Here is a 57,671-nt window from a genome sequence, read left to right on the forward strand (position 1 = left end):
TTTCAAAGTTATCAGCCTGCTGCGTCCGGAAGAAGTCGTGCTTGACGCGGAAGATGCCGACAGTCCGCAACAGTAAATCTCTTACCGGGTGGCGATGCTGCCCGGTTCTATCACGACGTATTTCTGTGTTAAACTCAACGCGATTTTATGAAATCCTGGGTTGAGGTATCTCTGAACACACCGGCACAGCTCTCTTTGCCACTTTATCTTCCTGACGACGAAACTTTCGCAAGTTTCTGGCCGGGGGATAACTCCTCTTTACTGGCTGCACTGCAAAACGTGCTGCGTCAGGACCATAGCGGGTATATTTATCTCTGGTCGCGTGAAGGCGCTGGCCGTAGTCATTTGCTGCATGCAGCTTGTGCGGAACTGTCCGCGCGCGGCGATGCGGTAGGCTATGTGCCGCTCGACAAGCGTACCTGGTTCGTCCCCGAGGTGCTCGACGGTATGGAGCATTTATCGCTGGTATGCATCGATAACATCGAATGTGTGGCCGGGGATTCGCTGTGGGAAATGGCGATCTTTGATCTCTACAACCGCATCCTGGAGTCGGGGAAAACGCGTCTGCTGATCACAGGCGATCGCCCGCCAAGACAGCTGAATCTGGGGTTGCCGGATCTCGCCTCGCGCCTGGACTGGGGACAAATCTACAAGCTGCAGCCGCTTTCCGATGAAGATAAGCTGCAGGCGTTGCAATTACGCGCCAGACTTCGTGGGTTTGAACTGCCGGAAGATGTGGGACGCTTCCTGCTCAAGCGTCTGGATCGAGAAATGCGTACGCTGTTTATGACGTTGGATCAGCTTGATCATGCATCGATCACCGCCCAGCGTAAGCTGACCATTCCATTCGTAAAAGAGATACTGAAGCTGTAAGCGCCGCAGCCGAAGAGACTGCGGCAGGTTTCAGGTTAACCGATGATTTCCAGTACCTGCTCCGGCGGGCGTCCAATTCTCGCCTGGCCTTTGGCAACCACAATCGGGCGCTCCATCAATTTCGGGTTTTCCACCATTGCCTGAATCAGCGCATCTTCACTCAGATTTACGTCCGCCAGATTAAGTGACTTATAGAGATCTTCTTTCTGGCGCATCAGCTCGCGCGCGCTGGACATGCCCAGCATCTGCAACAATTCACGCAGGGTTGTGGCGTCAGCCGGGGTTTCCAGATACAACACCACTTCCGGGTCCACGCCGTTGGACTTCAGTAACTCCAGCGTTTCACGGCTCTTGGAGCAGCGTGGGTTATGGTAGATTTTAATCGCGTCTGACATGACTTCTCCTTGCATAACAATCCTGCCGGATGGCGACCAAAAGACCTTATCTGGCCTACATATCGCCATCCGGCAAGTGTTCGATAATTACATTTTCGTATACGGTTTAAAGCGCTCTTGCAGTTGGCGTAGCTGGTCGATACGGGCATCGTATCTGGCCTGCTGCTGGCTACCCAGCTTGACCTGTGAGCTTGCGCTGCTGAGCATCGAAATCGCCTGATCCAGACGTCCTGCGAGGGCATACCCTTCCGCGCGGGCTGCCAGTTCCTGATCACGGTTGTTCAGGTTGGCTTCCGTTTGCGCTAACAGATCCCAGCCGTTAGGGTCGTCCTTATGGTTAAACGTATAGCGATTCAGGATGGTCGCTGCCTCTTTGGCTTGCCCGGCCTGTAAATACGCATTTGCCAGGTTGAGCTGCAGTACCGGGTTGGTGCGCAGGTCGCGGGCGTTTTTCAACCGATTAATGGCATCGCTGGTTTTCTTCTGGCCGAGATCGATATCCGTTGCCAGGTCGAGGTACCAGGCATTGTTAGCATCTGCCGCCAGCAGCGGTTGCAGTGCTTTACGTGCCTCGTCATATTTACTGGCCTCCATTGCCTGCAATGCCCGGCCATACTGCGCCGCACGTTGCTCACGTATGTTGCCTTTCGACCAGTTACTCAGTAGGTCATCGGTCAACTGGTTGCGACCAGAGTTGTACATGCCTAAGGTGCGTGCCTTGGCCAGATAAAAATCTTCTGAAGACTGGACGACAGCCGGACGCATTTGGTTGGCGCGGTTACGGGCATCCGACAGACGGCTTTCTGGCAGGGGGTGAGTCAGCAAAATTTCTGGTGGACGCGAAGAGTAACGGGCCTGATCGAGCAATTTTTCCAGAAACGTCGGCATGGCCTGGGGATCGAATCCCGAGCGTTGCAGTACCTGAATACCGATGCGGTCTGCTTCCTGTTCGTTTTGCTGCGTAAAGCTAATCATCCCCTGACGTGTACCCGCCAGCGTACCGGTCAGCGCCGCCATACCCGCCTGTGGGCTGGCCATCGCCAATAAAATTGACCCTAACGCACCCACCCACGTTAGCGGCGCGCTGCGTTTCTGGTCTTCCATTGCACGCGCCAGGTGACGCTGGGTAACGTGGGAAATTTCGTGCGCCATAACCGATGCCAGTTGGCTTTCGTTATCGGAATAGCGGAACAGTGCGGAGTGCAAAACAACGTTGCCGCCAAAGAAAGCAAAGGCGTTGATTTCATCGTTGTTAATCAAAAAAAAGGTGAAGGGCGTTTTTACCGAGTCGGCGTGCGAGACCAGACGCATCCCCAGCGCATTAATGTATTGCGTCAGCAACGGATCGTTAATTAATGGCGCACTGCCGCGCAGCTGGCGTACATAATAATCGCCCATCTGCATTTCCTGTCCTATGGAAAGCGTACTCCCTGCCGAGGTTCCCATATCAGGTAGGGTGTCCGCGGTTTCTGCAAATGCGGGCGCAACCTGACCGATGGTCAGTGCAGCAATGAGGGTAGCAACCAGGTTTTTTTTCAACTGCCTGAACATAACCTCTGTCCTGTATTCTTTTTTGAGATAGCCATTTGACCAATGCCGTGAAGTTTCGTTCACACTCCGCAAGCTTAGGGAGTGTAACTGCGAAACCTGACGATGAACACCCAGGAAAAATGACTTTTCACTTTGCGTAATCCGCTATAAAAAGCGAAGTCTTTTTTGTGACATTTCGATACAATTCGGGATCGCAATCCCGCTATTGGATTCATGGAAGGGTTTTATGCTCGAAATGTTGATGCAATGGTATCGCCGCCGCTTTAGCGACCCCGAAGCCATCGCCTTGCTGATTATTCTGGTTGCCGGTTTTGGCATCCTGTTCTTTTTTAGCGGTCTTCTGGCGCCGCTGCTGGTCGCCATTGTGCTGGCGTACCTGCTCGAATGGCCGACAGTACGGCTGGAACATATTGGTTGTTCACGGCGTTGGGCGACATCGATTGTGTTGGTGGTGTTTGTCGGTATTTTGCTGCTGATGGCGTTTGTGGTAATGCCCGTTGCATGGCAACAGGGGATCTACCTGATCCGCGATATGCCCGGCATGCTCAATAAATTGTCTGATTTTGCCGCCACCTTACCGCGGCGTTATCCGGCGCTGATGGATGCGGGCATTATTGATGCGATGGCGGAGAATATGCGCTCGCGAATGCTCACCATGGGCGATTCGGTGGTGAAATATTCGCTGGCTTCACTGGTCGGATTGCTGACGCTGGCGGTGTATCTGATTCTCGTCCCGTTGATGGTGTTCTTCCTGATCAAAGATAAAGGACAAATGCTGAACGCAGTGCGTCGGGTGCTGCCGCGTAATCGCGGACTGGCGGGGCAGGTGTGGAAAGAGATGAACCAGCAAATCACCAACTATATCCGCGGCAAGGTGCTGGAAATGGTGGTGGTTGGCGTGGCGACCTGGCTCGGCTTCCTGCTGTTTGGCCTCAACTATTCGCTGCTGCTGGCGGTGCTGGTAGGCTTCTCCGTGCTGATCCCGTATATCGGCGCTTTCGTGGTCACTATTCCGGTGGTCGGTGTGGCATTGTTCCAGTTCGGGCTTGGCACCGAGTTCTGGAGCTGTTTTGCCGTATATCTGATAATCCAGGCGCTGGACGGTAATTTGCTGGTGCCGGTGCTGTTCTCCGAGGCGGTAAATCTGCATCCGCTGGTGATTATTCTCTCAGTGGTGATATTCGGCGGCCTGTGGGGATTCTGGGGCGTATTCTTTGCGATTCCTCTGGCGACGTTAATCAAAGCGGTAATGCATGCCTGGCCGGATGGTCAGGTCGTTGATGAACCCTAATCTGTTTGCTCCGGCGATGCAATGTCGCCGGAGCCGAACTTGTCTGACCTCTATCCACACATTCTGAATAATCTCTTCTGGTGTCGTTTTTCTCTGCGTTTGTCTTTAACTTGACCCGCGTGATGTCTTTAAGTCACGCAAGGAATAAGGCCAACAGGAGAACAAAATGGGTCACAACACACACACGCAGCAGAAGGTGGGATGGGGCGGATATCTCGCTTTTTTTATTACGATTATTCTTTTTTCCGGCATGTTTGCGAAAAGTACCGAATGGTGGCGAGTCTTTGATTTCACCGTTCTCAACGGTGCGTTTGGGCAGATTAATGCGGCGGGGGACACGGCGGTCTCTTTTCGCGGCACGGGCGGTATGGGCGCAAAAGACGGCTTCTTATTCGCGCTTGAACTGGCGCCTTCCGTCATTCTTTCACTCGGGATAATTTCCGTCACCGAAGGGCTGGGAGGGTTGCGTGCGGCACAGCAACTGATGACGCCAGTCCTGCGCCCGTTACTCGGTATTCCGGGTATTTGTTCGCTGGCCCTGATTGCGAATATGCAAAATACCGATGCTGCGGCAGGGATGACTAAAGAAATGGCGGAAGAGGGCATTATCACTGAACAGGAACGTGCCATTTTTGCCTGCTGGCAAACCAGCGGCAGTGCGTGTATTACCAACTATTTTTCCTCGGGTGCCGCGTTGTTTACGATGGTTACCGTTCCGGTGATTACGCCGCTGGCGGTGATCCTTGTCTTCAAATTTGTGGGTGCGAACCTGCTGCGTTTGTGGATTGCGCAGCAGGAAAATCGCCGTACGCAGCAGGAGGCGTGAGATGACAACGCAAGTACGTAAAAACGTCATGGATATGTTTATCGATGGCGCACGGCGCGGATTCACTATTGCAACAACCAGCCTGTTGCCTAACGTGGTAATGGCGTTTGTGATTATTCAGGCGCTGAAGGTGACGGGACTGCTCGAGATTGTCGGGCGGGTATGTGAGCCGGTAATGGCGCTGTGGGGACTGCCGGGGGAATCTGCTACCGTACTGCTGGCTGCGGTGATGAGTATGGGAGGCGGCGTCGGTGTTTGCGCCAGCCTGGTTGTCGCCGGTACGCTTTCGGGACATGATGCTACGGTGCTGTTACCGGCTATCTACCTGATGGGCAATCCGGTGCAAAATGTGGGACGCTGTCTGGGTACCGCGGGAGTCCATCCCCGTTATTACCCGCTTATTATTGCGGTATGCGTAATTAATGCGCTGCTCTCTATTTGGGTTATGCAGGTTATTGCCTGACAAGGAAGGTTATGAACTGTTCCATTCTTAATTTGACGTTGTTCCTGCAGGGACACGTGTACGCGCCGGAAGATTTAGGACGCCAGGATATACTGGTGTCTGGCAGCAAAATTGTTGCCATCGCGCCGTCGATTTCCCCTGACGATTTTCCTGGCTGCGAGTGTATCAATCTTAACGGTGCGATTGTGTGCCCAGGATTTATCGATCAACACGTCCATCTGATTGGCGGCGGCGGAGAAGCGGGGCCGCACACCCGCACGCCGGAAGTGCGCTTGTCGCGGCTGGTTGAAGCTGGCGTCACCTCGGTGGTGGGATTGCTGGGGACAGATGGTATTACCCGTCACCCTGAATCGCTGCTGGCGAAAACCCGCGCGCTGGAATTTGAAGGCATCAGCGCATGGATGCTGACCGGGGCGTATTCTCTGCCTTCTCCGACCATCACCGGCAGTATCGATCGCGATGTGGCGCTGATCGATAAAATCATTGGCGTGAAATGTGCTGTTTCGGACCATCGTTCTTCAGCCCCGGACACCTCGGCGCTGGCAAACATGGCGGCGCAGTCGCGCGTTGGCGGATTGTTAGGGCGCAAGCCGGGGATTAGCGTCTTCCATATGGGCGACAGCGCGCGCATGCTGGAGCCGTTGTACCAGATCCTCGAAAGTTGCGATGTACCGATTACCAAGCTGCTGCCCACACACGTCAATCGTGCGGAACCGTTGTTTCAGTCGGCGCTGGAGTATGCCCGCAAAGGCGGTTATATCGACATTACCAGCAGCATTGATGAACCCGTCGACCCGGCCACGGCTATCGCCACGGCGCTACGCCAGAACGTGCCGCTGTCGCGTATTACCTTGAGTTCGGATGGCAACGGTAGCCAGCCGGAATTTGATGACTACGGTAATCTTACCGGCATCGGTGTCGCAGGGTTTGAATCACTGGCTGAAACAGTGCGCCAGTTGGTGAAGGTTCATGCCATACCGCTGGAACTGGCGCTGTGTCCGCTGACGCGAACGGTCGCAGAATTTTTGGGACTGGAACATAAAGGGCGTCTGGCGGTGGGATGCGATGCCGACATTCTGGTGCTCAATGATGCGCTTGAAGTTCATCACCTGTGGGCGAAGGGCAAAGCTGTCGTCAGAGAGAAAAAAGCCTGTATAAAAGGGACGTTTGAATAAACGACGTTGATGCCGGATGGCGGCGTAAACGCCTTATCCGGCTACGGAGTTATGCGGATGGTGGCCTGATAAGACGCGTGGCGTCACCATCAGGCGCTATCCGGCAAAATGTAAATCAGGCGTTCTCTTTCAGCCAGTTCATTACCACGTCGTGGTGGTTGCTGGTTTTGAAGTCATCAAACACATGCTCAATTTTCCCTTCAGCATCAATCAGGAAGCTGATGCGGTGGATGCCATCATAGGTTTTGCCCATAAATGACTTCTCACCCCAGACGCCGAACTGCTCGCAAACCTGGTGATCTTCGTCGGACAGGAGCGTGAAGTTAAGGACTTCTTTCTCCGCGAATCGGGAAAGCTTCTCTGGTTTATCGGTGCTGATTCCCAGCACTTCAACACCTGCTTTTTTTAACTCATCCATGTTATCGCGCAGGCCGCAGGCCTGTACGGTACAGCCGGGTGTCATGGCTTTCGGGTAAAAATAAACCAGAACACGCTGTCCCTGGAAGTCGGTTAAATTTACTTGTTCTCCGTCTTGATCCGGCAAGCTAAATTTCGGTGCGATATCACCGGCTTTCAGTGGGTTCATTACTTAACTCCATCCTGTTCATCATGCTGTGAGTAATTGACGACGTTAATACTGCCTTGCGCATTGAGTTCTGTACAGAGTGCTTTAAACGCATCTTCAATATTTGCCGAATCATGTGACGCAGGACTATGTGCGGTAATTTGAATAAACAGCTGTGCCGCCTTTTCGTTCTCAGCCGGTTGCGTGCGTGAAACCAGTTCCGCAATATTCATTTGGTGGCTGTCAAACAGGGCGGTAAAGCGTTCAATCAAATGCTGAGAATCAGGAACATCGACCTGCACCCATACCGTAGCGGGCATCGCCGGACGGGGGCGTGCGGTCGTGCGCTTCATCACAATCAGTAAATCCAGCTCTGCACCTTTCAACGGCAAGGTTGATTCAATTAGGGTAATGGCATTCCAGGTGCCCGACAGCAACATGATAAACGTGAACTCGTCACCCAGCATGGCCAGTCGGCTGTCTTCGATATTACAGCCGCAACTGCTGACATGACGTGTGATGGTGTTCACAATTCCCGGGCGGTCAGCACCCAGCGCAGTAATGACCAGATAGTGTTGCGATGACGATGTCAAACCTGTTCTTCCTTTGAGCGGTGAGGTAATCATAAGGAAAGCATAAAAAAAACATGCATACAACAATCAGAACGGCTCTGGTCGCTTGCTTTTATTGTCGTACCAAACGTACCATTGAGACACTTGTTTGCACAGAGGATGGCCCATGTTCACGGGAAGTATTGTCGCGCTTGTTACGCCGATGGATGAGAAAGGTAAAGTCTGCCGGTCGAGCCTGAAAAAACTGATTGATTATCATGTCGCCAGCGGCACCTCGGCGATCGTTTCGGTTGGCACCACCGGTGAGTCTGCCACCCTGAGTCATGATGAACATGGCGATGTGGTGATGATGACCCTGGAGCTGGCCGACGGGCGTATTCCGGTGATTGCCGGAACCGGCGCTAATGCGACCGCGGAAGCCATTAGTCTGACGCAGCGTTTCAACGACAGTGGTGTTGTCGGCTGCCTGACGGTGACGCCTTACTACAACCGCCCAACCCAGGAAGGTTTGTTCCAGCATTTCAAAGCCATCGCTGAACATACTGACCTGCCGCAAATTCTGTATAATGTACCGTCCCGTACCGGCTGCGATATGTTGCCGGAAACCGTTGGTCGCCTGGCGAAAGTAAAAAATATTATCGCTATTAAAGAGGCCACGGGGAACTTAAGTCGCGTTCACCAGATCAAAGAGCTGGTTTCAGACGACTTTATTCTGCTCAGCGGTGATGACGCGACCGGACTGGATTTTATGCAGCTCGGTGGTCATGGCGTGATTTCCGTGACGTCTAACGTTGCGGCACGCGATATGGCCGAAATGTGCAAACTGGCGGCAGCCGGGAACTTTGCCGAGGCGCGGGTGATTAACCAGCGTCTGATGCCGTTACACAACAAACTATTTGTCGAACCCAATCCTATCCCAGTGAAATGGGCGTGTAAGGAGTTGGGACTTGTGGCGACCGATACGCTACGTCTGCCTATGACGCCAATCACGGATAATGCTCGTGAAATCGTCAAAGCGGCGCTTAAGCATGCCGGTTTGCTGTAAAGTTTAGGGAGATTTGATGGCTTACTCAGTACAAAAGTCGCGCCTGGCCAAGGTTGCGGGTGTTTCGCTTGTTATGTTGCTCGCGGCCTGTAGTTCTGACTCGCGTTATAAGCGCCAGGTGAGCGGTGATGAATCCTATCTGGAGGCCGCACCGCTTGCTGAGCTTCACGCTCCAGCTGGGATGATTCTGCCGGTTATGTCGGGTGACTATAATATCCCGGTCACCAACGGCAGCGGTGCCGTTGGTAAAGCGCTGGACATTCGCCCGCCGGCTCAGCCGTTAGCACTAGTCACCGGCGCTCGCACTCAGATCGCGGGTGATACGTCGACATTGCTGGTGGAAAATGGTCGTGGCAACACGCTGTGGCCACAGGTCGTTAGCGTCATTCAGTCTAAAAACTACACGATCACCAAACGTGATGATGCCAGCCAGACGTTGACCACCGACTGGGTTAACTGGAACCGTCTGGATGAAGACGAGCAGTACCGTGGACGTTATCAAATCTCGGTTAAACCGCAGGGTTATCAGCAAGCGGTAACGGTGAAACTGATTAACCTCGAGCAGGCGGGTAAACCCGTAGCTGATCCAGCATCAATGCAGCGTTACAGCGCTGAGATGATGAACGTTATTTCCGCAGGTCTGGATAAGAACGCCACTGATGCCGCGAATGCCGCGCAGAACCGCTCTGCCGCCACCATGGATGTTCAGAGTGCTGCCGATGACACCGGTTTACCGATGCTGGTGGTACGTGGACCGTTCAACGTGGTATGGCAGCGTCTGCCGGCAGCGCTTGAGAAAGTGGGGATGAAAGTGACCGACAGCACCCGTTCTCAGGGCAGCATCGCCGTGACCTACAAACCACTGTCTGATAGTAACTGGCAGGAGCTGGGCGCAAGCGATCCGGGTCTGGTATCCGGCGACTATAAACTGCAGGTCGGTGATTTAGACAACCGCAGTAGCTTGCAGTTTATCGATCCGAAGGGGCATACCCTGACGCAAAGCCAGAACGACGCGCTGGTCGCCGTCTTCCAGGCAGCGTTCAGTAAGTAAAAATAAAGGGCTGGATAACTCCAGCCCTTTTTTTCTGATATGATACGCAAACGTGTGCGTCGGCAGAAAAACGCAATATTTATCGTTAATTCACACCCAGGAGTAATAAAGATGCAAAAGCAAGCTGAGTTGTATCGTGGTAAAGCGAAGACCGTATACAGCACGGAAAACCCGGACCTGTTGGTGCTCGAATTCCGCAATGATACGTCAGCAGGGGATGGCGCGCGCATTGAACAGTTTGATCGTAAAGGCATGGTGAACAACAAGTTCAACCATTTCATTATGACTAAACTGCAAGAAGCGGGCATTCCTACCCAGATGGAGCGACTGCTTTCCGATACTGAATGTCTGGTGAAAAAACTGGAGATGGTACCGGTTGAATGTGTGGTTCGTAACCGCGCAGCAGGTTCCCTGGTTAAGCGTTTAGGCGTTGAGGAAGGTATTGAACTGAATCCGCCGCTGTTTGATCTGTTCCTGAAAAACGATGCTATGCACGATCCAATGATTAACGATTCCTATTGCGAAACTTTTGGTTGGGTGAGCAAAGAGAATCTGGCGCGTATGAAAGAGCTGACCTACAAAGCCAACGACGTGCTGAAAAAGATGTTTGATGATGCCGGTCTGATTCTGGTCGACTTCAAACTTGAATTTGGTTTGTATAAAGGTGAAGTGGTCCTGGGCGATGAGTTCTCACCGGACGGCAGCCGTCTGTGGGACAAAGAAACGCTGGATAAAATGGACAAAGATCGCTTCCGCCAGAGCTTGGGCGGCCTGATCGAAGCCTATGAAGCCGTCGCGCATCGTCTGGGTGTGAAGTTAGACTAATCCTCCCCTGAGCCGGCGATCGCTCTCCGGCTCATCAATCCCGCCGATTTTGATTACTGTTTCTTATGGTAATCCTGTTCCGAACCGCCTACGATCATCATCATAATGAATAAAAAGTTGAGGTGATTATGCGCTGGCAAGGGCGTCGTGAAAGTGACAATGTGGAAGACAGACGAAATAGCTCCGGTGGCGGCCCTTCTATAGGCGGCCCTGGTTTTCGTTTGCCCAGTGGTAAAGGCGGCATCATCCTGCTGATTGTGGTGCTGGTGGCGGGATATTATGGCGTGGATCTCACCGGATTAATGACCGGCCAGCCAGTTTCCCAACAGCAATCATCACACTCCATCAGCCCAAATGATGATGAAGCAGCAAAATTTACCTCGGTGATTCTGGCCACCACGGAAGATACCTGGGGGCAGCAGTTTGAAAAAATGGGCCGGACCTACCAACAGCCGAAGCTGGTAATGTATCGCGGAGCGACGCGTACCGGCTGTGGCGCAGGTCAGTCGGTGATGGGGCCGTTTTACTGCCCGGCGGATGGTACGGTGTATATCGACCTCTCATTTTATGATGACATGAAAAACAAGCTGGGCGCCGATGGTGATTTTGCTCAGGGCTATGTTATCGCCCATGAAGTGGGCCACCACGTGCAGAAACTGCTGGGTATTGAACCGAAAGTTCGCCAGATGCAGCAGAATGCCTCACAGGCTGAGGTGAACCGTCTTTCCGTACGTATGGAACTGCAGGCGGACTGCTTTGCCGGCGTCTGGGGCAACAGTATGCAGCAGCAGGGCGTGCTGGAGTCCGGCGACCTGGCTGAAGCGCTGAACGCCGCTCAGGCCATTGGCGACGATCGCCTGCAGCAGCAGGGACAAGGACGCGTTGTGCCGGACAGCTTTACCCACGGCACTTCTGAGCAGCGGCTTAGCTGGTTCAAACGCGGTTTTGACAGCGGCGATCCGGGACAATGTAATACTTTTGGTAAAGGCATTTAAGCTACTGAGGCAGGGATGTCTGATAATACGGCGCTGAGCGCGTTAACCGAACAGATGGCCCACGAAGGGATCCGTCGTCTGCTGATTATCAGTGGCGAGGGGAACTGGTGTCAGGAGCGGGCATTAGCGCTACGCGACACGTTACCCGGCGACTGGTTATGGGTGGGCGCACTCGCCCCTGCTGAGCCAAACTGTACGCCACAGGCGCTGCAAACGTTATTAGGCCGCGAATTTCGTCATGCGGTTTTTGACGCCGGGCAGGGATTTGACGCTGCGGCGTTTGCCGCCTTAAGCGGAACGCTGATCGCCGGGAGCTGGCTGGTTTTGCTGACCCCCCCCTGGCATACCTGGCACACGCATCCGGACGTGGATTCACTGCGCTGGAGCGACTGTGCTGAACCTATCCCAACGCCGCACTTTGTTGAACATGTCAAACGGGTGATTTCCCGTGACGGACAGGCTCTGCACTGGCAGCAGCATCACGCAGTTTCCAGCCCGCGTTTTCCTGTTCGTGCAGTCTGGCACGCGGCAACCGGTTACCCTCAGCCTGAACAGGCGATGATTTTAACCCAGTTGCTGGATATGCCTCCCGGCGTGGCTGCGGTCACAGCTGCACGTGGCCGGGGTAAATCGGCTCTGGCAGGGCAACTGATAGCACGTATCAACGGGACCGCGATTGTCACTGCGCCTGCTAAAGCGGCAACGGATGTGCTGGCGCAATTTGCCGCAGAGCGTTACCGCTTTATGGCCCCCGATGCGCTGTTAAGCAGTTCTGCAACCGCAGACTGGCTGGTTGTGGATGAAGCCGCCGCGATCCCCGCGCCGCTGCTGCACCAACTGGTTGCGCGTTTCCCTCGTACGCTGTTAACCACCACCGTACAGGGCTACGAGGGAACCGGCAGAGGCTTTTTGCTGAAATTCTGCGCCCGCTTTCCCCATCTTCGACGCTATGAGTTGCAACAACCCGTGCGCTGGGCGCAGGGATGTCCGCTGGAGAAAATCGTCAGCGATGCGCTGGTGTTTGACGACGAAACCTTTGCGCATGCCCCCTTAGGGGAGCTTAACTTCTCGGCATTTGATCAACTCTCATGGCAGACAAACCCGGCGCTGCCGTTAGCGGTATATCAGCTACTTTCCGGTGCGCATTATCGCACCTCGCCACTGGATCTGCGGCGAATGATGGACGCGCCGGGTCAGCATTTTCTTCAGGCTTCGGCTGCTGACTCGGTGGCGGGCGCCGTCTGGCTGGTCGACGAGGGGGGATTATCCGCAGAATTAAGCCAGGCCGTCTGGGCCGGATATCGCCGACCAAGAGGAAATCTGGTTGCGCAGTCACTGGCGGCGCACGGCGGAGACCCATTGGCGGCGACGCTCGTCGGGCGGCGGGTCAGTCGAATTGCGGTTCATCCCGCGCGTCAAAGGGAAGGTATTGGGCAACAGCTGATTCTGCAGGCCCGGCACTATTGCACGCAGTGCGACTATCTGTCCGTCAGCTTTGGTTATACGGCTGAATTATGGCGTTTCTGGCAGCGCTGCGGTTTTGTCCTGGTACGGATGGGTAATCATCGGGAAGCCAGCAGCGGCTGTTATACCGCTATGGCGGTGCTGCCCATCAGCGAAGCGGGAAAACGCCTTGCCTGGCGGGCGCACCAGCGCCTGCGACGGGATGCGGAGATTCTTGCTCAGTGGAACGCAGAGCGCATTCCGCTGGTACCACTGAAAGAGACTACGCTTAATGAGGATGACTGGGGTGAGCTGGCTGGGTTTGCTTTCGCGCATCGACCATTACTGACATCATTAGGTTGTCTGAGTCGTTTGCTTGAGCACAGCGAGTTGCCTCTTCCGGCATTACGCGGGCGTATACAGGCTCAACGCAGCGATGCTGAATTGTGCCAACAGCTGAAAATATCGGGTCGCAAAGCGCTGTTGGCAGTTCAGCGCGCCGAGGCGGCGCAGGCCTTAAAACAGCTGGATGCTGAGCGTGAACAACGGCTACATAATCGCATTATGCAATGGCAATTTTTTCACTAACTTCTTCAATTTCCTGGCATGGTCATTGCGGTTAAGCGGCGTAGAATGATTCTCATCAGTTAAGGAGATCGCCATGAAACATGACCATTTTGTTGTTCAAAGTCCCGATAAACCCGCTCAACAGCTCTTGTTGCTGTTTCATGGCGTCGGCGATAACCCGGTTGCCATGGGCGAAATTGGCTCCTGGTTTGCGCCGCTGTTTCCGGATGCGCTAATCGTCAGCATTGGCGGGGCAGAGCCTTATGGTACGACTTCCGGCCGTCAGTGGTTTTCGGTACAGGGGGTAACGGAAGAGAACCGCCAGGCGCGTATTGACGCGATTATGCCGGTCTTTATCGAAACCGTTCGCTACTGGCAGAAGCAAAGCGGCGTTTCACCTCAGGCGACCGCGCTGATTGGTTTTTCTCAGGGCTCGATTATGTCGCTTGAGAGTATTAAAGCCGAGCCTGGGCTGGCGTCGCGGGTCATCGCCTTTAATGGTCGCTATGCCACGTTGCCGGAGGTTGCAACCACCGCGACGACGGTGCATTTGATTCACGGCGGTGAAGACCGGGTGATTGAGTTATCTCATGCCGTTGCCGCGCAGGAGGCGTTAATACGTGCCGGTGGGGATGTGACGCTGGATATCGTCGAAAATCTGGGGCACGCCATTGATGAACGCAGTATGCAGTTTGCGCTCGACCACCTGCGTTTTACCGTACCGAAGCACTACTTTGATGAAGCGCTGAGCGGCGGTAAGCCTCATGATGATGATGTGATTGAGATGATTTAACCCGCAGGCCGGATGGCGATGTGAAACCGCCATTCGGCCTACGTTGGCTTATTTCTTCGGTTGATCCTTGTTTGGCCAATCGTCGTCGTCATCCCATTTATCGTTAAAATCACGATGCGGGGGAAGCTCCGGCTTATTGGCAAGAAATTTCTTGTGGTCGACGCGCTTGAGATCTTTAATCACGTTCAGCAATACGCCTACCAGAAACACCAACACTAGAATCCACCAGTATTTTGCCAGCCAGTCCATGCTCATTTCCTCTTACAGGAACACTCATCAGGCGACGAGTTGCTCCATGATACGTTGATACATACGGGCAAGCAGCTGCAGGTCGGCGGCATTAACACATTCATTAATTTTATGAATGGTCGCGTTGACCGGCCCCAGTTCTACTACCTGTGCCCCCATGCGGGCAATAAAACGCCCGTCGGACGTCCCGCCTGTAGTCAGTAACTGCGGTTTAATCTCATTATAGTGCTCAATGGCGTTCACCACCGCATCCACCAGTTTACCGCGTGCGGTCAGGAACGGCTGACCGGAAAGCCACCAGTCGACGGTATAACGCAGTTGATGTTTCTCCAGCAGCTCCAGCACCCGGGACTTAATCATTTCATCGTTTAATTCGGTGCTGAAACGGAAGTTGAACTGGATAAACAGTTCGCCGGGAATAACATTGTTGCTGCCGGTTCCTGCCTGAATATTGGCAATCTGCATGCTGGTCGCCGGGAAGAATTCGTTGCCCTGATCCCACTCAATCGCCACCAGTTCATTGAGCATTGGCGCCGCGCGGTGTACCGGGTTATCGGCCAGATGCGGGTAGGCTACGTGGCCCTGCACGCCGTGAATGGTCAGATTGCAGGTCAGTGAACCACGACGCCCATTTTTCACCACGTCGCCAACGATTTCCGTGCTGGACGGCTCGCCAACCAGACAATAATCCAGTCGTTCATTGCGTGCCATAAGTGCTTCAACCACTTTTACGGTGCCGTTTTGGGCGCTGGCCTCTTCGTCAGAGGTTATCAAAAACGCCAGACGACCCTGATGGTTCGGATGCTGGGCGACAAAACGTTCTGCGGCCACGACCATTGCCGCCAGTGAGCCTTTCATATCGGCTGCGCCACGCCCGAACAACATGCCATCGCGAATGGTCGGTTCGAACGGTGGATTAATCCAACGATCGACATCGCCGACAGGCACTACGTCAGTGTGACCGGCAAATGCCAGAGTCTCACCTTTGCCGCGCCATGCCCAAAAATTCTGTGTGTCACCAAAATCCATACGCTCAACGGTAAAACCTACCGCGCGCAGGCGTTCAATCATTAACGCCTGGCACCCGGCATCATCCGGGCTCAGGGAAGGACGGCGAATAAGCTGCTGTGTCAGCTCAATAACCGGGCACGACATAGACTATACCTCATTAAAAAACTGCGTATAACTGGATTCACTAAAGCCAAGCAGCATAGGCTTACCCGGCGCGCAGAGCAATGGGCGTTTGATAATTGCAGGCATTTCAATCATCAATGCAGCAGCAGAGGACGCATCGGTGATTTGGTTACGTGTGGCTTCATCCAGTTTGCGCCAGGTGGTTCCACGTGTATTGAGCAGCGCCTCCCAACCTAATTCGCTGATAAAGGCGTGTAATAACGCGTTGTCCAGGCCGTCGACGCGATAATCATGGAAGCGGTAGTCGACCCCATTGTCTTCCAGCCAGCGTCTGGCTTTTTTAATCGTATCGCAATTCTTAATGCCGTAGAGGGTGATCATTTGAATCCTTATTGACGTAATTTGAATATTTATTCTCGTGTTCTATAAACATGAATAATACATATTGTCATCGAACCGTTATAGAAAAATATAACATTGTTGTTGAATGGTGAATAATGATTCCTGAAAGTTCCAAAATTCACGGGGAACTGAAAATCAGATTTTGCCTGTTTGCATCAGCCTGTTTTTCCATCAGAATTGCCAAAGTCGTAGATGATGTATGAATATTTCAAAATATTGCAGTAAGTCACATAAAATTTATGGGGTTAGCGCATAGTGATTACATATACCCCCGAACACTGGAGGATGTAATCGCAACCATTGGTTAAATGATCTTCTTTTTATGATGATGATTTCGTAGAATGCCCATAATAATAAGAGAGGTTGTTATGATTGAACGTGAACTGGGGAACTGGAAAGACTTTATCGAAGTGATGCTTCGTAAATAATTTTCTGGAAGAAATTCATATCCTGCAAAGGATAATAAAAGGCGACTCAACGTAAGTCGCCTTTTTTGTGTCCGATTATTCTGGGCGTGGCTTCAACGGGAAACGTCTGCGTACCAGCACAAAGAACAGAGGAACGAAGTAAATCGCCAGGACAGTGGCTGAAATCATCCCGCCCATTACGCCAGTCCCCACCGCATGCTGACCGCCGGAACCTGCGCCACTGCTGATGGTCATCGGCAACACCCCAAAGATAAACGCCAGTGACGTCATCAGAATTGGGCGTAAGCGTTGGCGACAGGCATGCAGCGTGGCGTCGAGCAAGTCGTGACCTTTCTCGTTCATCTCATTGGCGAATTCAACAATCAATATTGCGTTCTTCGCCGAAAGCCCGATAACGGTGAGTAACCCGACCTGAAAGTACACGTCGTTTTCCAGACCGCGCATCCAGGTAGCGAGCAGCGCGCCAATGACCCCCAGCGGTACAACCAGCATGACGGAGAAGGGAACCGACCAGCTTTCGTACAACGCCGCCAGACACAGGAACACCACCAGCAAAGAAATGGCGTACAGAGCTGGCGCCTGAGAGCCCGAGAGCCGTTCCTGGTAAGACATCGCGGTCCATTCGAGGCCGAATCCGGTCGGCAACTGGTGGACCAGCGATTCCATAATGTCCATCGCCGTACCAGTACTGACGCCGGGAGCGGCTTCGCCAACAATCTCGACGGCGGAGTAGCCGTTATAGCGTTCCAGACGCGGTGAACCCGTTTCCCAGCGCGACGTGGCAAAGGCCGAGAAAGGCACCATGCCGCCGCTATTATTGCGGACGTACCACAGATTGATGTCGTCCGGGAGCATGCGATATTTTGCCGCCGCCTGCACGTAAACCTTCTTCACGCGACCCCGGTCCATAAAGTCATTGACGTAGCTGGAGCCCCAGGCCGTTTGCAAGGTGTCGTTGATGTCATCAATGGAAACGCCCAGTGCCTGGGCTTTGCGCTGATCGATATCAATTTGCAACTGCGGGCTGTCGTCCAGACCATTATGACGAACACGTGTCAGAGACGCGTCTTTCCCGGCCAGCTCAATCAGCTTGTCGCGCGCGGCCATTAACGCATCATGGCCCGCACCGGCGTGATCTTGCAGCTCCATATCGAAACCGGCAGAGCTCCCGAGACCGCTAATCGCCGGAGGGCTGCTGGCGAAGACGCGGGCTTCCTTAATCTTATTAAAGGCTTTGGTCGCGCGCTCGATGATGGCGAAAGAGGTTCCGGTGGTGGTGTCGCGATCATCCCAGTCTTTTAAGCGGACAAACATCCGCGCCACGTTTTGACCGTTCCCGCCAGGGCCGGAACCGACCGTGGAAAAGACCGACGTAATGTTGTCTTTCTCATGGGTGAAGTAATACTTCTCCACTTCCTCAACTACTTTCAATGTTTGCTGCTGGGTCGAGCCGCTGGGCAACTGTATCGAGGTGGTAAACATGCCGCGGTCTTCGAGCGGCAGGAAGGAGGTTGGCAGGCGCAGGAACAGGAAAACCATACCACCGAGCAGCAGGCCGTAAATCAGTATCCAGCGCAGGCTGCGGTGCAGGATCCAGGCGACGCCTTTTTCGTAGCGTTCGGCGTTGCGGTTAAACATCCGGTTAAACCAGCCAAAGAAACCGGTTTGCCCGTGATGCTCGCCTTTATGTAGCGGTTTGAGCAGAGTGGCGCACAGGGCAGGGGTGAGGATCATCGCCACCAGAACTGAAAGAACCATTGCGGAGACGATGGTAATCGAGAACTGGCGGTAAATAGCCCCGGTAGTGCCGCCGAAGAAGGCCATCGGGATAAACACCGCCGACAGCACCATGGCGATACCGACCAGCGCGCCCTGGATTTGCCCCATCGATTTCCGCGTCGCTTCCCGCGGCGAGAGGCCTTCCTCACTCATAATACGCTCGACGTTTTCCACCACCACAATGGCATCATCGACCAGCAGGCCGATCGCCAGCACCATCGCAAACATCGTCAGGGTGTTAACGCTGTAGCCAAAGGCGTAGAGCACGGAAAAAGTACCCATCAGGACGACGGGAACGGCGATTGTAGGGATCAGCGTGGCGCGGAAGTTTTGCAGGAACAGGTACATCACAAGGAATACCAGCGCGATCGCTTCCAGCAGTGTTTTCACCACGTCGATGATTGAGGCTTTGACAAAGGAGGTAGTTTCATACGCCACCTTGTATTCCAGCCCGTGCGGAAAATACTGTGAGAGCTCGTTCAGGCGGTCGATAACCAGCTCCGCCGTTGCCATTTCATTGGCACCGGAGGCCAGTTTTACCCCCAGACCGGAAGCCGGGTGGCCGTTGAAGCGGCTGAGATAGTCGTACTTTTCCGCACCCATTTCGACCGTCGCCACATCTCCCAGTTTAACTTCTGAGCCGTCCTGGTTGACGCGTAGCGTAATCGCGCGGAATTCATCCGGAGTCTGTAGCAGCGACTGGGCGTTGATCGTCGCATTCAGCGCTTGTTTGTCCACCGAAGGCGTGCCGCCAAGTTGCCCGACGGCAATCTGCGCATTTTGTGACTCGATAGCATCGGTCACATCTTTAGCGGTCATCTGGAAGCTGTTAAGTTTGACCGGGTCGAGCCAGATACGCATGGAATATTGTGAACCGTAGGCGTCAATATCGCCCACGCCGTTTATACGACTGAGCGGATCCTGGATATTACTGGCGACGTAGTCGGCGATGTCCTGCTTATCCATTGAGCCATCGGTGGAGACGAAGGCGATGGTCAGAATATTGGTGTCACCGGTCTTGCGCACCGTGACCCCTTGATTTTGTACCGCCTGCGGCAGCTTACGCATTGCCGATTGCAGCTGGTTTTGCACCTGCTGGACGGCTTCATCAGGATCGGTTCCCGCGAGGAAGCTCAGCGTAACTGACGCCTGGCCTGTCCCGCTGCTCTGCGACGACATGTACATCAGATTATCGAGACCGGTCATGTTCTGCTCGATAACCTGGGTGACGGTATTTTCCAGGGTTTGTGCGGACGCGCCAGGGTAGTTCGCGGTTACCCGCACGTTTGGCGGTGCCAGATCGGGGTATTGCTCAACGGGCAGCGAAAAAATAGCCAGGGCTCCTGTCAGGCACAACAGGATTGCTAACACCCAGGCAAAAATGGGGCGATCGATGAAAAAATTCGCCATTAAAAGGGGACCTCGTGTTTCTGCGTATCGTTATGGGTGTGAATTGCTTCACTTTAGCGGCAAGGTACGGGGCAAACGTGGAGAAAAAAAGAAGATAATGTAAATTATCATGCCCGTTTACAGCATACCTTTCGTGCCAACGCCGTCAGGCCTGGATCGAGAACCGACGGCGCTTTGCGGTTCTTTACGTTAGCTCTCCGTCGGATTCTGCCGAACGAAAACTGATACTCACCAGCGTTCCCCCTCCGGAGGGTTGAGAGAAAGTCAGCGTGCCGCTCAGCCTTTCCGCCCGCTCGCGCATAATATTTAACCCATAGTGCCCCGAAGGCTCATGAGGCTCGCCAATGCCGATGCCGTTATCGCGAATATAAACCGTGTGATTACCATCCGGCGCGGTCACGCAACTGACGGCAATTTCGGTTGCGCTGGCATGTTTAATCGCGTTCAGCACCGCTTCACGGACGATCTGCAGCAGATGCACCTGCATTTGCGCGTCCAGCGCCAGGGTCGGTAACCGGCAATCAAGCGTCAGTTTAGCCGAGGTCTGATTTTGCAGCGTTTCCAGCATTTCATGCAGGGCGGAGGGGAGATCGGCCTGCTGTAAAGTCAGGCGGAAGGTGGTGAGCAGTTCGCGTAGCTGGCGGTAGGCGTCGTTCAGCGCCTGAGAGAAATCCGCCATAATGCTTTGCGCTGGGGCGTTATCTTCGGGAATCGAACGCTTCAGCAGCGTGAGCTGAATGCGTAAATAAGAGAGCACTTGCGCCAGCGAGTCGTGCAGCTCGCGCGCAATCGTCGCCCGTTCCTCCATTAATAACAGCTGCTGAAAATGTTTTTGCGCCTGGTTGAAGTACAACCCGCGACCCAGCATCGAGGAGACGCTGTTGAGCAGAGGGGTAGAAGCATTGACGTTCGGGCTTTGCCAGTGCAGTTCACCGTAGACGGTTTCCTGCATGGTGACCGGCAGGATCTGCATCGGCAGCTCGGGGCTTTTTGCGCCTTCGCTAATTCGCCAGTTATCTCCGACGGTGAGTTCCAGGAAATAGGCGGCGTCATGCTCGCGGACGATCTGTAAAATATGGCGGAAGCAGTACACATCAATCTGACTGGTATTTAACGCCTGAGAGCACTGATACAACACTTCCAGACGACGATTAGCTTCGTGGAGATCGTGGGTCTTCTCAGCGACAGACGCTTCCAGTGAGCGGTACAGCTTGTGTAATTCACTCGACATCTGGCTGAAGGTCTTGCCCAACAACCCGAGTTCGTTGGGCAAATCAGTATCCAGCGACGGGATGTCAAACTGACCGTGTTCAATGTGCTGGCTGGCCACCACCAGCTTATTCAGCGGACGCACCACCTGCTGGCGAATACGCCGTAAGGTAAAGAAAACGAGGGTGAAAATGCCGATCCCGCCCGCCAGTGAAATACCAAAAACCAGCATCACTTTGCGTTCGGCATAATGCTGCAGCGCCAGCACGAAGAGATCGATTTGATCGACATAGTTATTGATATTGCTCTGGTACCAATTTAAATCGCCATCGATCAGACGGGCGTTCATTTCCAGCCAGTTTGCATGTAGACGTCCATAGCGACTTTTTACCGCTTGAGGCACGTACCACGCGTTCAGGTTCTGTAGTGCTGGCGAATTTAGCGCCTGCTGGAAAAGCTGGCGGTGAGCGTTAAGCTGCGGACTTTGGCTTTGCAGATCGTAACCCAGACGGTAACTTTGCATGCGCAATGAGCCAGCCACGTTGATGGCTTCGGCATCTCGTAAGCTGCTGGTCAGCGTGAGCAGCGCAATACCCGTTGAGAGAATCGACAACAGCACTATGTAGAAAAAAGCTTTAGCCAGACTGGCCGAGACCGGACGCTTTACCGTCACTTGTGCATCCTCACACAATACACGTCGCGCCTTAAAACAGCCCGAACGATGCGGTGTATTTGATAAATGTTAATAAAACGCCATGAAACTGGATGGTAACTGAAACGCAATTTCATATGCGATGAAATAAATTGATCTGCCACAGGTTCTGGATAAATAGTTGTGCTTCCTGGGCAAATGAACATTGCCGCTTCCTTCCGTGTCGGTTAATAACAACACTCATATAAAGAATAAGGTTTTTGCAACCAAAAAAGAAGGAAGCCATGAATCGTTTTATTATGGTTAATAGCCAGCAGTGCCTGGGATGCCATGCCTGTGAGGTCGCCTGCGTCATGGCTCACAATGGCGAGCAGCATGTCCTGAGTCAACGGCATTTCCAGCCCCGAATTACCGTCATCAAGCATCAGCAGCAGCGCAGTGCGGTAACCTGCCATCACTGTGAAGATGCGCCCTGCGCCAGAAGTTGCCCGAACGGGGCAATCAGCCATGATAACGACAGCGTTCAGGTGAACCCGAAAAAGTGTATTGGCTGTAAATCGTGCGTCGTTGCTTGTCCTTTCGGCACGATGCAGATCGTACTCACTCCTGTCGCTAAAGGGAAGGTGAAAGCCACTGCGCACAAATGCGATTTGTGTCAGGGACGCGAACAGGGACCCGCCTGCGTAGAGAACTGTCCGGCGCAAGCGTTACAACTGGTGACGGAAAATTCGCTTACTGGTCTGTCAAAAGCGCGCAGGCTACGCACCGCCAGTCTGGAAAGCCAGCCCTGGCATGCCAACGCCACCGATTTCGTTTCGCATGCAATTACCAAACGTGAGCAAATGCAGGCGACGCCTGCGCGTGGTGAGCCGGATAAGCTGGCAATTGAGGCCCGTAAAACCAGCTTTGAGGAGATCTATCTGCCGTTTCGTACGGCGCAGGCGGAACGAGAAGCGTCCCGCTGCCTGAAATGCGGCGACCACAGTATTTGCGAATGGACCTGCCCATTGCATAACCATATTCCGCAGTGGATTGAACTGGTCAAAGCCGGGAATATCGATGCGGCGGTTGAGCTTTCTCACCAGACCAACTGCCTGCCGGAAGTGACCGGCCGCGTATGTCCGCAGGACCGACTTTGCGAAGGGGCATGTACGGTGCGTAGCGAGCATGGGGCGGTCACTATCGGAAATATTGAGCGTTACATCTCTGATCGGGCCCTGAGCAAAGGATGGCGACCGGACTTAAGCCACGTGCAGAAAGTGGATAAGCGCGTTGCTATCATCGGCGCGGGTCCGGCGGGTCTGGCCTGCGCGGATGTGCTGGCGCGCAGCGGAGTCAGCGCCACCGTATACGATCGCCACCCTGAAATCGGCGGTTTGCTGACGTTCGGCATTCCGGCCTTCAAGCTGGACAAATCGCTGCTGGCCCGCCGCCGTGAAATCTTCAGCGCCATGGGTATTCATTTCGAACTTAACTGTGAAGTGGGTAAGGATGTGGCGCTGTCGGCGCTGCTGGAGGATTACGATGCCGTGTTCGTGGGCGTAGGAACCTATCGTTCCATGAAGGCGGATCTGCCGAATGAAGACGCGCCTGGCGTTTATGACGCGTTACCGTTCCTGATTGCCAACACCAAACAGGTGATGGGGCTGGATGAACTGCCTGAAGAGCCGTTCATCGATACCGCCGGACTGAACGTGGTTGTACTGGGCGGAGGCGATACGGCAATGGACTGCGTGCGTACCGCGCTGCGTCATGGCGCACGCCAGGTGACCTGCGCTTATCGTCGTGATGAAGCCAACATGCCCGGTTCGAAAAAAGAGGTGAAGAACGCCCGGGAAGAGGGGGCGAACTTCGAGTTTAACGTCCAGCCGGTTGAGCTGGTGTTGCATGATGATGGGCGAGTCAGCGGCGTGCGTTTTTTACGTACCCAGCTTGGCGAGCCGGACGCGCAGGGGCGTCGTCGCCCGGTTCCCCTCGCCGGGAGTGAGTTTGTCATGCCCGCAGATGCGGTGATCATGGCGTTTGGTTTTCACCCACATGGCATGCCGTGGCTGGAGACGCATGGGGTTAAGGTCGATAACTGGGGGCGCATTGCCGCCAATGTTGAAAGCGCATACCGTTATCAAACCAGCAACCCGAAAATCTTCGCCGGTGGTGACGCGGTACGCGGTGCGGATCTGGTGGTTACGGCGATGGCGGAAGGACGGCATGCCGCCCAGGGGATCGTCGACTGGCTGGGCGTAAAATCAGTCAAATCTCACTAAGTCGCTAAGAAGGCCGGATAAGGCGCGTTAGCGTTGCTATCCGGCTCTGTGCCGCATAATTGCCTGATGGCGCTTCGCTTATCAGGCCGACATTGCACCAAGACAAACCCGGTTTCACGGCGTAGTATTATTTCTCACTTCTTGCTGTGGAGCCGGTATGTCGCAAAAAATTACCCTCATCAAAGATAAAGTCCTTTCCGATAACTACTTCATCCTGCGCAATATCACCTATGACCTGACCCGTAGCAATGGAGAGGTGATTCGTCACAAACGCGAGGTTTACGATCGCGGCAACGGCGCCACTATCCTGCTGTATAACCCAGAGAAGAAAACGGTGGTGCTCATCCGCCAGTTTCGCGTCGCCACCTGGGTCAATGGTAATGAAAGCGGTCAACTGATTGAAACCTGCGCCGGGCTGCTGGATAACGACGAACCGGAAGCGTGCATTCGGAAAGAGGCCATTGAAGAGACCGGCTTTGAAGTGGGGGAAGTGCGTAAGCTGTTTGAGCTCTATATGTCGCCGGGCGGCGTGACGGAGATAATTCATTTCTTTATTGCGCAATACAGCGACAGCCAGCGGGCAAATGCGGGCGGAGGTGTGGAAGATGAAGATATTGAGGTTCTGGAGCTACCGTTCACCCAGGCGCTGGAAATGATTAAAACGGGTGAAATCCGTGACGGTAAGACGGTGCTATTGCTGAACTATTTGCAGTCGTCGCATCTCATGGACTAATGCGCGGGATTTATATTTCTTTACAAATTTTCGGCCAATCCGACGATTCTTATTGAGCCACATCAGTCGCGCAAGGAAGATACCGCTTAGGCTGTGTGTTTTGACTTCGGGGTTGTACCGTCCATGCGCTATCGCGTTATTTTACTTTTCCTGCTCGGGTTGTTACCCGTCCGTTTGCTGTGGGCCGCGCCCGCGCAACAGACGTTTTCTGACTGGCAGGTGACGTGCAATAACCAAAACTTTTGCGTGGCGCGCAATACCGGAGAACATCACGGCCTGGTCATGACCTTGAGCCGCAGTGCCGGGGCACATACCGACGCCGTGTTGCGTATTGAACTGGGTGGGCTGGAATCGCCCACAGCCAAAGAGAGCGATATTGCGCCACGTCTGCTACTGGATGGCTCAGCGCTCCCGCTTCGCGGTGAACACTGGCGTATTACCCCCTGGCAACTGATGACCGATGATCCGGCCACCATCAGCGCATTTTTAACAACCGTACAGGACGCGAAGGCGATAACCCTGCAAAAAGGGGCGCAAAACCTGTCCCTGGTCGGGCTAAAAGCCGCGCTGCTTTTTATCGACGCCCAGCAAAAACGGGTCGGCAGCGAAACCGCATGGATCGAAAAAGGCGACGAGCCTCCGCTCAGCGTGCCTCCCGCTCCCGCTTTAAAAGGCGTGGCTGTGATTAACCCAACGCCAACGCCTCTCACGCAACAAGAGCGCAGTGAATTGCTGGATTACGGTAACTGGCGGATCAACGGTATTCGCTGTTCGATCGATCCGCTGCGTCGCGAGATGCGCGTCACGGCCCTAACGGATGATAAAGCGCTGCTGATGATCGGCTGTGAAGCCGGGGCATATAACACCATCGATCTGGCGTGGGTGGTTTCACGTACTACCCCGTTGACGTCACGGGCGGTACGGCTAAGCCTGCCTTTTAAAACGGATGCGGAAAGTCGCGATATGGAGCTGACCAACGCCACGTTTGATGAGAAGTCGCGCGAGCTGGTAACCCTCGCTAAAGGACGAGGGTTGGCAGATTGCGGTATCCAGACCCGCTGGCGCTACGACGGCCAGCGTTTTCGTCTGGTGCGCTATGCCCAAGAGCCAAGCTGCGATAACTGGCATGGGCCAGATGCCTGGCCCACGCTGTGGATCACACGTTAAGCACCTTATGCGCTTTGTCGACAATGTTATCCACCGTAAAGCCGAAGAACGGGAACAGCTTGTCTGCCGGAGCCGACTCCCCATAACCCGTCATACCGACAATCGCCCCTTTCAGCCCAACATATTTGTACCAGTAGTCGGCAATTCCTGCTTCTACCGCCACGCGCGCGCTGACGTTTGAGGGGAGGACCGATTCCCGATACGCTTCATCCTGGGCGTCGAAGATATCGGTTGAGGGCAGAGAAACCACTCGCACGTTACGACCTTCACCGGTCAGTTTTTCCGCCGCCAGCAGCGTGATTTCCATTTCTGAACCGGTAGCAATCAGAATAACATCCGGCTTACCACCACCATCCTTCAGCACATAGCCGCCGCGGGCAATCTGCTGCACTTGCTCAGGGGTCCGCTCAACCTGCGCCAGATTTTGCCGCGAGAGGATCAGCGCCGTTGGCCCGTCATGGCGTTCGACCGCCAGCTTCCAGCCTACCGCCGCTTCAACCTGATCGCAGGGTCGCCAGGTGCTGAAATTAGGCGTCAGACGCAGGCTGGCGAGCTGTTCGACGGCCTGGTGCGTGGGACCATCTTCCCCAAGGCCAATCGAGTCGTGAGTATAAACCATGATTTGTCGGGCTTTCATCAGCGCCGCCATGCGTGCGGCATTACGGGCATATTCGACAAACATCAGGAACGTTGCGGTGTACGGTACGAAGCCCCCGTGGTGAGCGATACCGTTGGCAATCGCGGTCATGCCAAATTCCCGCACGCCGTAGTGGATGTAATTTCCTGCATGATCCTCTTTAAGAGAAGTGGAGCCTTTCCAGATGGTCAGGTTGCTGGGCGCCAGATCCGCCGAACCGCCAAGCAGCTCAGGCAGTATCGGCCCGTAGGCGTTCAGGGTATTTTGCGAGGCCTTACGGGTGGCGATTTTGGCCGGATTGGCCTGCAGCTCGGTGATATATTTCTGGGTCGTTTCTTCCCACTCTTCCGGCAGTCCACCGCTCATCCGGCGGGTAAACTCTGCCGCCAGATCCGGATGCGCATGTCGATAAGCGGCGAATTTCTCATTCCAGCTCTGTTGGGCTTTCTCGCCTTTTTCACGAGCGTCCCACGCCCGGTAAATCTCTTTGGGGATTTCAAAGGCAGGATGATGCCACCCCAACTTCTGCCGGGTCAGCGCCACTTCTTCTTCACCCAGCGCAGCGCCGTGCGCTTCCTCTTTCCCGGCTTTATTCGGTGAACCAAAACCAATCACCGTGCGGCAGATAATCAGCGACGGTTTATCGGTAACGGCCTGTGCTTCCTGAATCGCTTTTTTCACCGCCTCAGGGTCATGACCGTCAATCTCGTGCACTACATGCCAGTGATAGGCCTCAAAGCGTTTCGCGGTATCGTCGGTAAACCAGCCGTCGGTTTCGCCATCAATTGAGATGCCGTTGTGATCGTAAAAGCCGATGAGTTTGCCAAGTCCCAGGGTGCCCGCCAGCGAGCACACTTCGTGAGAAATGCCCTCCATCAGACAGCCGTCGCCCATAAAGACCCAGGTATAGTGATTAACAATCTCGTGGTCTGGCTGGTTAAACTGCGCCGCCAGCGTGCGTTCTGCAATCGCCATTCCAACAGCGTTGGCTAAACCCTGACCCAACGGTCCGGTGGTGGTCTCCACGCCCGGCGTATAGCCAATTTCCGGGTGTCCTGGTGTCTTCGAATGGAGCTGGCGGAAGTTCTTTAACTCTTCGAGCGGCAGGTTGTAGCCGGAAAGATGCAACAGGCTGTAAAGCAGCATTGAGGCGTGGCCATTGGATAAAATAAACCGGTCACGATCGTACCAGGTGGGATCGGACGGGTTATGGCGCAGGAAATCGTTCCACAGTACTTCGGCGATATCGGCCATCCCCATTGGTGCTCCAGGGTGGCCAGAGTTAGCTTTTTGGACGGCATCCATACTTAGCGCACGAATGGCATTGGCAAGCTCTTTACGGGTCATAGGAAATACTCCTTGAAAAGTAAAGTGTTAGATGCGTGTTGTGATTCACACTTTTGAGATAATTGCGGGCGTTGTCAGCAAAAAGCATAGCAGACAAGCATGGTATTGCTGGCTTAAGCAGGTAACATAGATGTTATAAATTGATAACAAATTCTTTCTTTGAATGGTGAGAGTATGGGGACCTTCAAAGTTTGTGCCGTTGACTGAGGTGATAATGTGCGGCTCAGTAGAATGGTTACCCGCGCCACTTTTTTGATAGATACGTGAAAGGAACAACAAGATGGATGACCAGTTAAAACAAAGCGCCCTCGATTTCCACGAATTTCCGGTACCCGGTAAAATCCAGGTTTCTCCGACCAAGCCTCTGGCAACCCAGCGCGACCTCGCGTTGGCCTACTCGCCGGGCGTGGCTGCACCGTGTCTTGAAATTGAAAAGGACCCGCTGGCAGCCTACAAATACACCGCACGCGGCAACCTGGTTGCGGTTATTTCCAACGGTACTGCGGTTCTGGGCCTGGGTAATATTGGCGCGCTGGCCGGTAAACCAGTGATGGAAGGTAAAGGCGTTCTGTTTAAGAAATTCGCCGGGATTGACGTGTTCGACATCGAAGTTGATGAACTCGATCCGGATAAATTTATCAACGTGGTAGCGGCGCTTGAACCAACGTTTGGCGGCATTAACCTCGAAGATATCAAAGCGCCGGAGTGCTTCTACATTGAGCAAAAACTCCGTGAGCGCATGAATATTCCGGTATTCCACGATGACCAGCACGGTACGGCAATCATCAGTACTGCCGCAATCCTTAACGGTCTGCGGGTGGTTGAGAAAAATATCTCTGATGTGCGCATGGTGGTGTCCGGTGCAGGTGCGGCGGCGATTGCCTGTATGAACCTGCTGGTGGCGCTGGGTATGCAGAAACACAACATTGTGGTCTGTGACTCCAAAGGGGTGATTTACAAAGATCGTGAACCAAACATGGCGGAAACCAAAGCGGCTTACGCAGTGGTGGATGACGGTAAGCGTACGCTGGATGATGTCATTGACGGCGCGGACATTTTCCTCGGTTGCTCGGGTCCGAAAGTGCTGACACAGGAAATGGTTAAGAAGATGGCGCGTGCGCCAATGATCCTGGCCCTCGCCAACCCGGAACCGGAAATCCTGCCGCCGCTGGCGAAAGAGGTGCGTTCTGACGCCATCATTTGCACCGGCCGTTCCGACTACCCGAACCAGGTTAACAACGTCCTGTGCTTCCCATTCATCTTCCGCGGCGCGCTGGACGTCGGTGCTACCGCCATCAACGAAGAGATGAAACTGGCTGCGGTACACGCCATTGCTGAGCTGGCGCACGCCGAGCAGAGCGAAGTGGTGGCCTCCGCCTATGGCGACCAGGACCTGAGCTTCGGGCCGGAATACATCATTCCGAAACCGTTCGACCCGCGTCTGATCGTCAAAATCGCCCCTGCGGTGGCGAAGGCGGCGATGGATTCCGGTGTGGCAACGCGTCCGATTGCCGACTTTGACGCTTACATCGATAAGCTGACCGAATTCGTCTACAAAACCAACCTGTTCATGAAGCCGATTTTCTCTCTGGCGCGCAAAGCGCCGAAGCGCGTGGTGCTGACTGAAGGGGAAGAGGCGCGTGTACTGCATGCCACGCAGGAGCTGATCACTTTAGGTCTGGCGAAACCGATCCTGATCGGTCGTCCGAGCGTTATCGAAATGCGTATCCAGAAACTGGGTCTGCAGATCAAAGCGGGCGTCGATTTTGAGATCGTCAACAATGAGTCAGATCCGCGCTTTAAAGAGTACTGGAGCGAGTACTACCAGATTATGAAACGTCGTGGTATTACCCAGGAGCAGGCGCAGCGTGCGGTAATTGCCAACACCACGGTGATCGGCGCGATCATGGTGCAGCGCGGCGAAGCGGATGCAATGATCTGCGGTACGATAGGCGACTACCATGAGCACTTCAGCGTGGTGAAAGAGGTGTTTGGTCATCGCGATGGTGTGCATACTGCCGGGGCGATGAACGCCTTGCTGCTGCCAAGCGGTAACACCTTTATCGCCGATACCTACGTTAACGACGATCCTACGCCGGAGCAACTGGCGGAAATCGCCGTGATGGCGGCAGAAACCGTGCGTCGCTTTGGTATCGAACCGAAGGTAGCGCTGCTGTCGCACTCCAACTTTGGCTCATCTAACTGTCCCTCGGCCAGCAAAATGCGCGAAGCGCTGGAGCTGATTAAGGCGCGTGCGCCAGAGTTGATGATTGATGGCGAAATGCACGGCGATGCCGCGCTGGTGGAAAGCATCCGTCATGACCGCATGCCGGACAGTCCGCTGAAAGGCTCAGCGAATATTCTGGTGATGCCGAATATGGAAGCTGCCCGTATTAGTTACAACTTACTACGCGTTTCCAGCTCTGAAGGCGTAACGGTCGGCCCGGTGCTGATGGGGGTTGCGAAACCGGTTCACGTATTAACGCCGATCGCTTCTGTTCGTCGTATCGTTAATATGGTGGCGCTGGCGGTTGTAGAAGCCCAAACTCAGCCGCTGTAATTTCACTTTAATTTATTTCCGGCGCGGGTTTCTCCCGCGCCTTTTTATTTCCCCTTTCTTAGTGATCCACTTCACCTTTTAAACATGGTTGCCGAATTTTGTTATTTACTCTGACAAAAAATTGCCACGATGAGGGCAGTTTTAGCGGAGGCGGTGAGCAATGGAAAAAGAACGCATTATTCAGGAATTTGTGCCGGGGAAACAGGTTACGCTGGCGCATCTCATTGCGCACCCCGGCGAGGAACTGGCGAAAAAGATCGGCGTTCCCGAAGCGGGCGCTATCGGCATCATGACGCTGACGCCAGGCGAAACCGCCATGATTGCCGGTGACTTAGCTATGAAGGCGGCAGATGTACATATCGGCTTTCTCGATCGATTCAGCGGTGCGCTGGTCATCTACGGCTCGGTAGGCGCGGTAGAAGAAGCGTTATTACAGACGGTAAGCGGTCTGGGTCGGTTATTAAATTTCACTTTGTGCAACCTGACAAAAAGTTAATCAGAGGCGGCGATGAAACGTATTGCGTTTGTCGGTACGGTGGGGGCGGGGAAAACAACGCTCTTTAATGCGCTACAGGGAAATTATTCCCTCGCCAGAAAAACACAGGCCGTGGAGTTTAATGAAAATGGCGATATCGACACGCCAGGAGAATATTTTAGCCATCCGCGCTGGTATCACGCCTTAATTACCACGCTGCAGGATGTTGATACGTTGATTTATATACACGCGGCAAATGATAAAGAAAGTCGCTTACCTGCCGGGCTGTTGGATATCGGCGCCAGTAAACGACAAATCGCCGTTATCAGCAAAACGGACATGCCGGATGCCGACGTCGCCGCAACGCGACAACTACTTCGCGGGATAGGGTTCCAGGAGCCGATTTTCGAACTCAACAGCCATGACCCGCGCAGCGTGCAGCACCTGGTGGATTATCTGACTGAGCTCAGCCAAAAGGAGGAAAGGGCAGGTGAAAAAACTCATCACAGCTAACGATATTCGTGCGGCCCACGCACGCGGCGAACAGGAAGTGTCGGTTGTTCTGCGCGCCAGCATCATCACCCCGGAGGCGCGCGAAGTTGCGGAGCTGCTGGGCGTCACCATCAGTGAATGCGATGAATCCGCGCCAACCGCTGCTGCTGCACCGGCTGCGGTGAATGATGGCAAAACGGAAAGCCAGCGCATTCGCGAAACCATCATTGCGCAGTTACCGGAAGGGCAGTTTACCGAAAGCCTGGTCGCCCAACTGATGGACAAAGTCATGAAGGAGAAACAGTCGCTGGAGCAGGGCGGAATGCAGCCGAGCTTTAACTCTGTGACCGGCAAAGGCGGCGTCAAAGTCATCGACGGCAGCAGCGTGAAGTTTGGTCGTTTTGACGGCGCACAGCCGCACTGCGTGGGTTTAACCGATCTGGTGACCGACCAGGACGGTAGCAGCATGGCCGCCGGGTTCATGCAGTGGGATAACGCTTTTTTCCCATGGACGCTGAACTACGACGAAATCGACATGATTCTGGAAGGCGAGCTGCACGTTCGCCACGAAGGCGAAACCATGATTGCTAAAGCCGGGGACGTGATGTTTATCCCGAAAGGCTCCAGCATCGAATTTGGTACGCCATCGACGGTGAAATTTCTGTATGTGGCCTGGCCTGCGAACTGGCAGTCCTGCTAAGGCGGATGTATGAAGGATTTCATTACCGAAGCATGGCTCAGAGCGAATCATACGCTCAGCGAAGGGGCTGAAATTCATCTCCCCGCTGACGCTCGCCTGACGCCATCTGCCCGGGAATTACTGGAAAGCCGACATCTGCGTATTAAGTATATCGACGAGCAGGGCAGCCTGTTTATTGATGACGAAGAACAGCAGCCGCAGCCGGTGCATGGTTTAACCAGCAGCGATACGCATCCACAGGCCAGTTGCGAACTGTGTCATCAACCGGTGGTGAAGAAAGCAGACACGCTGACGCATCTGACAGCGGACAAGATGGTCGCTAAAAGTGACCCGCGCCTGGGATTTCGCGCCGCGCTGGACAGCACCATCGCCCTGGCCGTGTGGTTGCAGATAGAGCTGGCGGAACCGTGGCAGCCATGGCTGGCGGATATCCGTTCGCGTCTGGGCAACATTATGCGCGCCGACGCTATCGACGAGCCGCTGGCAGCACAAGCTATCGTCGGTTTAAGCGACGAAGATTTACACCGGCTTTCGCATCAGCCGCTGCGCTATCTGGACCACGACCATCTGGTGCCTGAAGCCAGTCATGGCCGTGATTGCGCGTTGCTTAATCTGCTGCGTACCAAAGTTCGTGAAACGGAGACGGTGGCGGCCCAGGTATTCATCACCCGTAGTTTTGACGTAATGCGACCGGACATCATGCAGGCGCTCAATCGCCTTTCCAGTACGGTCTACGTGATGATGATACTGAGCGTAGCGAAGCATCCACTGACGGTTAGCCAAATTCAACAGCGACTGGGGGAGAAGCAATGATCATTGAACGTGCTCGTCAACTCGCCCAGCGCTCACCTGCACGGGTGGTGTTCCCGGATGCGCTGGATGTTCGGGTGTTGAAAGCGGCAAATTACCTGCATCAGCACGGTCTGGCACATCCTGTTCTCGTCGCCAGTCCGTTTGCGCTGCGCCAGTTTGCCCTCAGCCATCGGGTGGCGATGGATGGCATTCAGGTTATCGACCCGCAAAGCAACCAGTCCATGCGTGAAGAGTTTGCGCTGCGCTGGCTGGCCCGCGCGGGAGATAAAACGCCTGCAGATGCGCTGGAAAAACTCAACGATCCGCTGATGTTCGCCGCCGCTATGGTTAGCGCGGGTAAAGCTGACGTCTGTATTGCGGGCAATTTGTCGTCGACAGCAAACGTGCTGCGCGCTGGGTTACGCATTATTGGGTTACAGCCAGGCTGTAAAACGCTGTCGTCAATTTTCCTGATGCTGCCGCAGTACCTCGGGCCGTCATTAGGGTTTGCCGATTGCAGCGTCGTGCCGCAGCCCACAGCCGCGCAGCTGGCGGATATTGCGATTGCCAGCGCGCAGACATGGCAGGCGATCACCGGTGAAGAACCGCGCGTGGCCATGCTGTCGTTTTCAAGTCAAGGCAGCGCTCGTCATCCTAACGTCGCTAACGTGCAGCAGGCTACGGAGATCGTTCGTGAGCGCGCCCCGCAGCTTACCGTGGATGGGGAACTGCAATTTGATGCCGCCTTTGTTCCGGATGTCGCCGCGCAAAAAGCGCCCGCCAGTCCGTTAAAGGGCAATGCCAATGTGATGGTCTTCCCATCGCTGGAGGCAGGCAATATTGGCTACAAAATCGCCCAGCGTCTGGGAGGGTATCGTGCCGTAGGTCCGTTGATCCAAGGGCTTGCCGCACCGCTTCATGACCTCTCTCGCGGCTGTAGCGTACAGGAAATTATCGAACTGGCGTTGGTGGCAGCAGTGCCGCGTCAGACTGACATGAGTCGTGAAAACGCCTCACACACACTGGTTGTTTAGGTCCCGTTCTGGACCCCTTAATGAGAGGAAAACACAATGGAAGCATTAGGAATGATTGAAACCCGGGGCCTGGTTGCACTGATTGAGGCTTCTGACGCAATGGTTAAAGCGGCACGCGTGAAACTGGTCGGCGTGAAGCAGATCGGCGGCGGTCTGGTTACTGCAATGGTCCGTGGCGACGTAGCGGCATGTAAAGCCGCAACGGATGCTGGTGCTGCTGCTGCACAGCGTATTGGTGAGCTGGTTTCCGTACACGTAATCCCGCGTCCGCATGGCGATCTGGAAGAAGTGTTCCCGATCAGCTTTAAAGGCGACAGCAACGACATGTAAGTCGTCCATGTGACGCCACAGACTTCATTGCTGGCGTCACCCTCTCTCCTTTTCACATTACCTTCTGCGGAGGGTAGGGGGAGGTTTTACCTGAAATATGCCACGGAGGCGCGTATGAAACTGGCAATCGTCACAGGACAAATTGTTTGTACCGTACGCCATCAGGGGCTCGCGCACGACAAGTTGCTGATGGTGGAAATGATTGATGCCTGCGGAAATCCCGACGGGCAATGTGCTGTTGCTATCGACAGCATTGGGGCGGGAACCGGAGAGTGGGTGCTGCTGGTCAGCGGAAGCTCAGCCCGTCAGGCGCACCGTAACGAATCATCACCTGTCGATCTGTGCGTGATTGGCATTGTTGATGAAGTGGTGGCAGGTGGTCAGGTGATCTTCCATAAATAAGGCAGAAAATCATGAATCAACAGGATATTGAACAGGTCGTGAAAGCGGTGCTGCTGAAAATGAAAGACAGCAGCCAACCCGTCAGTGCCGTTCAAGAAATGGGCGTTTTTGCCTCCCTGGATGACGCAGTGGCGGCAGCAAAACTGGCCCAGCAAGGGCTGAAAAGCGTTGCCATGCGCCAACTGGCTATCACGGCTCTACGTGAGGCGGGCGAAAAACATGCCCGAGAATTAGCGGAACTTGCCGTCACAGAAACCGGCATGGGACGCGTTGAAGATAAATTTGCCAAAAATGTGGCGCAGGCACGCGCCACGCCGGGCGTGGAATGCCTGTCTCCACAGGTTCTGACCGGTGATAACGGCCTGACGCTGATTGAAAACGCGCCGTGGGGCGTGGTGGCCTCGGTGACACCGTCCACCAACCCGGCTGCGACCGTTATTAACAACGCCATCAGCCTGATTGCGGCTGGCAACAGCGTGGTCTTCGCACCGCATCCGGCTGCCAAGGGCGTGTCTCAGCGCGCTATCACTCTGCTTAACCAGGCGGTAGTTGCTGCAGGCGGACCGGCAAACCTGCTGGTTACCGTGGCCAATCCGGATATCGAAACCGCCCAGCGTCTGTTTAAGTACCCAGGCATCGGCCTGCTGGTGGTGACCGGCGGTGAAGCCGTAGTGGATGCCGCGCGTAAGCACACCAACAAACGTCTGATTGCCGCCGGTGCGGGAAATCCGCCGGTGGTGGTTGATGAAACGGCTGATCTGGCACGCGCAGCCCAGTCGATCGTCAAAGGCGCTTCGTTTGACAACAACATTATCTGCGCCGACGAAAAAGTGCTGATCGTGGTCGATAGCGTCGCTGATGAGCTGATGCGTCTGATGGAAAGCCAGCATGCAGTCAAGCTGACCACGGCTCAGGCCGAACAGCTGCAACCGGTGCTGCTTAAAAATGTCGATGAACGCGGTAAAGGCACGGTCAGTCGTGACTGGGTAGGCCGCGACGCAGGAAAAATCGCTGCGGCGATTGGTCTGAACGTACCGGAGCAAACCCGGCTGTTGTTCGTCGAAACCTCTGCGACTCACCCGTTTGCCGTAACCGAACTGATGATGCCGGTTCTGCCGGTCGTGCGGGTCGCCAACGTCGATGAGGCCATTGAACTGGCGGTTAAGCTTGAAGGCGGCTGTCACCATACGGCGGCGATGCACTCGCGCAATATCGACAACATGAACCGCATGGCAAACGCCATTGATACCAGCATTTTCGTTAAGAACGGACCGTGCATTGCCGGTCTTGGACTCGGCGGCGAAGGCTGGACCACGATGACCATTACCACGCCAACCGGGGAAGGGGTGACCAGCGCACGCACGTTTGTGCGTCTGCGTCGCTGTGTGTTGGTGGATGCCTTCAGAATTGTATAAGGAGTGAACGACATGGCGCACGACGAACAACGTTGGCTGACACCCAGATTGCTAAAAGCGGCAACGCTATGTAACCAGACGCCCGTAAAGAGCGATTCACCGCTGTGGCTGGGCGTGGATTTGGGGACGTGTGATGTGGTGTCGATGGTTGTCGACAGTGACGGACAGCCGGTTGCAGTTTGCCTGGACTGGGCCGACGTCGTGCGCGATGGCATCGTCTGGGATTTCTTCGGTGCGGTGACCATCGTTCGTCGCCATCTCGATACGCTCGAACAACAGTTGGGTTGCCGCTTTACCCACGCGGCAACCTCGTTTCCACCGGGAACTGACCCACGGATCTCGATCAACGTGCTGGAATCTGCCGGGCTTGAAGTCAGTCATGTGCTCGACGAACCGACCGCGGTGGCAGACCTGTTGCAGCTTGATAACGCTGGCGTGGTGGATATCGGTGGCGGTACCACCGGGATTGCGATTGTGAAGCGAGGCAAGGTGACTTACTCCGCCGATGAAGCGACCGGCGGGCACCACATTTCTCTGACGCTTGCCGGGAACCGTCGCATCCAGTTGGAAGAGGCGGAGCAGTACAAACGCAGCAACGGTAAAGAAATTTGGCCGGTGGTTAAGCCGGTCTACGAAAAAATGGCGGAAATTGTGGCTCACCATATTGCCGGACAGGGCGTGGCAGATTTATGGCTGGCCGGTGGTTCCTGTATGCAGCCGGGCGTTGATGAACTGTTTCGTAAGCGTTTCCCGGAACTGCAGGTGCATTTACCCCAGCACAGCCTGTTTATGACCCCGCTGGCGATTGCAAATAGCGGAAAAGAAAAAGCGGAAGGAATCTATGCAAGCTGAATTGCAGACCGCGCTCTTTCAGGCATTCGATACCCTGAATCTGCAACGCGTAAAAACGTTTAGCGTTCCACCGGTTACGTTGTGTGGACTGGGAGCGCTCAGTACCTGCGGACAGGAAGCACAAACGCGCGGCCTGACGCATATGTTCGTCATGGTCGACAGTTTCCTGCACCAGGCGGGGATGACCGCCGCACTGGAACGCAGCCTGGCGATGAAAGGCGTGGCGATGACGCTGTGGCCATGTCCGGTGGGCGAACCGTGCATTACGGACGTCTGCGCGGCGGTCGCGCAACTGCGTGAATCGAAGTGCGATGGCGTAGTGGCCTTTGGTGGCGGTTCCGTATTGGATGCCGCAAAGGCTGTGGCGTTGCTGGTGACCAATCCCACCCAGACGCTGGCTGACATGGACGAGAGCAGCGCGTTACGCCCGCGTCTGCCGCTGATTGCCGTACCGACTACCGCCGGAACGGGTTCAGAAACCACTAATGTCACGGTGATTATCGACGCCGCGACCGGGCTTAAAAAAGTGCTGGCCCACGCAACCCTGATGCCGGATGTGGCGATTCTTGACGCCGCGCTGACGGAAGGTGTGCCCGCACACGTAACGGCGATGACCGGGATCGATGCGCTGACGCACGCTGTTGAAGCGTATAGCGCTCTGAACGCGACGCCGTTTACCGACAGTCTGGCGATTGGCGCGATTGCGATGATAGGTAAATCGCTGCCGAAGGCCGTTGGCTATGGTCAGGATCTGGCGGCGCGAGAAAGCATGCTACTGGCTTCCTGTATGGCCGGGATGGCGTTTTCCAGCGCAGGGCTGGGCCTGTGTCACGCGATGGCGCACCAGCCGGGTGCGACGCTGCACATTCCACATGGACAGGCTAACGCCATGCTGCTGCCCACAGTAATGGGTTTCAACCGCATGGTGTGTCGTGAGCGTTTCAGCCATATCGGACGGGCGCTAACCAACAAGAAGTCGGACGATCGCGATGCCATCAACGCCGTCAGCGAGTTGATTAGCGAAGTGGGCCAGACCAAACGACTCTCTGACGTTGGGGCGAAGCCCGAGCATTACAGCGCATGGGCTCACGCCGCGCTGGAGGATATTTGTATTCGCAGTAACCCACGCACCGCCACGCAGGCCGACATTATCGCGTTGTATGCGGCGGCACAATAAATACACATATGACAGGGAGTGAAGGTTATGGGAATTAACGAAATCATCATGTACATCATGATGTTCTTTATGCTGATTGCCGCCGTGGACAGGATCCTGTCGCAGTTCGGCGGTTCGGCACGCTTCCTCGGTAAGTTCGGGAAGAGTATTGAGGGATCGGGCGGCCAGTTTGAAGAAGGTTTTATGGCGATGGGCGCGCTGGGTCTGGCGATGGTCGGTATGACCGCGCTGGCACCGGTACTGGCGCATGTGCTCGGGCCGGTGATTATTCCACTGTACGAAATGTTGGGCGCGAACCCGTCGATGTTTGCCGGAACGCTGCTGGCGTGCGATATGGGCGGCTTCTTCCTGGCGAAAGAACTGGCGGGCGGCGACGTTGCGGCGTGGCTGTACTCTGGCCTGATCCTCGGGGCGATGATGGGGCCGACGCTGGTCTTCTCTATTCCGGTTGCGCTGGGGATTATTGAACCGTCTGACCGTCGTTATCTGGCGCTGGGCGTGTTGGCTGGGATCGTCACCATTCCGATTGGCTGTATTGCAGGTGGTTTGATCGCGATGTACTCCGGTGTCGAAATCAACGGGCAGCCGGTGGAGTTCACCTTCGCGCTAATCCTGATGAACATGATCCCGGTGCTGATCGTTGCCGTGCTGGTGGCGCTGGGACTGAAATTCATCCCGGAAAAAATGATCAACGGCTTCCAGATCTTCGCGAAATTCCTGGTGGCGCTGATCACCATCGGTCTGGCGGCAGCGGTGATCAAATTCCTGCTCGGCTGGGAACTGATTCCGGGTCTTGATCCTATCTTCATGGCACCGGGTGACAAGCCGGGTGAAGTGATGCGCGCCATCGAAGTTATCGGTTCTATCTCCTGCGTGCTGCTGGGTGCGTACCCAATGGTACTGCTGCTGACCCGCTGGTTTGAAAAGCCGCTGATGAGCGTCGGTAACCTGTTAAAAATCAATAATATTGCGGCTGCGGGCATGGTGGCGACGCTGGCGAACAACATCCCAATGTTCGGCATGATGAAGAATATGGATACCCGCGGCAAAGTGATCAACTGCGCTTTTGCGGTCTCCGCAGCCTTCGCTCTGGGTGACCACTTAGGTTTCGCCGCGGCCAACATGAACGCGATGATCTTCCCAATGATTGTCGGCAAGCTGATTGGCGGCGTGACGGCGATTGGTGTGGCTATGCTGTTGGTACCGAAAGACGAAGATGTTCCGGCACCAGCAGAAACCAACCCGGAGGCGCAATCGTGAATACTCGCCAGCTACTCAGCGTCGGTATCGATATCGGCACCACCACCACTCAGGTGATCTTCTCGCGCCTTGAGCTGGTCAACCGTGCGGCAGTGTCGCAGGTGCCGCGTTACGAATTCATCAAACGCGAAATTAGCTGGCAAAGCCCGGTGTTCTTTACCCCCGTTGATAAGCAGGGCGGGTTGAAAGAGGCCGAACTTAAGGCGCTGATCCTCGCCCAGTATCAGGCGGCGGGGATTGCGCCTGAGACCGTCGATTCCGGCGCGATCATCATTACCGGAGAAAGTGCCAAAACCCGCAACGCGCGACCTGCGGTGATGACGCTCTCTCAGTCGCTGGGGGACTTCGTGGTTGCCAGCGCCGGTCCGCATCTGGAATCAGTGATTGCCGGTCACGGCGCAGGGGCTCAAACCCTGTCAGAGCAGAAGTTGTGCCGCGTACTGAATATCGACATCGGTGGCGGGACGTCGAACTACGTCCTGTTCGATGCCGGAAAAGTCAGCGGTTCGGCCTGCCTGAACGTCGGCGGACGGCTGCTGGAAACGGACGGTCAGGGGCGAGTGGTGCATGCGCATCAGCCAGGACAGATGATTGTTGATGACGTATTTGGTCCAGGCACCGACGCCCGGACCCTCAATGCGGCGCAGCTTGTTCAGGTGGCCCGACGGATGGCGGCGCTGATCGTTGAGGTGATTGACGGCACGCTGTCACCGCTGGCGCAGGCGCTGATGCAAACCGGTCTGTTGCCGACGGGTGTGAAGCCGGAAGTGATTACGTTGTCCGGCGGGGTGGGCGAGTGCTACCGCAACCAGCCTGCCGATCCATTCTGTTTTTCCGATATTGGGCCGCTGTTAGCGACGGCGCTGCATGAACATCCGCGTCTGCGTGAGATGAACGTGCAGTTCCCGGCGCAAACCGTGCGTGCCACGGTGATTGGCGCCGGTGCGCATACGCTGTCGCTTTCGGGCAGCACCATCTGGCTGGAAGGTGTGGCGCTTCCGCTGCGCAATCTGCCGGTGGCGATTCCGGTTGATGAGGCTGATTTGGTGGCCGCCTGGCAACAAGCGCTGATGCAGCTCGATCTGGACCCGCAAACAGACGCTTACGTGCTGGCGCTGCCCGGTTCGCTGCCGGTGCGCTACGCCGCGCTGTTAACGGTTATTGATGCGCTACTGGCCTTTGTCGCGCGCCATCCGAATCCGCATCCCCTGCTGGTGGTAGCCGAGCAGGATTTTGGTAAAGCCCTGGGCATGCTGTTACGCCCACAGTTACAGCAACACCCGCTGGCAGTCATCGATGAGGTGGTTGTCCGGGCGGGGGACTATATCGACATTGGTACGCCTCTTTTTGGCGGATCGGTTGTGCCGGTGACGGTGAAATCACTCGCATTTCCTTCCTGAGGGAACGACTTATGAAACTAAAGACCACATTGTTCGGCAATGTTTATCAGTTTAAGGATGTTAAAGAGGTGCTGGCAAAAGCCAACGAACTGCGTTCGGGGGATGTGCTGGCAGGGGTAGCTGCAACCAGTTCGCAAGAGCGAGTGGCGGCCAAACAGGTGCTGTCGGAAATGACGGTAGCGGATATCCGCAACAACCCGGTGATTTCCTATGAAGAGGACTGCGTGACGCGTCTGATTCAGGACGACGTCAACGAAACGGCCTATAACCGCATCAAAAACTGGAGTATCAGCGAGCTGCGCGAGTACGTGCTGAGCGATGAAACCTCCGTTGATGACATTGCGTTTACGCGCAAAGGATTAACGTCGGAAGTGGTCGCAGCGGTTGCAAAAATCTGCTCTAACGCGGACCTGATCTACGGCGGTAAGAAAATGCCGGTGATCAAAAAGGCCAACACCACCATTGGTCTGCCGGGCACCTTCAGCTGTCGTTTACAGCCGAACGACACCCGTGATGACGTGCAGAGTATTGCGGCACAAATCTACGAAGGGCTGTCCTTCGGGGCGGGCGATGCGGTGATTGGCGTTAACCCGGTAACCGATGACGTGGAAAACTTAAGCCGCGTACTTGATACCGTGTACGGCGTCATCGACAAATTCAATATCCCGACCCAGGGCTGCGTCCTGGCGCACGTTACTACCCAGATCGAAGCCATTCGTCGCGGCGCGCCGGGCGGGCTGATTTTCCAGAGTATCTGCGGCAGCGAGAAAGGCTTAAAAGAGTTTGGCGTTGAGCTGGCCATGCTGGATGAAGCGCGTGCAGTGGGCGCTGAGTTTAACCGTATCGCCGGGGAAAACTGCCTGTACTTCGAAACCGGACAAGGGTCTGCGCTTTCTGCTGGCGCTAACTTCGGCGCCGATCAGGTGACGATGGAAGCACGTAACTACGGTCTGGCGCGTCACTACGATCCGTTCCTGGTGAACACCGTTGTCGGCTTTATCGGGCCGGAGTATCTCTACAACGACCGTCAGATTATTCGCGCGGGTCTGGAAGATCACTTTATGGGCAAGCTGAGCGGCATCTCAATGGGCTGCGACTGCTGCTATACCAACCATGCTGATGCTGACCAGAACCTCAACGAAAACCTGATGATTCTGCTCGCCACCGCTGGCTGCAACTACATCATGGGCATGCCGCTCGGTGACGACATCATGCTCAACTATCAGACCACCGCCTTCCACGACACCGCGACCGTGCGCCAGTTGCTGAACCTGCGTCCGTCGCCGGAGTTTGAACGCTGGCTGGAAACCATGGGCATTATGGCAAACGGTCGCCTGACCAAACGGGCGGGCGATCCGTCACTGTTCTTCTGATGACGCGGGGATGACACACGATGGATCAAAAACAGATTGAAGAAATTGTACGCAGCGTGATGGCGTCAATGGGTGAGTCGCAGCCGCAGGCGCAAGCGCCGGCAGCACAAGCGCAATGCAGCGCCACCCAGTGCGCCGCGCCGACCGGTGAAAGCTGTGCGATGGATTTAGGCTCAGCCGAGGCTAAAGCGTGGATTGGCGTTGAGAATCCGCACCGCGCAGAGGTGTTGACTGAACTGCGTCGCAGCACTGCGGCGCGTGTATGTACCGGTCGAGCCGGTCCACGTCCGCGTACCCAGGCGCTGCTGCGCTTCCTGGCCGACCACTCGCGTTCGAAAGATACGGTATTGAAAGAAGTGCCGGAAGAGTGGGTAAAAGCCCAGGGGCTGCTGGAAGTGCGCTCGGAAATCAGTGACAAAAACCTGTATCTGACGCGTCCGGATCTGGGGCGTCGTCTGAGTGCGGAAGCCATTGAAGCGCTGAAATCACAGTGTGTAATGAACCCGGATGTGCAGGTGATTATTTCTGATGGCCTGTCTACGGACGCTATCACCGCTAACTACGAAGAGATCCTACCGCCGCTGTTGTCTGGCTTAAAACAGGCCGGATTGAAGGTCGGGACGCCGTTCTTTGTTCGCTATGGTCGCGTGAAAATCGAAGATCAGATCGGCGAACTGCTGGGCGCGAAAGCGGTGATCCTGCTGGTTGGGGAACGTCCGGGCCTGGGCCAGTCGGAAAGCCTTTCTTGCTACGCCGTCTATTCGCCGCGTGTGGCGACGACCGTTGAAGCTGACCGTACCTGTATCTCGAACATTCACCAGGGCGGTACGCCACCGGTTGAAGCGGCGGCGGTCATTGTGGATTTGGCCAAGCGCATGCTGGAGCAAAAAGCATCCGGCATCAATATGACCCGTTAAGGAGGCATCATGCCAGCATTAGATTTGATTAGACCTTCAGTCACCGCAATGCGCGTGATTGCCTCGGTAAATGACGGTTTTGCCCGTGAACTTAAATTACCGCCACATATACGTAGCCTCGGACTCATCACAGCAGATTCTGATGACGTGGCGTATATTGCCGCAGACGAAGCGACAAAACAGGCAATGGTGGAAGTGGTTTATGGCCGCTCGCTGTATGCCGGCGCGGCGCACAGTCCCTCTCCAACTTCGGGTGAAGTGCTGATTATGCTCGGTGGACCCAACCCGGCAGAAGTTCGTGCAGGTCTGGACGCGATGGTAGCCAATATTGAAAGCGGCGCGGCGTTTCAGTGGGCGAATGACGCAGAAGATACCGCCTTCCTGGCGCATGTGGTTTCGCGTACCGGCTCGTATCTCTCGGCGACCGCAGGATGCCGGCTTGGCGATCCGATGGCGTATCTGGTGGCGCCGCCGCTGGAAGCGACATTTGGTATTGATGCTGCGCTGAAATCGGCCGATGTACAACTGGTGACTTACGTTCCGCCACCGTCAGAAACCAACTATTCGGCTGCGTTTATGACCGGTAGCCAGGCTGCTTGTAAAGCTGCATGTAACGCCTTTGCCGATGCCGTTCTGGATATTGCCCGTAACCCAATCCAGCGCGCGTAAGAGAGGTTGTGATGATCAATGCACTGGGATTACTGGAAGTGGATGGCATGGTCGCTGCCGTGGATGCGGCGGATGCCATGCTGAAAGCCGCGAACGTGCGCCTGCTTAGCCACGAAGTGCTCGATCCTGGCCGGTTGACGCTGGTGGTGGAAGGCGATCTGGCGGCGTGCCGCGCAGCGCTGGATGCCGGTAGCGCCGCTGCTGCGCGTACAGGCCGTGTTATCAGCCGTAAGGAAATCGGCCGACCGGACGATGATACCCAGTGGCTGATCGGCGGTTTTAAGCGCCAGCCGAAGAAACCAGAACAGAAGCCAGAAGTGAAAACAGATGTAAAAACGCAGAAGACGCAGGACGCCCCGTTGACGCCTGAATCCTCTGATCAACTTCTGACGCTGTTGGCATCGGTCCGTCAAGGAATGACGGCAGGGGAAGTGGCTGCCCACTTTGGCTGGTCACTTGATGAAGCCAGAAATGCGCTGGAACAGCTCTTTTCTGAAGGAGCGTTGCGTAAACGCAGTAGTCGCTATCGCTTAAAAAATTAACCTGTCGGAGGGCCGGGGGCTTCGTTGAAGCTTCCGGCTTAAAAGATCATGAAAAAGAACCGTACTGCAAACCTGCACCATCTTTATCATGAAGCATTACCCGAAGACGTTAAACTTACGCCGAAAGTGGAGGTGGACAACGTTCACCAGCGGCGAACAACGGATGTGTATGAGCATGCGCTGACGATTACCGCATGGCAGCAGATCTACGACCAGTTACATCCGGGAAAATTTCATGGCGAGTTCACGGAAATCCTGCTCGATGATATTCAGGTGTTCCGTGAATACACCGGACTGGCGTTACGTCAGTCGTGTCTTGTCTGGCCGAACTCTTTCTGGTTTGGTATTCCGGCCACGCGCGGCGAACAGGGATTTATTGGCACCCAGTGTCTGGGGAGCGCTGAAATTGCCACCCGCCCTGGCGGGACAGAGTTTGAACTGAGTACGCCGGATGATTACACCATTCTGGGCGTCGTCATTTCGGAAGAGGCGATTGCCCGTCAGGCCAACTTCCTGCATAACCCGGAAAGAGTGCTGCATATGCTGCGCAACCAGTCGGCGCTGGAAGTTAAAGAACAACACAAAGCCGCGTTATGGGGCTTTGTGCAGCAGGCGCTGGCGACGTTTAGCGAAAATCCGGAAAACCTCCATCAACCTGCGGTACGCAAAGTGCTGGGCGATAACCTGCTGCTGGCGATGGGCACTATGTTGGAAGAGGCGCAGCCGATTATCACGGCTGAGAGCATCAGCCATCAGAGCTATCGTCGCCTGCTGTCGCGTGCGCGGGAATATGTGCTGGAAAATATGTCAGAACCGCTGACCGTGCTCGATCTGTGTAATCAACTGCACGTCAGCCGTCGGACGTTGCAAAACGCCTTTCACGCGATCCTTGGTATTGGTCCGAATGCCTGGTTAAAACGCATTCGCCTGAACGCCGTACGTCGCGAGCTGATAAGCCCGTGGTCGCAGAGTACGACGGTGAAAGACGCCGCCATGCAGTGGGGGTTCTGGCATTTAGGGCAGTTTGCCACCGACTACCAGCAGCTGTTTGCGGAAAAACCTTCATTGACGCTGCATCAGCGCATGCGCCAGTGGGCATGATGCGATGAATGTGCCGGATGCGACGCAAATGCGTTTTATCCGGCCTGGGGGCTGGTATTGTCTGGGGTTACACCCAGTCGCGAACCTGAATAAACTCGCTAAGGGCGGCTTCCGGGCTGTTCGCTTCCGGCTGCCAGTCATACTCCCAGCGCACCAGCGGCGGCATCGACATCAGAATCGATTCCGTACGGCCGCCGGTCTGCAGACCGAATAATGTGCCGCGATCCCACACCAGGTTAAATTCCACATAGCGTCCGCGACGGTAAAGCTGAAAATTGCGTTCACGTTCGCCCCAGCTCATTGCTTTGCGGCGCTCAACGATGGGCAGATACGCTTCGGTATAGCCTTGACCTACCGCCTGCATAAAGGCGAAGCCGTGGTCGAAATCCGGCGTATTCAAATCATCGAAAAACAGTCCGCCAATGCCGCGCTGTTCGTTGCGATGCTTGAGGAAGAAGTAGTCATCGCACCACTTCTTGTAACGGGAATAAACGTCTTCGCCGAACGGCTGGCACAGATCTCGCGCCGTGCGGTGCCAGTGAACCGCATCCTCATCAAAGCCGTAGTAGGGCGTTAAGTCAAAGCCGCCGCCAAACCACCAGACCGGGTCAGTGCCCGGTTTTTCCGCGATAAAAAATCGCACGTTGGCGTGACTGGTCGGAATGTAGGGATTCTGCGGATGTACCACCAGCGAGACGCCCATGGCCTCAAAGCTGCGTCCCGCAAGCTCGGGGCGATGGGCGGTAGCCGAGGCCGGCATTGCCTCGCCGTGAACGTGGGAGAAGTTGACGCCCGCTTGCTCGAAAATACCGCCGTTACGCAGCATCCGGCTGCGCCCGCCGCCGCCTGCTTCACGTTGCCAGTTATCCTCAACAAACTCGGCGCCGTCTACGGCGGATAACTGCTGGCAAATATCATCTTGCAGGCTGAGCAGGAACTGTTTTACGCGCTGTGCATCGGGCTTCATGGTTAACGTTTCTTCGAGTGTGCTTTCTGGTTATCAAACCAGTGGAAATAGCTGATGATGCCATTGGCGATAGCGGTGGCGATTTTCTGGCGAAATGCCGCCGTACCCAGCAGACGTTCTTCTTCCGGGTTGGTTATGAACGAGGTTTCGACCAGTACCGACGGAATTGATGGTGATTTTAGCACCACGAAGGCGGCTTGTTCCGTGCTGCGGCTGTGAAGACGGTGTACCGGCTTGATCTTCTTGAGAATATGCGAGCCTAACGTCAGGCTGTTTTTAATGGTATCCGTTTGCACCAGATCGAACAGCACCTGCTGCAGCAAATGGTCTTTATCGGTGGTCTTCTTCCCGGCCACTTCATCGGCCCGGTTTTCACGATCGGACAGATACTTCGCCATGGCGCTACTGGCACCGCGATTGGACAACGCAAAGACCGACGCACCTGCAGCGCTCGGATTGGTAAAACCATCGGCGTGGATCGACATGAACAGGTCCGCGCCATGCTTATGTGCGATCTCGACGCGATCGTAAAGCGGAATAAATGTATCGCCGGAGCGCGTCAGGCGCGCATCAATCCCCTGGTTGCGTAGAATCGAGCGCACGTTTTTGGCAATCGCCAGTACCACGTGCTTTTCCTTCGACCCATTGCGACCAATTGCGCCGGTATCAATCCCTCCGTGACCCGGATCAAGGACAACAACGCGCTTAGCGCCGGCTTTTTTCGCTTTCGGTTTGCTGTGTCCATTGCTGGTCTTAAGCGCTTCTTCTTTAGCGATGGCTTGCGACATGCCTGACAGCGTTAGGGCGGCCAGCCCGGCTTTCAACACCTGGCGGCGCGATGTGAGTGTTTTTAGTGGTTTAAAAGTGCTCATACGGCCTGAGTTGTAAAAAAAGGTTCTAAACGTTATATCGTATCGCGTTGTCCGTTGCGACGGATCGGGATAAGAATTGTTTTACTTTTCATTTCAATACGTGACAATTCCGTATTATGCCATTTTTTCCGCCGCTTCGCGTCAGATATTGGCTAAATCAGCCGTTCGCGCCATAATCGCTTTTTAACGTCCTGAAAAGGTAACCAATACCATGGAAATACGCGTTTTTCGCCAGGAAGATTTCGAAGAGGTGATCACCCTCTGGGAGCGCTGTGATCTGCTGCGTCCATGGAACGACCCTGAAATGGACATTGAGCGTAAAGTCAATCATGACGTCAGCTTGTTCCTGGTCGCTGAAGTGAATGGCGAGGTGGTCGGTACGGTGATGGGCGGATATGACGGGCATCGCGGCTCGGCCTATTACCTGGGCGTACATCCTGAGTTTCGCGGTCGCGGCATTGCCAATGCGCTGCTCAACCGGCTGGAGAAAAAGCTCATTGCCCGCGGTTGTCCGAAGATTCAAATCATGGTGCGTGACGATAATGACGTCGTACAGGGTATGTATGAACGTCTGGGCTATGAACATGCGGATGTACTCAATCTGGGCAAGCGTTTGATCGAAGATGAAGAGTACTGAGTTTCATCCGGCCGACTATGACGCTCATGGGCGTCTGCGCCTGCCTTTTCTCTTCTGGTGCGTGCTGCTGCTGCAGGCGCGCACCTGGGTTCTGTTTGTGATTGCCGGTTCTTCCCGTGAGCAGGGCAACACGTTGCTGAATCTGTTTTATCCCGATCACGACGCTTTCTGGCTGGGTTTGCTTCCCGGCGTTCCCGCGGTATTAGCATTTTTACTCAGCGGGCGACGCTTTGCGTTTCCGGTGGTATGGCGCTGGCTGCGAGGATTACTGATCCTCGCTCAACTGGTGCTACTGTGTTGGCAGCCGGTGATGTGGCTGGCAGGCAATCCGGTCAACGGCGTCGGGCTGGCGCTGCTGGTGGCGGATGTCGTTGCGCTGATCTGGCTGTTAACTAATCAACGTCTGCGCGCCTGTTTTTCCCTCGAGAAAGAATAACGGCACTTTTTGGCGAAACCGGACTCCAAGCAACGTTGATAAATAAGGAAGGAAGTGAAATGAAATCACTGCGTTTGACTTTATGCGCGATGCCGCTGCTATTGACCGGGTGTTCAACGTTGTCATCGGTGAACTGGTCTGCCGCCAATCCGTGGAACTGGTTTGGTTCTTCAACGCAGGTCACTGAGCAGGGCGTCGGAGCGTTGACTGGCGCTACGCCGCTGGATGAAAAAACCATTGCTGATGCGCTGGACGGTGATTACCGCCTGCGTAGCGGGATGAAGACCGATAACGGTAATGTGGTGCGCTTTTATGAAGCGATGAAAGATGACAAGCTGGCGATGGTCATCAATGGCAATCAGGGAACGATTAGCCGTATTGATGTAGTCGACAGCGATATTCCCTCTTCTGCGGGTGTCGAAATCGGTACACCGTTTAGCGACCTTTACACTAAAGCCTTTGGTAATTGTCAGAAGGCGACTGGCGATGACAGCGCGGGCGTTGAATGCAAAGCTGAAGGAAGTCAACATATTAGCTACGTCTTTTCCGGTGAGTGGAGCGGGCCTGAGGGCTTAATGCCGTCTGACGATACGTTGAAAGCATGGAAAGTAAGCAAAATTATCTGGCGGCGTTAATTTGCGTCTGAACAAATCGGCTTGTTAAAAAAACAGGTAGAATAGCGCCCATCAATGCCACGATGTCGTGGCATCTTTTTTTTCAGGAGGAACAATGTCTCAGGTTCAGAGTGGCATTTTGCCAGAACATTGCCGTGCGGCGATTTGGATTGAAGCCAATGTTAAAGGCGACGTTGAGGCCCTGCGTGGGGCCAGCAAAACCTTCGCCGATAAGCTGGCGACCTTTGAAGCGAAGTTCCCGGATGCGCATCTGGGCGCGGTTGTTGCTTTTGGCAACAACACCTGGCGTACACTGAGCGGCGGCGTTGGCGCAGAAGAGTTAAAAGACTTTATCCCTTACGGTAAAGGTCTTGCGCCAGCCACCCAGTATGATGTGCTGATTCATATTCTCTCTTTGCGTCATGACGTGAATTTCTCCGTTGCACAGGCGGCAATGGAAGCCTTTGGCGACTGTATTGAAGTCAAAGAAGAGATCCACGGTTTCCGTTGGGTTGAAGAGCGCGATCTCAGCGGCTTTGTTGACGGAACGGAAAACCCGGCAGGCGTTGAAACGCGCCGTGAAGTCGCGGTTATTAAAGATGGCGTGGATGCTGGTGGCAGCTATGTGTTTGTGCAGCGTTGGGAACATAACCTGAAGCAGCTTAACCGCATGAGCATTCATGACCAGGAAATGATGATTGGGCGTACCAAGGAAGCCAACGAAGAGATCGACGGTGATGACCGTCCGGTTACTTCTCACCTGAGCCGTGTCGATCTCAAAGAAGATGGTAAAGGACTGAAAATTGTGCGCCAGAGCCTGCCATACGGCACCGCCAGCGGTACGCACGGCCTCTATTTCTGTGCCTATTGCGCCCGGTTGCACAACATCGAGCAGCAACTGCTGAGCATGTTTGGCGACACTGACGGCAAGCGCGACGCGATGCTGCGCTTCACTAAACCGGTGACCGGCGGCTATTATTTCGCGCCATCGCTGGATCGTTTGCTGGCCCTGTAATTTTTTGATGCCAGATGGCGCTGATGCCGCCATCTGGCACAATATAGCTCTCCCTTGAACCACCCAACGTCCGCCATGCTGATGATGCACTCGCGTTGACGCTCATCCTGAAAAATCACCTCCCACGTTCATTATTATTTATCTGCCAGTTTCTCGGTTATGACAACGGTATTAAATGGAATTATTTAGAATCAATAAACTATTAATACCAATTTATTACTTTAAAAATTCTGAATATATCTGAATTAAATCACAATTTAAATGTGAGGAAGATCAGGTTTTTTAATGCAATTTATGAAAACAAAATAAATAATAAGTGTAATTAATTTCGATATAAATTGATTTAATGCCTTCATTTGTTGACAATTAAAATGACTGTCTTGTAATCTGAAAATGACCGAAAAATAACGGAATTTATATTTAACCATTTTGCAACAAAGGGTCATTGGAGGTTTTATGTCTACAAAATTATGGGGTGGGCGTTTTGATATGCCTACAAATAAACTGGTCGAATCTTATAATGCGACAATTATGCTGGAACAACGTCTCTGCCCTTTTGATATTCAGGGGAGTATTGCTCACGCCACTATGCTGGGCCGTCAGGGGATTATCACGCAGGATGAAGCGAATGCGATTATTGGCGGGTTAAGGCAGGTTAATAAAGAGATTGAGGAAGGGCAATTCGTTTTTGATACCGTTGATGAAGATATTCATATGGCGATAGAAAGACGTATGACAGAAATAATTGGTCCTGTAGGCGGGAAGCTACATACCGGCCGCAGTCGTAATGACCAGACGACTGTCGATTCGAAAATGCACATGAGATCGACTATTCGTGAAATTCAGCAGGATATCGTTCATCTACAAAAAGTTATTATCAGCAAGGCTGAAAATAACATTAATGCGATCATGCCTGGCTATACTCATTTACAGACCGGTCAGCCTATTCTTCTGTCGCACTGGATAATGGCATATTATTGGATGTTACGCCGTGACTGGACTCGTTTTGCAGACCTTTATCTACGCATGGGGGAATGCCCTTTAGGTTCAGCAGCCCTTGCCGGTACTACTTTCCCCATTGATCGTGATTTCACGGCTAAAGAGCTTGGCTTTGACAAACCGACTGAAAACAGTATTGATTCTGTCAGCGATCGTGACCATATGGTTGAATTCACTGCCGCCGCTGCTATGTGCTTTATGCATCTTACCCGTTTGTCAGAAGAACTGGTTTTATTCTCAAGTCAGGATTTTAAGTTTATTGAGCTTTCAGATGATTTCTGTACCGGTTCCAGCATCATGCCACAGAAGAAAAACCCCGACGTGGCTGAAAAAATGCGCGGCAAAGGGGGGCGTATGTACGGAAATCTAATGGCGATGTTGACCATTATGAAAGGTATCCCTCTGGCCTATAATACTGATATGAGTGAGGATAAAGAGCAGGTCTATGACTCTATGGATACCTTACAGACCAGTCTGAAAATTATGGCGCCGATGCTCGAAAAAATGGTTATTCTTTCAGATAATACTCGTAGCGCAGCGGCAAGAGGATTTTCAAACGCAACCGATATGGCTGACTACCTGGTTCGTAAAGGCATTCCTTTTAGAGAAGCTCACCATATTGTTGGCAGTGCTGTTAATTACTGTATAAAACATAGAAAAATGTTGGAAGAGCTTACTCTGGATGAATTCCACACATTTGATGATAAAATTGAAAATGATATTTATGAGAGTATATCTCTCGAAGCATGTATTAAATCAAGAATGTCTTATGGTGGCACAGGGACTGATGCTGTTAAAAAACAGATCGAAATTGCTAAATCATATTTAAACTAATCCCGAGCATAGTAATTAATATCTCCCGGATGCAATATCCGGGAGACGCTTTGAGGTGAAAAATGGATGCTTTATTTTTTATACAATTATTTATTGTACTCGCCTGTATTGGTATAGGCGGGCGTTATGGCGGAATGGGGCTGGGTGCTGGTGGAGGACTTGGTGTTGCAATATTAGTTCTGGGTTTTGGACTTAAACCCTCCGCACCATCTATTACTGCAATGCTAATTATTATTTGTGTGATTGGCGCTGTTAGCGTATTACAGGCCGCTGGTGGGCTTGATTATCTGGTGCGCGTGGCTGAAAAATTACTCCGTAAAAAACCACAGGCAATTACTTTTGTTGCCCCCATATTAACTTCCATATTTACGTTATTCTGTGGAACTACTTACGTTGCTTTCTCTTTGTATCCGGTTGTCGCTGAAGTAGCTGCTGAAGCAAAGGTCCGTCCGGAGCGAGCGTTGTCCGCAACGGTTATTGCGGCCAGTGTCGCGGTTGCTGCCAGTCCGATGAGTGCGGCAACCGCTGGGATGCTGGCTATTCTGCATGAATATGCCGGGATTAGCCTTGGGCAAATACTGACGATTGCTCTCCCATCATTCTTTATGGCTGCTATTGTTACCAGCTTTTCAGTTTATAAACGCGGAAAAGAGCTGGAGGATGATCCGGAATTCCAAAGGAGAGTTGCTGCTGGCGAATATGAGTTCATGCATACTGAGCAAAAAAAAGAATTTGTTGCTTCAGCTGGCGCTAAAAAAGGTGTCGTTATCTTTGCGATTGGTGTGGTACTGGTACTTATTTTAGGTTCTTTTACAGAGTTACTCCCTTCCTGGGATGGAAAAAGACTGTCAACCCCAATGGTTATTCAGATGGTCATGTTGACAGCCGCGTTGTTTATTATGATTGTCAGTAAAGTACCAAGTAGTACCTTGAATAGCGGCTCAGTCTTCCGTGCAGGTTTGATGGGAGTGGTAGCAATACTCGGTGTTTCATGGATGACGGCGACGTTTTTTGATGCCTATCAGCCAGAACTGATTAAGGTTTTTGGTGGCATTGTCAATGATGCACCAATGCTATTTGGTGTGGTTGTATTCTTGTTCTCGCTGGTCATTATGAGCCCGGCGGCGACGGTAGCTGCCATCATGCCACTCGGTGTTACCTTAGGTATTCCAGCCCCGTTTCTTATCGCTATTTTTGCATGTACCTGTGGTGACTTTATTATACCTGGAGCAAATCAAATCGGCTGTGTTGCATTTGATCGAACAGGTACCACAAAGATTGGACGCTTTGTTGTCAACCATAGCTATATTCGTCCGGGTTTTGTGATGGTTATCTCTCAGGTAATTTTTGCTTATCTCATTGCTCAGGTTGTTCTGTAAAGTACATTCTATGGAAAATTGCAGTGGCGCTATTCAGAAGTGAGTAACAGGCATCCTCTCTGAATTCATTCAGGGGGGATGCCATGAAGAAAAGGTTTACCACAATTAAATTGCTCTCTCACTACATCAGCATTTTGGAAAAAAGGAAGCAAAAAAGGGTTGATGCTACAACGGTAACAAGACCAGGTAGCATGTAACTGTGATTAACCACATACTTGCCAATTCGAGTTGTCCCGGTACGATCAAACGCCACACAGCCAATCTGTGCCCCCCCTGGAATAATGAATGATCCACAAGTCAGCGGGAGCAGGGCGACCAGGGTTTCTGCCGGATATCCCATTAACACGCCAGCGGGGAGTAGCGCTACAGCAGTCGCTGCGGGGCTATAAATTACGGCTGAAAGACCAAAAACAATAATGCCGAACAAGACTGGATTCTGAAAACCGTGGAAAGCCGTGTTAAATAACTCGTGCCATGCCTCAAAAAAGGAGTTCATCATCCATGACAGACCAAATATGGCGACAACACCCACAAGACCAGCTTTAAAAACAGAACCTGAATCGAGTTTTGACGGAGAAATTCGACATACCATCATAATAATACATGCTGTTGTCAGCATAACTATTTGCAGCGTGGTAGGGATACTCATACGCTCCATTCCGGTACCGTTATTCCACTCAGGACGTAATTCAGGAATTGAACCCATAAGTACGACCAGAATGATACCGGTAAGGAAAATTAGCAATCCTCTCTTCGCCTCTTTTGTCACTATATTGGCTGTTCGCTCTTCAGCTTTTACTGATTCAAACTCACCTTCAGCAACCCTGCGTTGGAATTCCGGATCATTTTTAAGCTCATGACCTCTTTTAAAGACGAACAGGCAGCCGACAACGCAGCCAAGGAACGTTCCGGGAACGGTGACTAACAAGATATCTAAAGCAGAGACATGTAATCCAGCAAGGACAGCAATTGTCCCTGTAACGACCGCACTGACCGGGCTGGCAATAAGCCCAAAATTGGCAGCGATTACTGACATCGACATGGCTCTCTCTGGCCGTACCCTGGCATCTGCTGCAATTTCAGCAATGACTGGATAAACCGAAAAGGCAACATATCCTGTTCCGCAGATAGCAGTAAAAAGGTAAGCGACTGCGGGGCCGAGGAAAGTGATCGCGCCCGGCCACTTTCTGAGGATCCGTTCTGCCATCGTAACGAATAAATCAAGCCCGCCAGCCGCCTGGAGGATTGTGATGCAAGTGATAACCGCAAGGATAATAGAAATAACAGTGAAAGGAGGTGAGTCGGGAGGGAGTCCAAAACCAAAAGTCAGGATAGCGAGTCCTAACCCGCCAGCAGCCCCCAGGCCAATCCCACCAAAACGCCCACCTATACCGATACATATAAGTACTATCGCAAACTGAGTTACGAATAACACCATAATTAATTCCTTTTTATTAACAAATGGCTTGGTATAATTTGAATAATAGGGGCTATAATCTTACCATAACAGTATATTAAGCAATCTAACTTATTAGATTATTTATACTCATCAGTTTTGCAGCACTTTAATCCGAGAGTGTTTATGGATAACAAAAACGAACTGTTTGAAAGTATTAAAAATTATCTGCTTGATGATGCTAACCGCAATGCTGATGGTCGCATTGAAACTGAAACTGAGCTTGCCGTTCGTTTTAATACATCAAGATATAAAGTTCGTCAGGCGCTCAGCACACTGGTACAGATGGGAATGTTGGAACGATCTCCTCGTCGTGGCAGCGTCTTGAAGAATTTGGAACAGCACAACATAAATCACCAGTTGTTAATGCAGTTTGATTTGTCTGGGTTTGATATCACGGAATTTACAGAGGCAAGGATCCTGATTGAGTGCGCGATTATCCCTCTGGCAACACGTAGAATTTTTCCGGCGATGCTCTCCAAACTTGAAAATGAGCTAAGGCTTATTGAAGAGAATGCGGATAACCCCCAGGTGGCCGATCGTCACGATAGAGATTTTCATTTGCTCTTGCTACAGGCGAGTGGCAACCGGGTGCTGCAGGTTTTCTCTGATGTCCTCATTACTTATTTTGAGAAAACAAGGGAGTCGTTACCTGCGAACGATCGTCAGTATTTTCTTGATACGGCGGCAAAACAGAGGGAAATACTGCTTCATATTAAAAAAGGGGATGCGCAGATGGCATCGGAGTTGATGAGAGCACATTTGCTGGAAAAACGGCTGTAAGTCTTCTGTTAACCTGGTCAGAGCATGTTTACTATTGGGTCCCCGCAATGCCGGGGACTTTTTTTACCTGAGATTAACCTGATTTAGTGAGCTATTCCTCAGCACTTATTTGTTATTGCTGTATCTTCTGCGTGAATGAAGCGAATGCTTCATATTCAAAAGGAGAATATTGAAATGGGAAAACTCACGGGCAAAACAGCATTGATTACGGGCGCATCTCAGGGTATTGGCGAAGGGATCGCCAGAACATTTGCCCGCCATGGCGCGAACCTAATCCTGCTGGATATCTCCGATGAGATTGAAAAACTGGCGGATGAGTTGGCTGGGCGCGGGCACCGTTGCACCGCCGTACACGCTGACGTCAGAGATTTTGCGTCGGTCACGGAAGCGGTAAAACGCGCTAAGAAGATTGAAGGCAAAATCGATATTCTGGTCAACAATGCGGGCGTATGTCGCCTCGGCAACTTCCTTGATATGAGCGATGAAGATCGCGATTTCCACATTGATATCAACATTAAAGGCGTCTGGAACGTGACGAAAGCCGTTCTGCCGGAGATGATTGCGCGCAAAGACGGGCGCATCGTGATGATGTCATCTGTGACCGGCGATATGGTTGCCGATCCGGGCGAAACGGCCTACGCGCTGTCGAAAGCCGCAATCATCGGTTTGACCAAATCTCTGGCGGTGGAATACGCGCAGTCCGGCATTCGCGTTAATGCCATTTGCCCGGGCTACGTTCGTACGCCGATGGCGGAAAATATCGCTCGTCAGTCTAATCCGGAGGATCCTGAATCCGTATTAGTCGAAATGGCAAAAGCGATCCCGATGCGCCGCTTGGCCTGCCCACTTGAGGTTGGTGAACTGGCGGCATTCCTGGCGTCGGATGAGTCCAGTTACTTGACTGGCACGCAAAACGTGATTGATGGTGGCAGCACCCTGCCTGAAAGCGTTAGCGTCGGCGTCTGATTGATGCCGGTCTCCTCCCCGTGCGCTGGGGAGGAGGTACCCTTATTCTCTTTTCAACTTTCAAATCATCAAACGGTATATAAAACCGTTACTCCTTTAGCACTGGTTATAAATATGATGACCATAAGAAAGTCATTAAATTTATAAGGGTGCGCAATGGCCGTTAACTTACTGAAAAAAAGAACCCTGACGCTGGCAGCAATGCTGCTGCTGGTGGGTCAGGCGCAGGCAACGGAGCTGCTGAACAGTTCATACGATGTCTCTCGCGAGCTGTTTGCCGCCCTTAACCCGCCGTTTGAACAGCAATGGGCGAAGGATAACGGCGGTGACAAACTGACGATTAAACAATCTCATGCCGGGTCATCAAAACAGGCGCTGGCGATTCTGCAGGGGCTGAAAGCCGATGTGGTGACCTATAACCAGGTGACCGATGTGCAGATCCTGCATGACAAAGGCAAGCTGATCCCGGCCGACTGGCAAAGCCGTCTGCCGAATAACAGTTCGCCATTCTATTCCACCATGGCGTTTTTGGTGCGTAAGGGTAACCCGAAGAATATCCACGAATGGAACGACCTGGTTCGCCCGGACGTGAAACTGATTTTCCCGAATCCGAAAACCTCCGGTAACGCGCGTTATACCTATCTGGCTGCGTGGGGCGCGGCAGATAAAGCGGATGGTGGGGATAAAGCCAAAACTGAACAGTTCATGACCCAGTTTCTGAAAAACGTGGAAGTGTTTGATACCGGCGGTCGCGGGGCAACCACCACATTCGTGGAACGCGGTCTGGGCGATGTGCTGATCACCTTTGAATCAGAAGTGAACAACATCCGTAAACAGTATGAAGACCAGGGCTTCGAAGTGGTGGTGCCGAAGGTCAACATTCTGGCGGAGTTCCCGGTGGCCTGGGTAGATAAAAATGTGCAGGCTAACGGTACTGAAAAAGCGGCAAAAGCTTACCTGAACTGGCTGTACAGCCCGCAGGCGCAAACCATCATTACCGATTTCTACTACCGCGTGAATAACCCGCAGGTGATGGACAAACTGCAGGATAAATTCCCGCAGACCGAACTTTTCCGCGTGGAAGACAGGTTTGGCTCGTGGCCTGAGGTAATGAAAACGCACTTTGTCAGCGGCGGTGAGTTGGACAAACTGTTGGCGGCGGGGCGTAAGTAAATGTTTGCTGTTTCTTCCCGACGCGTGCTGCCCGGCTTTACCTTAAGTTTGGGCACCAGCTTACTGTTTGTCTGCCTGATTTTGCTGCTGCCGCTTAGCGCGCTGGTGATGCAATTGGCGCAAATGAGCTGGGCGCAATACTGGGATGTGATTACCAACCCGCAGGTGGTGGCGGCTTATAAAGTGACGCTGCTGTCGGCGTTTGTGG

The 57,671-nt window shown here is 53.7% G+C and carries 57 protein-coding genes (2 of these 57 cut by a window edge); 44 read left to right on the forward strand and 13 right to left on the reverse strand.

The genetic code is table 11. The features are described from left to right. Both uraA and OGV93_RS01780 read left to right on the forward strand, forming a co-directional pair. Positions 1-76, forward strand: the 3' portion of a protein-coding gene (gene uraA / locus OGV93_RS01775) for a uracil permease (protein WP_016157119.1). It extends 1,214 nt beyond the left edge of the window; 76 of the gene's 1,290 nt are visible here — the last part of the coding sequence; its start codon lies off the left edge, out of view; the stop codon is at positions 74-76. 95 nt (positions 77-171) lie between these two features. After that, positions 172-873: a DnaA inactivator Hda gene (locus OGV93_RS01780; protein ID WP_200049399.1), complete on the forward strand. Its 702-nt coding sequence runs from the start codon at positions 172-174 to the stop codon at positions 871-873. Between the two features lie 35 nt (positions 874-908). Here the strand turns inward: OGV93_RS01780 and arsC are convergent, their stop codons facing one another. Together arsC and bepA are read right to left on the reverse strand one after the other, a co-directional pair. Further along, the gene (arsC, locus tag OGV93_RS01785; RefSeq protein WP_046275209.1) at positions 909-1,268 is read right to left on the reverse strand and encodes an arsenate reductase (glutaredoxin); all 360 of its coding nucleotides are present in this window, start codon (positions 1,266-1,268) and stop codon (positions 909-911) included. An 87-nt stretch (positions 1,269-1,355) separates the two neighbouring features. Continuing rightward, entirely contained in the window at positions 1,356-2,819 is a 1,464-nt protein-coding gene (gene bepA, locus OGV93_RS01790) for a beta-barrel assembly-enhancing protease (RefSeq protein ID WP_016157117.1), read from the reverse strand. Between the two features lie 226 nt (positions 2,820-3,045). On the opposite strand from bepA, the gene OGV93_RS01795 reads away from it, so the two are divergent. From OGV93_RS01795 to iadA, 4 genes are all read left to right on the forward strand, one after another. Next, entirely contained in the window at positions 3,046-4,110 is a 1,065-nt protein-coding gene (locus OGV93_RS01795; protein WP_016153975.1) for an AI-2E family transporter, read from the forward strand. 166 nt (positions 4,111-4,276) lie between these two features. Next, positions 4,277-4,936, forward strand: a complete 660-nt coding sequence (locus OGV93_RS01800; protein WP_220222079.1) for a nucleoside recognition domain-containing protein — start codon at positions 4,277-4,279, stop codon at positions 4,934-4,936. Position 4,937: 1 nt separating this feature from the next. Further along, complete coding sequence (locus OGV93_RS01805; protein WP_003037948.1) at positions 4,938-5,399, forward strand: YjiG family protein; 462 nt, start codon at positions 4,938-4,940, stop codon at positions 5,397-5,399. A gap of 11 nt (positions 5,400-5,410) precedes the next feature. Then, positions 5,411-6,574 carry a beta-aspartyl-peptidase gene (gene iadA / locus OGV93_RS01810; protein WP_287109323.1) on the forward strand — a complete coding sequence of 388 codons (1,164 nt, stop codon included), beginning with the start codon at positions 5,411-5,413 and terminating at the stop codon, positions 6,572-6,574. A 115-nt stretch (positions 6,575-6,689) separates the two neighbouring features. Here the strand turns inward: iadA and bcp are convergent, their stop codons facing one another. Together bcp and OGV93_RS01820 are read right to left on the reverse strand one after the other, a co-directional pair. Then, positions 6,690-7,160, reverse strand: coding sequence for a thioredoxin-dependent thiol peroxidase (bcp, locus tag OGV93_RS01815; protein ID WP_003835095.1), 471 nt, complete (start codon positions 7,158-7,160; stop codon positions 6,690-6,692). Then, a complete protein-coding gene (locus OGV93_RS01820) occupies positions 7,160-7,732 on the reverse strand; it encodes a glycine cleavage system transcriptional repressor (RefSeq protein WP_287109324.1) in 573 nt (190 codons plus the stop codon). Before OGV93_RS01820 ends, bcp begins: the two co-directional genes overlap by 1 nt. Before the next feature lie 145 nt (positions 7,733-7,877). Here OGV93_RS01820 and dapA point away from each other — a divergent pair, with 145 nt between their 5' ends. The 6 genes from dapA to ypfH all read left to right on the forward strand — a co-directional run bounded on the left by dapA (position 7,878) and on the right by ypfH (position 14,430). Then, positions 7,878-8,756, forward strand: a complete 879-nt coding sequence (dapA, locus tag OGV93_RS01825) for a 4-hydroxy-tetrahydrodipicolinate synthase (protein ID WP_016153972.1) — start codon at positions 7,878-7,880, stop codon at positions 8,754-8,756. Between the two features lie 16 nt (positions 8,757-8,772). Then, a complete protein-coding gene (gene bamC, locus OGV93_RS01830) occupies positions 8,773-9,807 on the forward strand; it encodes an outer membrane protein assembly factor BamC (protein WP_016153971.1) in 1,035 nt (344 codons plus the stop codon). A gap of 111 nt (positions 9,808-9,918) precedes the next feature. Continuing rightward, the gene (gene purC, locus OGV93_RS01835; protein ID WP_003835086.1) at positions 9,919-10,632 is read left to right on the forward strand and encodes a phosphoribosylaminoimidazolesuccinocarboxamide synthase; all 714 of its coding nucleotides are present in this window, start codon (positions 9,919-9,921) and stop codon (positions 10,630-10,632) included. A gap of 128 nt (positions 10,633-10,760) precedes the next feature. Beyond that, on the forward strand, positions 10,761-11,627 hold the full coding sequence (gene ypfJ / locus OGV93_RS01840) for a KPN_02809 family neutral zinc metallopeptidase (protein ID WP_016153970.1): 867 nt from the start codon (positions 10,761-10,763) through the stop codon (positions 11,625-11,627). 15 nt (positions 11,628-11,642) lie between these two features. Next, a complete protein-coding gene (locus tag OGV93_RS01845; protein ID WP_200012028.1) occupies positions 11,643-13,658 on the forward strand; it encodes a tRNA(Met) cytidine acetyltransferase TmcA in 2,016 nt (671 codons plus the stop codon). A 73-nt stretch (positions 13,659-13,731) separates the two neighbouring features. Further along, the gene (ypfH, locus tag OGV93_RS01850) at positions 13,732-14,430 is read left to right on the forward strand and encodes an esterase (protein WP_016153968.1); all 699 of its coding nucleotides are present in this window, start codon (positions 13,732-13,734) and stop codon (positions 14,428-14,430) included. 48 nt (positions 14,431-14,478) lie between these two features. Here ypfH and OGV93_RS01855 read toward each other — a convergent pair whose 3' ends face one another. From OGV93_RS01855 to OGV93_RS01865, 3 genes are read right to left on the reverse strand one after another with little or no spacing between them, the layout of a single operon-like run. Continuing rightward, positions 14,479-14,679, reverse strand: a complete 201-nt coding sequence (locus OGV93_RS01855; RefSeq protein WP_003835080.1) for a YpfN family protein — start codon at positions 14,677-14,679, stop codon at positions 14,479-14,481. A 27-nt stretch (positions 14,680-14,706) separates the two neighbouring features. Next, a complete protein-coding gene (gene dapE, locus OGV93_RS01860) occupies positions 14,707-15,834 on the reverse strand; it encodes a succinyl-diaminopimelate desuccinylase (RefSeq protein WP_016153967.1) in 1,128 nt (375 codons plus the stop codon). 3 nt (positions 15,835-15,837) lie between these two features. Next, the gene (locus OGV93_RS01865) at positions 15,838-16,194 is read right to left on the reverse strand and encodes an ArsC family reductase (RefSeq protein WP_016153966.1); all 357 of its coding nucleotides are present in this window, start codon (positions 16,192-16,194) and stop codon (positions 15,838-15,840) included. 389 nt (positions 16,195-16,583) lie between these two features. Here OGV93_RS01865 and ypfM point away from each other — a divergent pair, with 389 nt between their 5' ends. Next, positions 16,584-16,643: a protein YpfM gene (gene ypfM, locus OGV93_RS01870; RefSeq protein ID WP_001386977.1), complete on the forward strand. Its 60-nt coding sequence runs from the start codon at positions 16,584-16,586 to the stop codon at positions 16,641-16,643. A 75-nt stretch (positions 16,644-16,718) separates the two neighbouring features. On the opposite strand, the gene acrD is transcribed toward ypfM, so the two are convergent. Next, the gene (gene acrD, locus OGV93_RS01875) at positions 16,719-19,832 is read right to left on the reverse strand and encodes a multidrug efflux RND transporter permease AcrD (protein WP_287109325.1); all 3,114 of its coding nucleotides are present in this window, start codon (positions 19,830-19,832) and stop codon (positions 16,719-16,721) included. Positions 19,833-20,016: 184 nt separating this feature from the next. After that, positions 20,017-21,714, reverse strand: coding sequence for a nitrate/nitrite two-component system sensor histidine kinase NarQ (gene narQ, locus OGV93_RS01880; RefSeq protein WP_016157109.1), 1,698 nt, complete (start codon positions 21,712-21,714; stop codon positions 20,017-20,019). Positions 21,715-21,977: 263 nt separating this feature from the next. Between narQ and aegA the strand changes: the two genes are divergently transcribed. From aegA to OGV93_RS01895, 3 genes are all read left to right on the forward strand, one after another. Next, positions 21,978-23,957, forward strand: coding sequence for a formate-dependent uric acid utilization protein AegA (gene aegA, locus OGV93_RS01885; RefSeq protein WP_049270080.1), 1,980 nt, complete (start codon positions 21,978-21,980; stop codon positions 23,955-23,957). Between the two features lie 157 nt (positions 23,958-24,114). Beyond that, positions 24,115-24,690 (forward strand): GDP-mannose pyrophosphatase NudK, encoded by a 576-nt coding sequence (nudK, locus tag OGV93_RS01890; RefSeq protein WP_016157107.1) that lies wholly within the window; start codon positions 24,115-24,117, stop codon positions 24,688-24,690. Positions 24,691-24,813: 123 nt separating this feature from the next. Then, positions 24,814-25,857: a DUF1176 domain-containing protein gene (locus OGV93_RS01895; protein ID WP_029139621.1), complete on the forward strand. Its 1,044-nt coding sequence runs from the start codon at positions 24,814-24,816 to the stop codon at positions 25,855-25,857. On the opposite strand, the gene tkt is transcribed toward OGV93_RS01895, so the two are convergent. Next, positions 25,847-27,841, reverse strand: a complete 1,995-nt coding sequence (gene tkt, locus OGV93_RS01900; protein ID WP_016157105.1) for a transketolase — start codon at positions 27,839-27,841, stop codon at positions 25,847-25,849. The genes OGV93_RS01895 and tkt overlap by 11 nt on opposite strands. Positions 27,842-28,121: 280 nt before the next feature. On the opposite strand from tkt, the gene maeB reads away from it, so the two are divergent. The 18 genes from maeB (at position 28,122) to eutR (ending at position 45,332) form a co-directional block, all read left to right on the forward strand. Next, the gene (maeB, locus tag OGV93_RS01905) at positions 28,122-30,401 is read left to right on the forward strand and encodes an NADP-dependent oxaloacetate-decarboxylating malate dehydrogenase (protein ID WP_016153959.1); all 2,280 of its coding nucleotides are present in this window, start codon (positions 28,122-28,124) and stop codon (positions 30,399-30,401) included. A 160-nt stretch (positions 30,402-30,561) separates the two neighbouring features. Then, complete coding sequence (eutS, locus tag OGV93_RS01910) at positions 30,562-30,897, forward strand: ethanolamine utilization microcompartment protein EutS (RefSeq protein WP_003037995.1); 336 nt, start codon at positions 30,562-30,564, stop codon at positions 30,895-30,897. Between the two features lie 12 nt (positions 30,898-30,909). After that, entirely contained in the window at positions 30,910-31,389 is a 480-nt protein-coding gene (eutP, locus tag OGV93_RS01915; protein WP_016153958.1) for an ethanolamine utilization acetate kinase EutP, read from the forward strand. Further along, on the forward strand, positions 31,367-32,068 hold the full coding sequence (eutQ, locus tag OGV93_RS01920; protein ID WP_019077359.1) for an ethanolamine utilization acetate kinase EutQ: 702 nt from the start codon (positions 31,367-31,369) through the stop codon (positions 32,066-32,068). The genes eutP and eutQ overlap by 23 nt, the downstream gene beginning before the upstream one ends. A 9-nt stretch (positions 32,069-32,077) precedes the next feature. Further along, positions 32,078-32,881 carry an ethanolamine utilization cob(I)yrinic acid a,c-diamide adenosyltransferase EutT gene (eutT, locus tag OGV93_RS01925; protein WP_046275200.1) on the forward strand — a complete coding sequence of 268 codons (804 nt, stop codon included), beginning with the start codon at positions 32,078-32,080 and terminating at the stop codon, positions 32,879-32,881. Then, positions 32,878-33,894: a phosphate acetyltransferase gene (pta, locus tag OGV93_RS01930; RefSeq protein ID WP_137351739.1), complete on the forward strand. Its 1,017-nt coding sequence runs from the start codon at positions 32,878-32,880 to the stop codon at positions 33,892-33,894. Before eutT ends, pta begins: the two co-directional genes overlap by 4 nt. Before the next feature lie 36 nt (positions 33,895-33,930). Then, on the forward strand, positions 33,931-34,224 hold the full coding sequence (gene eutM, locus OGV93_RS01935; protein WP_003835054.1) for an ethanolamine utilization microcompartment protein EutM: 294 nt from the start codon (positions 33,931-33,933) through the stop codon (positions 34,222-34,224). A 114-nt stretch (positions 34,225-34,338) separates the two neighbouring features. After that, on the forward strand, positions 34,339-34,626 hold the full coding sequence (gene eutN / locus OGV93_RS01940; RefSeq protein WP_016153954.1) for an ethanolamine utilization microcompartment protein EutN: 288 nt from the start codon (positions 34,339-34,341) through the stop codon (positions 34,624-34,626). An 11-nt stretch (positions 34,627-34,637) separates the two neighbouring features. Continuing rightward, positions 34,638-36,041 (forward strand): aldehyde dehydrogenase family protein, encoded by a 1,404-nt coding sequence (locus OGV93_RS01945; RefSeq protein WP_016153953.1) that lies wholly within the window; start codon positions 34,638-34,640, stop codon positions 36,039-36,041. 12 nt (positions 36,042-36,053) lie between these two features. Beyond that, on the forward strand, positions 36,054-36,893 hold the full coding sequence (gene eutJ, locus OGV93_RS01950) for an ethanolamine utilization protein EutJ (protein WP_016153952.1): 840 nt from the start codon (positions 36,054-36,056) through the stop codon (positions 36,891-36,893). Beyond that, on the forward strand, positions 36,883-38,070 hold the full coding sequence (gene eutG / locus OGV93_RS01955) for an ethanolamine utilization ethanol dehydrogenase EutG (RefSeq protein ID WP_016153951.1): 1,188 nt from the start codon (positions 36,883-36,885) through the stop codon (positions 38,068-38,070). Before eutJ ends, eutG begins: the two co-directional genes overlap by 11 nt. A 27-nt stretch (positions 38,071-38,097) precedes the next feature. Beyond that, the gene (gene eutH / locus OGV93_RS01960; RefSeq protein ID WP_016153950.1) at positions 38,098-39,330 is read left to right on the forward strand and encodes an ethanolamine utilization protein EutH; all 1,233 of its coding nucleotides are present in this window, start codon (positions 38,098-38,100) and stop codon (positions 39,328-39,330) included. Continuing rightward, on the forward strand, positions 39,327-40,730 hold the full coding sequence (gene eutA, locus OGV93_RS01965; RefSeq protein WP_016153949.1) for an ethanolamine ammonia-lyase reactivating factor EutA: 1,404 nt from the start codon (positions 39,327-39,329) through the stop codon (positions 40,728-40,730). Before eutH ends, eutA begins: the two co-directional genes overlap by 4 nt. Positions 40,731-40,741: 11 nt before the next feature. Further along, positions 40,742-42,103 carry an ethanolamine ammonia-lyase subunit alpha gene (gene eutB, locus OGV93_RS01970; RefSeq protein WP_003038029.1) on the forward strand — a complete coding sequence of 454 codons (1,362 nt, stop codon included), beginning with the start codon at positions 40,742-40,744 and terminating at the stop codon, positions 42,101-42,103. 20 nt (positions 42,104-42,123) lie between these two features. Beyond that, entirely contained in the window at positions 42,124-43,020 is an 897-nt protein-coding gene (gene eutC / locus OGV93_RS01975) for an ethanolamine ammonia-lyase subunit EutC (RefSeq protein WP_049270086.1), read from the forward strand. Between the two features lie 9 nt (positions 43,021-43,029). Next, positions 43,030-43,689, forward strand: a complete 660-nt coding sequence (gene eutL / locus OGV93_RS01980) for an ethanolamine utilization microcompartment protein EutL (protein ID WP_016153946.1) — start codon at positions 43,030-43,032, stop codon at positions 43,687-43,689. Between the two features lie 11 nt (positions 43,690-43,700). Continuing rightward, positions 43,701-44,231 (forward strand): ethanolamine utilization microcompartment protein EutK, encoded by a 531-nt coding sequence (gene eutK / locus OGV93_RS01985; protein ID WP_287109326.1) that lies wholly within the window; start codon positions 43,701-43,703, stop codon positions 44,229-44,231. A 48-nt stretch (positions 44,232-44,279) separates the two neighbouring features. Then, a complete protein-coding gene (gene eutR, locus OGV93_RS01990) occupies positions 44,280-45,332 on the forward strand; it encodes an HTH-type transcriptional regulator EutR (protein WP_016153944.1) in 1,053 nt (350 codons plus the stop codon). A 67-nt stretch (positions 45,333-45,399) separates the two neighbouring features. Here eutR and hemF read toward each other — a convergent pair whose 3' ends face one another. Then, positions 45,400-46,299 carry an oxygen-dependent coproporphyrinogen oxidase gene (hemF, locus tag OGV93_RS01995; protein ID WP_213239485.1) on the reverse strand — a complete coding sequence of 300 codons (900 nt, stop codon included), beginning with the start codon at positions 46,297-46,299 and terminating at the stop codon, positions 45,400-45,402. Positions 46,300-46,301: 2 nt separating this feature from the next. Then, entirely contained in the window at positions 46,302-47,171 is an 870-nt protein-coding gene (gene amiA / locus OGV93_RS02000) for an N-acetylmuramoyl-L-alanine amidase AmiA (protein ID WP_016153942.1), read from the reverse strand. 211 nt (positions 47,172-47,382) lie between these two features. On the opposite strand from amiA, the gene OGV93_RS02005 reads away from it, so the two are divergent. The 6 genes from OGV93_RS02005 (at position 47,383) to OGV93_RS02030 (ending at position 53,085) form a co-directional block, all read left to right on the forward strand. Next, a complete protein-coding gene (locus OGV93_RS02005) occupies positions 47,383-47,808 on the forward strand; it encodes a GNAT family acetyltransferase (protein WP_003038048.1) in 426 nt (141 codons plus the stop codon). Then, on the forward strand, positions 47,795-48,244 hold the full coding sequence (locus OGV93_RS02010; protein ID WP_287109327.1) for a DUF2919 domain-containing protein: 450 nt from the start codon (positions 47,795-47,797) through the stop codon (positions 48,242-48,244). The genes OGV93_RS02005 and OGV93_RS02010 overlap by 14 nt, the downstream gene beginning before the upstream one ends. Positions 48,245-48,303: 59 nt before the next feature. Next, positions 48,304-48,879 carry an RpoE-regulated lipoprotein gene (locus OGV93_RS02015; protein ID WP_016153940.1) on the forward strand — a complete coding sequence of 192 codons (576 nt, stop codon included), beginning with the start codon at positions 48,304-48,306 and terminating at the stop codon, positions 48,877-48,879. 94 nt (positions 48,880-48,973) lie between these two features. Continuing rightward, on the forward strand, positions 48,974-49,873 hold the full coding sequence (gene yfeX / locus OGV93_RS02020; RefSeq protein ID WP_016153939.1) for a porphyrinogen peroxidase: 900 nt from the start codon (positions 48,974-48,976) through the stop codon (positions 49,871-49,873). A gap of 456 nt (positions 49,874-50,329) precedes the next feature. Further along, entirely contained in the window at positions 50,330-51,706 is a 1,377-nt protein-coding gene (gene argH / locus OGV93_RS02025) for an argininosuccinate lyase (protein WP_103928442.1), read from the forward strand. A gap of 62 nt (positions 51,707-51,768) precedes the next feature. After that, on the forward strand, positions 51,769-53,085 hold the full coding sequence (locus OGV93_RS02030; protein ID WP_016153937.1) for an anaerobic C4-dicarboxylate transporter family protein: 1,317 nt from the start codon (positions 51,769-51,771) through the stop codon (positions 53,083-53,085). A 121-nt stretch (positions 53,086-53,206) separates the two neighbouring features. Here the strand turns inward: OGV93_RS02030 and OGV93_RS02035 are convergent, their stop codons facing one another. After that, the gene (locus tag OGV93_RS02035; protein WP_016153936.1) at positions 53,207-54,523 is read right to left on the reverse strand and encodes an anaerobic C4-dicarboxylate transporter family protein; all 1,317 of its coding nucleotides are present in this window, start codon (positions 54,521-54,523) and stop codon (positions 53,207-53,209) included. A 144-nt stretch (positions 54,524-54,667) separates the two neighbouring features. Here OGV93_RS02035 and OGV93_RS02040 point away from each other — a divergent pair, with 144 nt between their 5' ends. The 4 genes from OGV93_RS02040 to cysT all read left to right on the forward strand — a co-directional run. Then, on the forward strand, positions 54,668-55,324 hold the full coding sequence (locus tag OGV93_RS02040; RefSeq protein ID WP_016153935.1) for a FadR/GntR family transcriptional regulator: 657 nt from the start codon (positions 54,668-54,670) through the stop codon (positions 55,322-55,324). A 174-nt stretch (positions 55,325-55,498) separates the two neighbouring features. Continuing rightward, a complete protein-coding gene (gene ucpA / locus OGV93_RS02045; protein WP_016153934.1) occupies positions 55,499-56,290 on the forward strand; it encodes an SDR family oxidoreductase UcpA in 792 nt (263 codons plus the stop codon). A gap of 156 nt (positions 56,291-56,446) precedes the next feature. Next, positions 56,447-57,463: a sulfate ABC transporter substrate-binding protein gene (locus OGV93_RS02050; protein WP_016153933.1), complete on the forward strand. Its 1,017-nt coding sequence runs from the start codon at positions 56,447-56,449 to the stop codon at positions 57,461-57,463. Continuing rightward, positions 57,464-57,671 carry the 5' portion of a sulfate/thiosulfate ABC transporter permease CysT gene (gene cysT, locus OGV93_RS02055; protein WP_003038061.1) on the forward strand. The gene runs 626 nt beyond the window's last position, so the window shows 208 of its 834 coding nt (coding positions 1-208); its start codon is at positions 57,464-57,466; its stop codon lies beyond the right edge, outside the window.

It is taken from the genome of Citrobacter sp. Cb031, assembly GCF_030336725.1.
Classification (GTDB): Bacteria; Pseudomonadota; Gammaproteobacteria; order Enterobacterales; family Enterobacteriaceae; genus Citrobacter; species Citrobacter braakii.

Coding starts and splice junctions, on each gene's coding strand:
- arsC (WP_046275209.1), bottom strand. CDS start 1,268: ATGTCAGACGCGATTAAAATCTACCATAACCCACGCTGCTCCAAGAGC.
- bepA (WP_016157117.1), bottom strand. CDS start 2,819: ATGTTCAGGCAGTTGAAAAAAAACCTGGTTGCTACCCTCATTGCTGCA.
- OGV93_RS01795 (WP_016153975.1), top strand. CDS start 3,046: ATGCTCGAAATGTTGATGCAATGGTATCGCCGCCGCTTTAGCGACCCC.
- OGV93_RS01800 (WP_220222079.1), top strand. CDS start 4,277: ATGGGTCACAACACACACACGCAGCAGAAGGTGGGATGGGGCGGATAT.
- OGV93_RS01805 (WP_003037948.1), top strand. CDS start 4,938: ATGACAACGCAAGTACGTAAAAACGTCATGGATATGTTTATCGATGGC.
- iadA (WP_287109323.1), top strand. CDS start 5,411: ATGAACTGTTCCATTCTTAATTTGACGTTGTTCCTGCAGGGACACGTG.
- bcp (WP_003835095.1), bottom strand. CDS start 7,160: ATGAACCCACTGAAAGCCGGTGATATCGCACCGAAATTTAGCTTGCCG.
- dapA (WP_016153972.1), top strand. CDS start 7,878: ATGTTCACGGGAAGTATTGTCGCGCTTGTTACGCCGATGGATGAGAAA.
- bamC (WP_016153971.1), top strand. CDS start 8,773: ATGGCTTACTCAGTACAAAAGTCGCGCCTGGCCAAGGTTGCGGGTGTT.
- purC (WP_003835086.1), top strand. CDS start 9,919: ATGCAAAAGCAAGCTGAGTTGTATCGTGGTAAAGCGAAGACCGTATAC.
- ypfJ (WP_016153970.1), top strand. CDS start 10,761: ATGCGCTGGCAAGGGCGTCGTGAAAGTGACAATGTGGAAGACAGACGA.
- OGV93_RS01845 (WP_200012028.1), top strand. CDS start 11,643: ATGTCTGATAATACGGCGCTGAGCGCGTTAACCGAACAGATGGCCCAC.
- ypfH (WP_016153968.1), top strand. CDS start 13,732: ATGAAACATGACCATTTTGTTGTTCAAAGTCCCGATAAACCCGCTCAA.
- OGV93_RS01855 (WP_003835080.1), bottom strand. CDS start 14,679: ATGGACTGGCTGGCAAAATACTGGTGGATTCTAGTGTTGGTGTTTCTG.
- dapE (WP_016153967.1), bottom strand. CDS start 15,834: ATGTCGTGCCCGGTTATTGAGCTGACACAGCAGCTTATTCGCCGTCCT.
- OGV93_RS01865 (WP_016153966.1), bottom strand. CDS start 16,194: ATGATCACCCTCTACGGCATTAAGAATTGCGATACGATTAAAAAAGCC.
- acrD (WP_287109325.1), bottom strand. CDS start 19,832: ATGGCGAATTTTTTCATCGATCGCCCCATTTTTGCCTGGGTGTTAGCA.
- aegA (WP_049270080.1), top strand. CDS start 21,978: ATGAATCGTTTTATTATGGTTAATAGCCAGCAGTGCCTGGGATGCCAT.
- nudK (WP_016157107.1), top strand. CDS start 24,115: ATGTCGCAAAAAATTACCCTCATCAAAGATAAAGTCCTTTCCGATAAC.
- OGV93_RS01895 (WP_029139621.1), top strand. CDS start 24,814: ATGCGCTATCGCGTTATTTTACTTTTCCTGCTCGGGTTGTTACCCGTC.
- tkt (WP_016157105.1), bottom strand. CDS start 27,841: ATGACCCGTAAAGAGCTTGCCAATGCCATTCGTGCGCTAAGTATGGAT.
- maeB (WP_016153959.1), top strand. CDS start 28,122: ATGGATGACCAGTTAAAACAAAGCGCCCTCGATTTCCACGAATTTCCG.
- eutS (WP_003037995.1), top strand. CDS start 30,562: ATGGAAAAAGAACGCATTATTCAGGAATTTGTGCCGGGGAAACAGGTT.
- eutP (WP_016153958.1), top strand. CDS start 30,910: ATGAAACGTATTGCGTTTGTCGGTACGGTGGGGGCGGGGAAAACAACG.
- eutT (WP_046275200.1), top strand. CDS start 32,078: ATGAAGGATTTCATTACCGAAGCATGGCTCAGAGCGAATCATACGCTC.
- pta (WP_137351739.1), top strand. CDS start 32,878: ATGATCATTGAACGTGCTCGTCAACTCGCCCAGCGCTCACCTGCACGG.
- eutM (WP_003835054.1), top strand. CDS start 33,931: ATGGAAGCATTAGGAATGATTGAAACCCGGGGCCTGGTTGCACTGATT.
- eutN (WP_016153954.1), top strand. CDS start 34,339: ATGAAACTGGCAATCGTCACAGGACAAATTGTTTGTACCGTACGCCAT.
- OGV93_RS01945 (WP_016153953.1), top strand. CDS start 34,638: ATGAATCAACAGGATATTGAACAGGTCGTGAAAGCGGTGCTGCTGAAA.
- eutJ (WP_016153952.1), top strand. CDS start 36,054: ATGGCGCACGACGAACAACGTTGGCTGACACCCAGATTGCTAAAAGCG.
- eutG (WP_016153951.1), top strand. CDS start 36,883: ATGCAAGCTGAATTGCAGACCGCGCTCTTTCAGGCATTCGATACCCTG.
- eutH (WP_016153950.1), top strand. CDS start 38,098: ATGGGAATTAACGAAATCATCATGTACATCATGATGTTCTTTATGCTG.
- eutB (WP_003038029.1), top strand. CDS start 40,742: ATGAAACTAAAGACCACATTGTTCGGCAATGTTTATCAGTTTAAGGAT.
- eutC (WP_049270086.1), top strand. CDS start 42,124: ATGGATCAAAAACAGATTGAAGAAATTGTACGCAGCGTGATGGCGTCA.
- eutL (WP_016153946.1), top strand. CDS start 43,030: ATGCCAGCATTAGATTTGATTAGACCTTCAGTCACCGCAATGCGCGTG.
- eutK (WP_287109326.1), top strand. CDS start 43,701: ATGATCAATGCACTGGGATTACTGGAAGTGGATGGCATGGTCGCTGCC.
- eutR (WP_016153944.1), top strand. CDS start 44,280: ATGAAAAAGAACCGTACTGCAAACCTGCACCATCTTTATCATGAAGCA.
- hemF (WP_213239485.1), bottom strand. CDS start 46,299: ATGAAGCCCGATGCACAGCGCGTAAAACAGTTCCTGCTCAGCCTGCAA.
- amiA (WP_016153942.1), bottom strand. CDS start 47,171: ATGAGCACTTTTAAACCACTAAAAACACTCACATCGCGCCGCCAGGTG.
- OGV93_RS02005 (WP_003038048.1), top strand. CDS start 47,383: ATGGAAATACGCGTTTTTCGCCAGGAAGATTTCGAAGAGGTGATCACC.
- OGV93_RS02010 (WP_287109327.1), top strand. CDS start 47,795: ATGAAGAGTACTGAGTTTCATCCGGCCGACTATGACGCTCATGGGCGT.
- OGV93_RS02015 (WP_016153940.1), top strand. CDS start 48,304: ATGAAATCACTGCGTTTGACTTTATGCGCGATGCCGCTGCTATTGACC.
- yfeX (WP_016153939.1), top strand. CDS start 48,974: ATGTCTCAGGTTCAGAGTGGCATTTTGCCAGAACATTGCCGTGCGGCG.
- argH (WP_103928442.1), top strand. CDS start 50,330: ATGTCTACAAAATTATGGGGTGGGCGTTTTGATATGCCTACAAATAAA.
- OGV93_RS02030 (WP_016153937.1), top strand. CDS start 51,769: ATGGATGCTTTATTTTTTATACAATTATTTATTGTACTCGCCTGTATT.
- OGV93_RS02035 (WP_016153936.1), bottom strand. CDS start 54,523: ATGGTGTTATTCGTAACTCAGTTTGCGATAGTACTTATATGTATCGGT.
- OGV93_RS02040 (WP_016153935.1), top strand. CDS start 54,668: ATGGATAACAAAAACGAACTGTTTGAAAGTATTAAAAATTATCTGCTT.
- ucpA (WP_016153934.1), top strand. CDS start 55,499: ATGGGAAAACTCACGGGCAAAACAGCATTGATTACGGGCGCATCTCAG.
- OGV93_RS02050 (WP_016153933.1), top strand. CDS start 56,447: ATGGCCGTTAACTTACTGAAAAAAAGAACCCTGACGCTGGCAGCAATG.